40 protein-coding genes are annotated in these 41,638 nt (G+C 70.8%); 17 read left to right on the plus strand and 23 right to left on the minus strand.

Annotated features, from left to right (window positions below; all coding sequences use genetic code 11):
- Positions 1-75 precede the first annotated feature (75 nt).
- A complete protein-coding gene (locus M2302_RS29560; RefSeq protein ID WP_280841103.1) occupies positions 76-1,269 on the minus strand; it encodes a PHB depolymerase family esterase in 1,194 nt (397 codons plus the stop codon).
- Positions 1,270-1,425: 156 nt separating this feature from the next.
- Positions 1,426-1,815, minus strand: coding sequence for an SCO5389 family protein (locus M2302_RS29565; RefSeq protein WP_280841104.1), 390 nt, complete (start codon positions 1,813-1,815; stop codon positions 1,426-1,428).
- A gap of 153 nt (positions 1,816-1,968) precedes the next feature.
- On the opposite strand from M2302_RS29565, the gene M2302_RS29570 reads away from it, so the two are divergent.
- From M2302_RS29570 to M2302_RS29585, 4 genes are all read left to right on the plus strand, one after another.
- Positions 1,969-3,819 (plus strand): DUF2079 domain-containing protein, encoded by a 1,851-nt coding sequence (locus tag M2302_RS29570; RefSeq protein ID WP_280841105.1) that lies wholly within the window; start codon positions 1,969-1,971, stop codon positions 3,817-3,819.
- 28 nt (positions 3,820-3,847) lie between these two features.
- The gene (gene lipB / locus M2302_RS29575; protein ID WP_154943993.1) at positions 3,848-4,486 is read left to right on the plus strand and encodes a lipoyl(octanoyl) transferase LipB; all 639 of its coding nucleotides are present in this window, start codon (positions 3,848-3,850) and stop codon (positions 4,484-4,486) included.
- Positions 4,487-4,491: 5 nt separating this feature from the next.
- Positions 4,492-4,884, plus strand: coding sequence for a VOC family protein (locus tag M2302_RS29580; protein WP_280841106.1), 393 nt, complete (start codon positions 4,492-4,494; stop codon positions 4,882-4,884).
- 209 nt (positions 4,885-5,093) lie between these two features.
- Positions 5,094-5,675, plus strand: a complete 582-nt coding sequence (locus tag M2302_RS29585; protein ID WP_154943995.1) for a DUF664 domain-containing protein — start codon at positions 5,094-5,096, stop codon at positions 5,673-5,675.
- A gap of 43 nt (positions 5,676-5,718) precedes the next feature.
- Here the strand turns inward: M2302_RS29585 and M2302_RS29590 are convergent, their stop codons facing one another.
- Positions 5,719-6,477 carry an SRPBCC domain-containing protein gene (locus tag M2302_RS29590; protein ID WP_280841107.1) on the minus strand — a complete coding sequence of 253 codons (759 nt, stop codon included), beginning with the start codon at positions 6,475-6,477 and terminating at the stop codon, positions 5,719-5,721.
- 76 nt (positions 6,478-6,553) lie between these two features.
- A complete protein-coding gene (locus M2302_RS29595; RefSeq protein ID WP_280841108.1) occupies positions 6,554-7,159 on the minus strand; it encodes a helix-turn-helix domain-containing protein in 606 nt (201 codons plus the stop codon).
- Between the two features lie 151 nt (positions 7,160-7,310).
- On the opposite strand from M2302_RS29595, the gene M2302_RS29600 reads away from it, so the two are divergent.
- Genes M2302_RS29600 through M2302_RS29610 form a run of 3 tightly spaced genes read left to right on the plus strand, consistent with a single transcriptional unit; the run spans position 7,311 to position 9,330 of the window.
- The gene (locus tag M2302_RS29600) at positions 7,311-8,021 is read left to right on the plus strand and encodes an SRPBCC family protein (protein ID WP_280841109.1); all 711 of its coding nucleotides are present in this window, start codon (positions 7,311-7,313) and stop codon (positions 8,019-8,021) included.
- Entirely contained in the window at positions 8,018-8,692 is a 675-nt protein-coding gene (locus M2302_RS29605; RefSeq protein ID WP_280841110.1) for a DUF4166 domain-containing protein, read from the plus strand. Before M2302_RS29600 ends, M2302_RS29605 begins: the two co-directional genes overlap by 4 nt.
- Positions 8,693-8,706: 14 nt before the next feature.
- Positions 8,707-9,330: a TetR/AcrR family transcriptional regulator gene (locus tag M2302_RS29610; protein ID WP_280841111.1), complete on the plus strand. Its 624-nt coding sequence runs from the start codon at positions 8,707-8,709 to the stop codon at positions 9,328-9,330.
- Between the two features lie 48 nt (positions 9,331-9,378).
- On the opposite strand, the gene aspS is transcribed toward M2302_RS29610, so the two are convergent.
- The gene (gene aspS, locus M2302_RS29615; RefSeq protein ID WP_280841112.1) at positions 9,379-10,665 is read right to left on the minus strand and encodes an aspartate--tRNA(Asn) ligase; all 1,287 of its coding nucleotides are present in this window, start codon (positions 10,663-10,665) and stop codon (positions 9,379-9,381) included.
- Between the two features lie 409 nt (positions 10,666-11,074).
- Here aspS and lipA point away from each other — a divergent pair, with 409 nt between their 5' ends.
- Both lipA and M2302_RS29625 read left to right on the plus strand, forming a co-directional pair.
- On the plus strand, positions 11,075-12,064 hold the full coding sequence (gene lipA / locus M2302_RS29620) for a lipoyl synthase (RefSeq protein WP_088960998.1): 990 nt from the start codon (positions 11,075-11,077) through the stop codon (positions 12,062-12,064).
- A 60-nt stretch (positions 12,065-12,124) separates the two neighbouring features.
- Entirely contained in the window at positions 12,125-13,723 is a 1,599-nt protein-coding gene (locus M2302_RS29625; protein WP_280841113.1) for a hypothetical protein, read from the plus strand.
- 58 nt (positions 13,724-13,781) lie between these two features.
- Here M2302_RS29625 and M2302_RS29630 read toward each other — a convergent pair whose 3' ends face one another.
- The 3 genes from M2302_RS29630 to M2302_RS29640 form a co-directional block, all read right to left on the minus strand.
- The gene (locus M2302_RS29630) at positions 13,782-14,660 is read right to left on the minus strand and encodes a virginiamycin B lyase (protein ID WP_280841114.1); all 879 of its coding nucleotides are present in this window, start codon (positions 14,658-14,660) and stop codon (positions 13,782-13,784) included.
- Positions 14,657-15,295 (minus strand): CatB-related O-acetyltransferase, encoded by a 639-nt coding sequence (locus M2302_RS29635; RefSeq protein ID WP_280841115.1) that lies wholly within the window; start codon positions 15,293-15,295, stop codon positions 14,657-14,659. The genes M2302_RS29630 and M2302_RS29635 overlap by 4 nt, the downstream gene beginning before the upstream one ends.
- Positions 15,296-15,361: 66 nt before the next feature.
- Complete coding sequence (locus M2302_RS29640) at positions 15,362-16,285, minus strand: sigma-70 family RNA polymerase sigma factor (protein WP_280841116.1); 924 nt, start codon at positions 16,283-16,285, stop codon at positions 15,362-15,364.
- 347 nt (positions 16,286-16,632) lie between these two features.
- Between M2302_RS29640 and M2302_RS29645 the strand changes: the two genes are divergently transcribed.
- Positions 16,633-17,277 carry a TetR family transcriptional regulator gene (locus M2302_RS29645; protein WP_280841117.1) on the plus strand — a complete coding sequence of 215 codons (645 nt, stop codon included), beginning with the start codon at positions 16,633-16,635 and terminating at the stop codon, positions 17,275-17,277.
- A gap of 76 nt (positions 17,278-17,353) precedes the next feature.
- On the opposite strand, the gene M2302_RS29650 is transcribed toward M2302_RS29645, so the two are convergent.
- Complete coding sequence (locus tag M2302_RS29650) at positions 17,354-20,377, minus strand: helix-turn-helix transcriptional regulator (protein WP_280841118.1); 3,024 nt, start codon at positions 20,375-20,377, stop codon at positions 17,354-17,356.
- A gap of 5 nt (positions 20,378-20,382) precedes the next feature.
- Positions 20,383-20,553 (minus strand): hypothetical protein, encoded by a 171-nt coding sequence (locus M2302_RS29655; protein ID WP_210779766.1) that lies wholly within the window; start codon positions 20,551-20,553, stop codon positions 20,383-20,385.
- A 193-nt stretch (positions 20,554-20,746) separates the two neighbouring features.
- Between M2302_RS29655 and M2302_RS29660 the strand changes: the two genes are divergently transcribed.
- The gene (locus tag M2302_RS29660; protein ID WP_280841119.1) at positions 20,747-21,433 is read left to right on the plus strand and encodes a DUF4191 domain-containing protein; all 687 of its coding nucleotides are present in this window, start codon (positions 20,747-20,749) and stop codon (positions 21,431-21,433) included.
- Positions 21,434-21,599: 166 nt separating this feature from the next.
- Here the strand turns inward: M2302_RS29660 and M2302_RS29665 are convergent, their stop codons facing one another.
- On the minus strand, positions 21,600-21,986 hold the full coding sequence (locus M2302_RS29665) for an RDD family protein (RefSeq protein ID WP_280841134.1): 387 nt from the start codon (positions 21,984-21,986) through the stop codon (positions 21,600-21,602).
- Between the two features lie 303 nt (positions 21,987-22,289).
- On the opposite strand from M2302_RS29665, the gene glnA reads away from it, so the two are divergent.
- On the plus strand, positions 22,290-23,714 hold the full coding sequence (glnA, locus tag M2302_RS29670) for a type I glutamate--ammonia ligase (protein ID WP_210779768.1): 1,425 nt from the start codon (positions 22,290-22,292) through the stop codon (positions 23,712-23,714).
- Between the two features lie 81 nt (positions 23,715-23,795).
- Here the strand turns inward: glnA and M2302_RS29675 are convergent, their stop codons facing one another.
- The 10 genes from M2302_RS29675 to M2302_RS29720 form a co-directional block, all read right to left on the minus strand.
- Complete coding sequence (locus tag M2302_RS29675) at positions 23,796-25,001, minus strand: site-specific integrase (RefSeq protein WP_280841120.1); 1,206 nt, start codon at positions 24,999-25,001, stop codon at positions 23,796-23,798.
- Between the two features lie 3 nt (positions 25,002-25,004).
- Entirely contained in the window at positions 25,005-25,202 is a 198-nt protein-coding gene (locus M2302_RS29680; RefSeq protein ID WP_280841121.1) for a helix-turn-helix domain-containing protein, read from the minus strand.
- An 83-nt stretch (positions 25,203-25,285) separates the two neighbouring features.
- Entirely contained in the window at positions 25,286-26,752 is a 1,467-nt protein-coding gene (locus tag M2302_RS29685) for a replication initiator (RefSeq protein ID WP_280841135.1), read from the minus strand.
- Between the two features lie 98 nt (positions 26,753-26,850).
- Positions 26,851-27,894 carry a hypothetical protein gene (locus M2302_RS29690; protein ID WP_280841122.1) on the minus strand — a complete coding sequence of 348 codons (1,044 nt, stop codon included), beginning with the start codon at positions 27,892-27,894 and terminating at the stop codon, positions 26,851-26,853.
- The gene (locus M2302_RS33220) at positions 27,891-28,571 is read right to left on the minus strand and encodes a hypothetical protein (RefSeq protein ID WP_348529478.1); all 681 of its coding nucleotides are present in this window, start codon (positions 28,569-28,571) and stop codon (positions 27,891-27,893) included. Before M2302_RS33220 ends, M2302_RS29690 begins: the two co-directional genes overlap by 4 nt.
- Positions 28,568-28,984, minus strand: a complete 417-nt coding sequence (locus M2302_RS29700; RefSeq protein ID WP_280841123.1) for a hypothetical protein — start codon at positions 28,982-28,984, stop codon at positions 28,568-28,570. The genes M2302_RS33220 and M2302_RS29700 overlap by 4 nt, the downstream gene beginning before the upstream one ends.
- A 90-nt stretch (positions 28,985-29,074) precedes the next feature.
- On the minus strand, positions 29,075-29,401 hold the full coding sequence (locus tag M2302_RS29705; protein ID WP_280841124.1) for a hypothetical protein: 327 nt from the start codon (positions 29,399-29,401) through the stop codon (positions 29,075-29,077).
- Positions 29,398-30,285: an FtsK/SpoIIIE domain-containing protein gene (locus M2302_RS29710; RefSeq protein ID WP_280841125.1), complete on the minus strand. Its 888-nt coding sequence runs from the start codon at positions 30,283-30,285 to the stop codon at positions 29,398-29,400. The genes M2302_RS29705 and M2302_RS29710 overlap by 4 nt, the downstream gene beginning before the upstream one ends.
- Positions 30,252-30,698, minus strand: coding sequence for a single-stranded DNA-binding protein (locus tag M2302_RS29715; RefSeq protein WP_280841126.1), 447 nt, complete (start codon positions 30,696-30,698; stop codon positions 30,252-30,254). The genes M2302_RS29710 and M2302_RS29715 overlap by 34 nt, the downstream gene beginning before the upstream one ends.
- An 81-nt stretch (positions 30,699-30,779) precedes the next feature.
- The gene (locus tag M2302_RS29720; RefSeq protein WP_280841127.1) at positions 30,780-31,631 is read right to left on the minus strand and encodes a hypothetical protein; all 852 of its coding nucleotides are present in this window, start codon (positions 31,629-31,631) and stop codon (positions 30,780-30,782) included.
- A gap of 227 nt (positions 31,632-31,858) precedes the next feature.
- Here M2302_RS29720 and M2302_RS29725 point away from each other — a divergent pair, with 227 nt between their 5' ends.
- Positions 31,859-33,163 carry an XRE family transcriptional regulator gene (locus tag M2302_RS29725; RefSeq protein WP_280841128.1) on the plus strand — a complete coding sequence of 435 codons (1,305 nt, stop codon included), beginning with the start codon at positions 31,859-31,861 and terminating at the stop codon, positions 33,161-33,163.
- Positions 33,164-33,166: 3 nt separating this feature from the next.
- Here the strand turns inward: M2302_RS29725 and cutA are convergent, their stop codons facing one another.
- Positions 33,167-33,487 carry a divalent-cation tolerance protein CutA gene (gene cutA / locus M2302_RS33225; protein WP_348529479.1) on the minus strand — a complete coding sequence of 107 codons (321 nt, stop codon included), beginning with the start codon at positions 33,485-33,487 and terminating at the stop codon, positions 33,167-33,169.
- A 540-nt stretch (positions 33,488-34,027) separates the two neighbouring features.
- On the opposite strand from cutA, the gene M2302_RS29735 reads away from it, so the two are divergent.
- From M2302_RS29735 to M2302_RS29745, 3 genes are all read left to right on the plus strand, one after another.
- Positions 34,028-34,246, plus strand: a complete 219-nt coding sequence (locus M2302_RS29735) for a hypothetical protein (RefSeq protein ID WP_250795344.1) — start codon at positions 34,028-34,030, stop codon at positions 34,244-34,246.
- Positions 34,247-34,515: 269 nt separating this feature from the next.
- Positions 34,516-34,848 carry a hypothetical protein gene (locus M2302_RS29740; RefSeq protein ID WP_280841130.1) on the plus strand — a complete coding sequence of 111 codons (333 nt, stop codon included), beginning with the start codon at positions 34,516-34,518 and terminating at the stop codon, positions 34,846-34,848.
- A 382-nt stretch (positions 34,849-35,230) separates the two neighbouring features.
- Entirely contained in the window at positions 35,231-36,421 is a 1,191-nt protein-coding gene (locus M2302_RS29745) for a low temperature requirement protein A (protein WP_280841131.1), read from the plus strand.
- 1,149 nt (positions 36,422-37,570) lie between these two features.
- Here M2302_RS29745 and M2302_RS29750 read toward each other — a convergent pair.
- Complete coding sequence (locus M2302_RS29750) at positions 37,571-39,997, minus strand: hypothetical protein (RefSeq protein ID WP_280841132.1); 2,427 nt, start codon at positions 39,995-39,997, stop codon at positions 37,571-37,573.
- A gap of 741 nt (positions 39,998-40,738) precedes the next feature.
- Here M2302_RS29750 and M2302_RS29755 point away from each other — a divergent pair.
- A complete protein-coding gene (locus tag M2302_RS29755; protein WP_280841133.1) occupies positions 40,739-41,074 on the plus strand; it encodes a hypothetical protein in 336 nt (111 codons plus the stop codon).
- The last annotated feature ends 564 nt before the right edge of the window (positions 41,075-41,638 follow it).

The raw sequence follows: 41,638 nt of genomic DNA on the forward strand, positions 1-41,638 counted from the left end.
AATCTGTTGGAGCCCCCCCGCCCCGGGGGGGGCGCGCTAAAAAACTCCAGCCCTCCACGGGGTGGGGACGGGGGGTCAGCAGCCGATGATCCAGTAGGAGGGGGCGGTCTGCTTGAGGGTGCTGGTGTTGAAGGTGTTGTAGAGGCCCATCCGCTGGTTGCTGCCGAGGGCGTAGGCGTAGCCGCCGGACTGGTAGGCGCGGCCGGCGGTCACGTGGGCGTAGTTGCTGGCGGTGACGCAGGTGGGGGCGGTGGTCGGGGTCGGTGACGCGGTCGCGGTGGGGGTGGGGGTGACGCCGCCGCCGAGGCCGAAGAAGAGGGCGTCCCGGTAGGTCGAGCAGATGGTGTCCAGGAAGTACGAGGTCGCGGTGCCGCACTGGTCGGCGGCCGAGCCGGGGTCGACCGGCGTGCCGTGGCCCATGCCGGAGACCCGGTAGAGCCGGACGGCGTCGTTGCCGTACACCTCCAGGCTGGTGCCGCCGGTCAGCGACGCGGTGCTGCTCGGGGTCTGTGACACACCGAGCACGTTGGTCCACTGGTCGCGGGACTCGGTGGCGTTCATCGGCACCACCGTGGTGTCCGAGGTGCCGTGCCAGATGGCGACCCGGGGGCGGCGGCCGGTGTAGCCGGAGTAGGCGTTGCGGACCAGGTCGCCCCAGGCCGCCGGGCTCTTGTCCACCCCGGAGTACTGGCAGGTGTTGGTCGACGCCGGCGGCGAGCAGCGGTACGGCAGCCCGGCGATGACCGAGCCGGCGGCGAAGACGTCCGGGTAGGTGGCCAGCATGACCGAGGTCATCGCCCCGCCGGCGGACAGCCCGCTGACGAAGATCCGATTGCCGTCGAGGCCGTAGTTGGTCCTGGCGTGGTCGACCATCTGCTTGATCGACAGCGCCTCGCCCTGGCCCCGGCTGATGTCCCCCTCGACGAACCAGTTGAAGCAGCTCAGCGGCTGGTTGGCGCTGGACTGCTGGGGCACGATCAGGGCGAACTTCCACTGGTCGGCGTACTTCTGCCAGCCGGAGTTGGCGAAGTAGCCGGCGGCGTTCTGGGTGCAGCCGTGCAGCAGCACCACGGCCGGCGCGTTGGCCGGCAGCCCGTCCGGGCGGTAGGCGTACATGGCGAGGTTGCCCGGGTTCGAGCCGAAGCCGGTGACCTGGGTCAGCGTGGCGGCCTGGGCGGGCACGGCGACCGCGACCAGGGCGGCCGCGGCGACGACGGCCCCGGCCAGCGCCCCGGCGAGCCGGGCGAGGACGGATGGGGAACGGTGCACGGCGACCTCCTGTTGCGGCGTGTGAACTGGGTCACCCCCGAGTTGCCGAGACGTTACGTCCGTGTTTCAGACCAGCGACATGGTCGCCGCTCACACATTCGTCGTTGCCGATGTGGCGGTCGGGGGCCCGGCAGCCCGGACCCCCGACCCGACCCCTCAGCAGTTGCGCAGCTCCGGGCTCTGGTTACGGATCTGCGCCAGCGGCGAGACGAACTGCCGGTGGGTGTCGCCGCCGACCAGCGCCGGCGGGAAGGCCGCCACCCGGTGACAGTTCTGGAAGGCCAGCGTCACGTTGAAGTGCCGCTCCAGCCCGCCCCGGATGGCGTCGCTGGCCAGCGCGCGCAGCAACTGCCCGCGCTCGACCTCCGACGGCGGCGGCACGGCGTGCTCGGCCATCCGGCCACCGCCGGCCGCGCGCGCGGCGACGTCGGCGACCACCGACCAGGCGTACGGCAGGGACCGCCGGACACAGTCGACGAACTCCTCGTCGTCCACCCGGCCGGCCTCGGCCCGCTCCAACAGGGCGGTGGGTACGTCGAGAGACATGGTGCTCCTCCGATCTGCGCACTGACGCGCGATCTGCGCGATGGCGCGACTCCTGCAATTGGAAGTCATTTCCAACAAGGAATCAAGATTCTGCGCCCGACCGGCTTTCGTGTCTGAGCGGTGCCGCCAGATCCGGTTGGTAACGTCCGCTCCGTGCCGACCTCCCCGACCCTGGCCGCCGACCAGCCGCCCGCCGCCGCACCCGCCACCGGCCAAGGTCGCCGGGCCGATCTGAGCGTGGTGCTGGCCGCCGTGGCGCTGGCCGTCTGGGTGACCAGCGGCCTCTGGCGCGACCCGAACAGCCGGGCGATCACGGTCAACTCCAGCGACCAGGCGCTCTTCGAGTGGCTGCTCGCCTTCGGCGGGCACGCGCTGACCCACGGGGAGAACCCGTTCTTCACCCACCTGGTCAACGTCCCGGACGGGGTGAACCTCGCGGTCAACACCTCGATCACCGTCTACGCGGCGGTCTTCGCCCCGCTGACGTACCTGATCGGGCCCCCGGCGACGTTCCTGGTGATCCTCACCCTCAACCTGGTCGCCACCGCGCTGGCCTGGTACTGGCTGCTCTCCCGGCACCTGGTCCGCAGCCGGCTGGCCGCCGGCGTCGGGGCGCTGTTCATCGCCTACTCCCCCGGCATGGTCTCGCACGCCAACGCGCACCTGAACTGGACCGCCGGCTGGCTGGTGCCGCTGCTGACCTGGGGGGTGTTCGCGCTGCGCCGGCCCGGGCGCTGGCTGCGCGGCGGGATCGTGCTCGGCGTGCTGGTGGCGGTCGCCTTCTCGATCGCCGCCGAGGGGCTCTTCTTCACCGCGCTGGCGCTCGCCGTCTTCCTCGCCGTCTGGGCGCTGCACCCGGCCCGGCGGGCCGAGGCGCGCGCGGCGCTGCCCACCTTCCTGCGCGGGCTCGGCGTGACCGCGCTGGTGGCCGGGGCGCTGCTGGCGTACCCGCTCTGGCTGCACTTCGCCGGGCCGCAGCGCTTCCACGGCACCGGTTTCGACGCCGTGATCCACTCCGAGGACATCGCCGCGTTCGGGGCGTACCCGCAGCGCTCGCTGGCCGGCGCGGCGGGCCTGGGCACCAACCTGGCACCCAACCCGACCGAGGAGAACTCCTTCTTCGGACTGCCGCTGCTGCTGCTCGCTGTGGCCTGCTTCGTGGCGCTGTGGCGGCGGGCCGACCCGGGCCGCCGGGCCACGCTGGCCGCGCTGGGCGTCACCGCCGCGCTCTTCTCGGTGCTCTCCTGGGGCTCGCTGGCGAAGTGGGCCGGGCGGCGCACCGACCAGCTGCTGCCGTTCGGCCTGCTGGACGGGCTGCCGGTGGTCAACGCCGCGCTGCCGTCCCGGCTGGCGCTGGTGGTCGCGCCGGTGATCGGCCTGCTGCTGGCGTACACCGTCGACCAGCTCCGGGCCGACCCGCCCCGGCGACGGCGCGTGGCGGCGGCGTGGGCTGCCGGCTTCGCGGTCGCGCTGGTGCCGCTGCTGCCCACGCCGCTGGCGACCAGCGCCCGGCCGCCGGTGCCGGAATTCATCACGGCCGGGACCTGGCGGCAGCACGTCTCGCCCGGCGGGGTGCTCACCCCGCTGCCGCTGACCCTGGACGTGACGCCGGACGGGCAGCGCTGGCAGGCGTACGCGCTGGCGCACCGGCAGGGCGAGTTCCGCATCCCGGCCGGCTTCTTCCTCGGCCCCGGCGGCCCTGACGGCCGGGGCCGGATCGGCCCGCCGCCGCGCACCTTCGACACGCTGATGGACCAGGCCGGCCGCACCGGCCTGGTGCCGATCGTCACCGAGGGCAGCATCCAGCTCTGCCTGGCCGACCTGCGGTACTGGGGCGTCGAGGCGGTGGTGCTGCCGGACGAGGTGCACGGGGCCAAGTACGACCTCGACGAGGACGCCCTGCGCCGTACCGCGACGGCCCTGCTCGGTCCCCCGCGGCGGGTCGACGACGTCTGGCTCTGGGAGGTTCCCGCCGCCCGACGCGACGAGGCTCACCCCCGGTGAGTTCCGGGTGCGGGTCTAGGCTGGTGAGGTGACCGCGACGACTTCCGGCCTGACGGCCGTCCGCGCCGGCCTGCTCGACTACCAGGCCGCCTGGGACGAACAGCGCCGCCTCCACGAGTCGGTGGTGGCGGGTGAGCGCGGCGACACCGTGCTGCTGCTGGAGCACCCGAGCGTCTACACCGCCGGCAAGCGCACCGAGCCGTGGGACCGCCCGATGGACGGCACCCCGGTCGTCGACGTGGACCGGGGCGGCAAGATCACCTGGCACGGGCCGGGCCAGCTCGTCGGCTACCCGATCCTGCGCCTGCCGGACCCGGTGGACGTGGTCGCCTACGTACGCCGCACCGAGCAGCTGCTGATCGACGTCTGCGCCGAGTTCGGGCTGGCCGCCGGCCGGGTCGAGGGGCGCAGCGGCGTCTGGGTGCCCGAGGACGACCGGGGTCCGGCCCGCAAGGTGGCCGCCATCGGCATCCGGGTGGCCCGTGGGGTGACCCTGCACGGCTTCTCGATCAACTGCGACTGCGACCTGACGTACTTCGACCGGATCGTGCCCTGCGGCATCCGGGACGCCGGGGTCACCTCGCTCACCGCCGAGCTGGGCCGACCGGTCAGCGTCGCCGACGTCCTCCCGGTGGTCGAGCGTCGCCTGCCCACCCTGCTCGGCTGAGCCGCGTGCACGTCGATCTCGTCACCGTCGTCGTCGCCGAGTACGACCCGGCGATCGCCTTCTTCACCGAGGTGCTCGGCTTCGACCTGGTCGAGGACTTTCCCTCGCTGACCACCGACGGGCGCCCCAAGCGCTGGGTCGTCGTCCGCCCGCCCGGGGCGCAGACCGGCCTGCTGCTCGCCCGCGCCGACGGCGAGCGCCAGGAGCGCGCGGTCGGCGACCAGGTCGCCGGCCGGGTCGGCTTCTTCCTCCAGGTCGACGACTTCGACGCGGTGCACCGGCGGATGGTCGACGCGGGCGTCGAGTTCGTGCGGCCGCCGCGCACCGAGCCGTACGGGCGGGTCGCCGTCTTCCGCGACATCGCCGGCAATCGCTGGGATCTGCTCGGCCCCGCGTAGGGCCTGTGTCAAAGCCCCTGGCCGGCCTGCGGCGGGCCCAGACGACGACCGCCTGCGTTGGAGATTGGTCCGGATACAACACCGGTATCCGGACCAATCTCCGCCTTGCCGGATCGCCGCCTGGACTCCGCCTCGGCTCGACGAGGACTTTGACACAGGCCCTGGACGCGCGCCGTCCGACGGTCGCACCCCCGCTCTACGGTGGTGCGATGACGGACAACGACACCCCCTGGGAGCCACCCCTCGCGGGCACCGAGGTCGCGCACCTGGTCGGCGCGCTGGACCGCCTGCGTACCACTTTCCGCTGGAAGGCCGACGACCTCGACGCGGCCGGGCTGCGGGCCCGGGTCGGCGCCTCCGCGCTGACCCTCGGCGGCCTGCTCAAGCACCTCGCCGTCGTGGAGGACCACATGTTCACCGTCCGGCTGAGCGGCGCGCCGCTGGGACCACCGTGGGACCTTGCCGCCTGGGACAGCGAGGCCTGGCCGTTCACCTCCGCCGCCGCCGACAGCCCGGACGAGCTCTACGCGCTCTGGGACGGTGCCGTCGCCCGGTCCCGCGCGCGGCTGGCGGCGGCCCTCGCCGACGGCGGGCTCGACCAGCTCGTCCACGCCTCCGCCCCCGACGGCACCCGGGCCAGCCTGCGCCGGCTCGTCTGCGACCTGATCGAGGAGTACGGCCGGCACACCGGGCACGCCGACCTGCTCCGCGAGGCGGTGGACGGGCTGACCGGTGAGGACCCGCCGCCCGGGTGGCGCCCACGAGCGGGGCAGCCGATCCCGGGCAGCTGACGCGGACGAGGCGGCCCCGGGCCCGACCTGGGCCCGACCCCGGTCAGCCGATCGGCAGCCGGGTCAGCCAGTCCTGCCAGGCCTGTTCGGCGCGGGCCGGGGCCGGGTCGGCGGCGAAGAGGTGGTGCCCGAGCACCAGGACGTTGCCCCGGTCCGTGCCGGAGTGCAGGAACCGGTAGAGCGCGTCCGAGGTCCGTACGCCGAAGTACGTCGGCAGGCCGACGAGGTCGACCACGCCGTCGACCGGCGGCAGCCCGGGCAGCTCGAGCCGGACCGGCTCACCCCCGGTGACCGGGCCGGTGAGCCCGAACGCGCCGGCCACGGCCGCCCAGACCTCATCCGGTTCGCCCGCCCCGGGCCGGAACGCCGCGACCGGGGTGCCGGCCCGGCCGGCGAAGTGCGCCAGGTACGCCGCGAGCGTCTCCAGGTACATGTCCCAACCGGTCCGCATGGCCTCGTACTCGGTCTCCCACTTGTCCCCGAGGACGCCGCTCTGCACCAGCCGCAGCACGGTGCCGCCCTGCTCGCGGCCCTCGATCAGGTACTCGATGGCCATGAAGGTGCCGTCCGGCCCCGGGTCGCTCCGGTACGCGAACCGCTTACCGGGCTCCCAGGCCGTCACGGTCGACTCGGCGACCTCACCGGCCATGGTGAACCGGGTCCGGCCGCCCTCGCGGGGCTCGACCTCGCTGCGACCCATGAACCAGGAGTCGATGCCCGGACCGGTCGCGATCGCCGCCCACACCTGCTCCGGCGTGCCGGGCAGCGCGATGTCCTTGCCGAGTTCGAACGGGTGTCCCATGGTGGTGCCTCTCTCTGTGTGGTGCGCGGAGTGGGTCGTCGAGCGGAAATTCAGCGGGCGCGGGCCGGGGTGACCGTCAGGAGTCCTCGGCGGCGCCGGTCGAAAGGTCGACGCTGGGGTGCAGGGCGAGGACCACCCGGTGCCGCCGGCCCCCGGGGGCCTGCTCGTCGTGGTACCGGCCGACCAGGGCGGCGACGGCGGCCGCCAACTCGTCGGCGAACGCGGCCCGGTCGGTCGCCGAGGCGAACCGGACGTCGGCGTCCACGGCGAAGGTGGCGACCCGCTTCCCGGCCCGGTCCGCGCCGGTGATCAGCGCGCCGACGTCCTGGACGAGCCGGGCGGCGAGCGCCAGCAGCCACCGCGCGGAGAGCCGGTCAGGCGCCTGGGCCGGGTCCGGGCGCACCGCGGCGAGGGCGGCCGGCGAGATGACGTACGACGCCGCGGTGGCGCGCATGACCCGCTCGGTCACGTTGCCCTTGCGGCGCTCCTCGACCAGCTCGATCAGGCCGTGCTGCTCCAGCGCCCGAAGGTGGTAGTTGACCTTCTGGCGGGCCAGCCCGACCCGGGCCGCGAGCATCGTCGCCGAGGCCGGCTCGGCGAGCGCGGCGAGCAGCCGGGCGCGTACCGGGTCCAGCGACGCCTCGGCGGCGGCCGGATCCTCGATCACTGCGATGTCGAACATGCCCACAGCCTCTCACCGACAATATTTCTTGTCAAGACAATGCAAGTTGTCGGTGGTGGGACGCGCCGCCACGCTCCCCCATGCGCGGGATTGAGCGTTCGCTCAAACACCGATACCGTTCGTTGAGCGACCGCTCAAAAGGGAGGCTGACGTGCGGGGCATCTACGTGGAGACACTGATCGACGCGCCGGTGGAACGGCTCTGGCAGGCGACCCAGGACCCGGCGACGCACCGCCGCTGGGACGCGCGGTTCGGCCGGATCGACCCGGTGCCGGGCAGCACCCCCGCCCGGTTCCGGTACGCCACCACCGTGCTGCCCGGCGTGCGGATCGCCGGCCACGGCACGCACGCCGGTGAGCAGCACCGCCCGGACGGCACCCGCACGTCGGCGTTGCGCTTCGGCTCCGACGACCCGCGTTCGCTGATCGCCACCGGATCCGGGTACTGGCGCTACCTGCCCGGGCCGGACGGCGTGCGGTTCCTGACCGGCTACACGTACGACCCGCGCTGGGGACTCGCCGGACGGCTGGCCGATCTCGCCTTCCGGCCGCTGTTCGGCTGGGCGACCGCGTGGTCGTTCGACCGGCTGCGGCTCTGGCTGGAACGGGGCGTACCGCCCGAGCGCGCCCGGCGGCAGGCGTGGCGGGAGGTGGCCCTGCGGGCGCTCGCGGTGGCCTGCGTCGGCGCGCTGGCAGCCCGGCTGGGCGCGGGAGGCGCGGGCCTCGCCGGCACGGTGCTCGCCACGGCGGCGGTCGCGCTGGCGGTGCCGCCCCACCCGCACACCCCGGCCGCCCGCCGGTGCCGACGCCGGCCGGCGGACCGCCTCGCCGCCCGGCCGCCGTCGCTGCTGGAGCAGCTGTGACCTCCGTCTTCCAGCGCGCCCTGGGCGCCGACTTCGACCGGCTGCACCCCCGACTGCGGCGCCGCTTCGGCGTCGACGGCCGTACCGACCTGGGCTGTGTGGGCACCGGCGTGATGGACCGGGTCTGGCGCGGCGCCGCCTTCACCGCGCCGTTCCTGCGGCTGGGCACCCTGCGGCACGTGCTGTTCCCGGAGACCGGCACCGGCGTGCCGTTCACCATCGAGAACTACGCCTACACCGACTCGTACCGCCGCCCGACGCTGACCTTCGTGCGTACCTTCGAGGTCGCCGCGCACCGCCGCCGCCGATTCGACGCCACGATGGTGTGGAGCCCTCGGCGCGGCGTCCTGGTGGACTACCTGGGCACCCACCAGCACCTCGCGGTCGACCTGCACCTCGGCGTCGACGCCGCCGGGGCGCTGACGATCCGCAGCGGCGCCCAGCGCTTCCGCGGCGGGCTGCCCTGCCCGCCGGCGCTCAGCGGCGAGGCCCACCTGCGCGAGTGGTACGACGACCGGACCGGGCGGTTCCACATCGAGGTACGGGTCACCAACCGCCGCTTCGGGCCGCTGTTCGGGTACACGGGCAGCTTCACCGTCGACTATGTGCCGCCGGACGGGGCTCCGGTGCCCGCCGCCGTGCGGCCGCTGCGAGAGAATCCCCGGGACTGACGGAGAGGATCACCATGGCCGCCACCCGGCAGAAGCTGATCGACGGGGCGCTCGCGGCGATCCGGTCCCACGGCATCGCCGGCGCCTCGGCCCGCACGATCGCCGCGGCCGCCGGGGTCAACCAGGCCCTGGTCTTCTACCACTTCGGCACCGTCGACGCGCTGCTCGCCGAGGCGTGCCGCAGCGCGACGGCGGCCCGGGTGGCGGTCTACCGGGACCGGTTCGCCGACGTCGGATCGCTGCGCGAGCTGCTCGACCTCGGGCGCGCCCTGCACGAGCAGGAACGCTCCGCGGGCAACGTGGCCGTGCTGGCCCAGCTGCTGGCCGGGGCGCAGACCGATCCGACGCTCGCGCAGGCCACGGCCGCCGCGCTCGGGCTCTGGACGGCCGAGATCGAGACGGTGCTGCGCCGGCTGCTGCGCGACTCGCCGGTCGCCCCGGTCGCCGACCCGGCCGGGCTGGCCCGCGCCATCTCCGCCGCCTTCGTCGGGCTGGAACTCTTCGAGGGCGTCGACCCGGCCGGCGCCCACGACGCGTTCGACGCCCTGGAACGCCTCGCCGTCCTCATCGAGGTCGTCGAGGACCTCGGACCGCTGGCCCGCCGCACCCTGCGCGCCAGACTCCGCCCGCACACCTGACCCCGCCCCGCCCCGGCCCGGTACGGACCGGGCCGGGGCGGGGACCCGTCAGGGGGTGAGGCGGTGCAGGTCGCGGGGGAAGGCGGTGACCTCGCGGACGTTGGCGGCGCCGGTCAGCCGGGCGACGAAGCGTTCCAGGCCGATGGCGAAGCCGCCGTGCGGGGGCATGCCGTGCCGGAACGCGTCGACGTAGCCGGCGTACGGCTCGACCGGCTCCCCGCGCGCGGCCAGCGCCGCCAGGTAGTCCTCGTAGCGGTGCAGCCGCTGCCCGCCGGTCACCAGCTCCATCCCCCGGAAGAGCAGGTCGAAGCCGTTGGAGTACGCCGGCCGCCGCGGGTCCGGGTGGGTGTAGAAGGGCCGCTTCGCCATCGGGTACCCGGTGACGAAGAGGAAGTCCGAGCCGTGCTCGGCCCGCGCCCACTCCCCCAGCGCCCGCTCGTGGGCGGGGGCGAGGTCCGGCTCGTCGGCCGGCGCGCCGGCGATCCGCAACGCCTCGGTGAAGTGCACCGCGGGGATCTCGGCCGGTACCTCGGGCAGCCCGATGCCGAGTGTCGCCACCGCCGCGCCGGCCCGGTCCGCCACGCCGGCCAGCATCCCGGCGAGGGTGGCGCGCAGCACGGCCATCACGTCCCGGTGGTCGGCGACGAAGCCCAGCTCCACGTCGAGCGAGGTGTACTGGGCCAGGTGCCGGACGGTGTCGTGCGGCTCGGCCCGGAACACCGGGCCGACCTCGTAGACCCGCTCGAAGACGCCCACCATCAGCTGCTTGTAGAACTGCGGCGACTGCGCCAGGTACGCCGGCCGGCCGAACCAGTCCAGCGCGAAGACGTTCGCCCCGCTCTCGGTGGACGAGCCCACCACCTTCGGGGTGTGGATCTCCACGAAGTCACGGGCGTCGAGGGTGGCCCGGAACCCGGCCACCGCCGCCGCCGAGATCCGCAGCGCCGCCGAGCGGGTCGGGTGCCGCAGCGCGGTGGGCGCGTGGTCGAGCTGGGTGGGCAGGGTCGCGGTCAGCGTCGGCCGGTACAGGTCGAACGGCGGCGGCACGGCGGCCGGGCCGAGTGGTCGTACCGTCGGGTCGGTCAGCTCGACCCCGGCGGGCGCCGTCGGGTTCGCCACCACCGTGGCGGTGACCTCGACGACCGTCTCCTCGGTGAGCTTCTCCAGCGTGGCACGGACGGCCGGGTCGGTGACCACGACCTGGCTCAGGCCGGCGGCGTCCCGCACGATCAGGAAGGCCACCGACTTGAGCAGTCGGCGGCGGTGGACCCAGCCGGCGATCCGGACGGTCTCGCCCACCTGGGCGGGGAGCTGGGTGGAGAGGATGCGTTGCACGGTGGTACCTCCTCGATCGATCGCAACGCGATCCCAGGGAGGTGTGGGCGAGCGGGAACCTCGCGGTGCCACCACACCTTCGCCCCCGCGGGCGGGGGCCTCGTTCGTCGCCTTTTCACCGGGGCCGGCCGGGCGGGCTCTACTGGGCGCGAACGCCGTTCTTCCCGCAGCTCAGGAAGGTCTTCGCGCCCCGGCGCCAGACCGCCTTCCAGCATCCGGCGGCTCTCTGCACTGGCGGGTCGGGGCCCTACTCGGCTCCGTCACAGCTCTGCGGCAGACGCTAGCACCACTCCCGGGACCGGTGTGACGTGGTTTTTCGGCCCCCGGTGTCCGGTGTCACAACATCTGCGGCGTGACGCCGGTCGCCCGCGGTTCATCGACCGCCACCGCCGGGCGTAGTCTCGGTTTCGTGACGATCGAGCACTCCACGCCGACGACCGAGCAGGCCGGCCGCACCGCGACTGCCGCACCTGAGGGGCGGCGGCTGCTGCGCATCGAGGCCCGCAACGCCGAGACGCCGATCGAGCGCAAGCCGCCGTGGATCAAGGTCAAGGCCAAGATGGGCCCGGAGTACACCCAGCTGCGCGGCCTGGTCTCGCGCGAGGGGCTGCACACCGTCTGCCAGGAGGCCGGCTGCCCCAACATCTACGAGTGCTGGGAGGACCGCGAGGCCACCTTCCTCATCGGCGGTGACCAGTGCACCCGGCGCTGCGACTTCTGCCAGATCGACACGGGCAAGCCGGCCGAGTTCGACGCCGACGAGCCGCGTCGGGTCGCCGAGTCGGTCGCCGCGATGGGGCTGCGCTACGCCACCATCACCGGCGTCGCCCGCGACGACCTGCCCGACGGCGGGGCCTGGCTCTACGCCGAGACGGTCCGGCAGATCCACGCCCTGCAGTCCGGCTGCGGCGTCGAGCTGCTGATCCCCGACTTCAACGCGGTCCCCGAGCAGCTCGCCGAGGTGTTCAGCTCCCGCCCCGAGGTGCTGGCGCACAACGTCGAGACGGTGCCGCGGATCTTCAAGCGGATCCGGCCGGCGTTCCGCTACGAGCGCTCGCTGGACGTGATCCGCCAGGCCCGCGCCGACGGCCTGGTCACCAAGAGCAACCTGATCCTGGGCATGGGCGAGGAGCGGGCCGAGGTCTCCCAGGCGCTGCGCGACCTGCACGAGGCGGGCTGCGAGCTGATCACCATCACCCAGTACCTGCGCCCCTCCCCCCGGCACCACCCGGTCACCCGCTGGGTCAAGCCGGAGGAGTTCGTCGAGCTGCGCGAGGAGGCCGAGGAGATCGGCTTCGCCGGCGTGATGAGCGGGCCGCTGGTGCGCTCGTCGTACCGGGCCGGGCGGCTCTACAAGCAGGCGCTGGAGGCCCGCGAGGGCGTCACCGCCGCTGGCTGAGGCCGGCCGACGGCCGCGTCACCGGCCGCCGGCCCCGGTCCGGATGCCATGATCGCAGGCATGACCACCGGGGTACGCCAGGCGGCGCGCGACGACACCCGCCCGCGCGCGCCCCGATGGCCCGCGCCGGTGGCGCTCGCCCTGCTGGTCGGCCTGGCCGGGGTGGGGTACCGGCTCGCGTTGCTGCTCGGGGACACCCCGCGCACCAACAGCGACGAGGCGACCATGGGGCTCGCCGCGCTGCACATCGCCCGGGGCGAGGACTTCCCGGTCTTCTTCTACGGGCAGGCGTACATGGGTGCGCTGGAGGCGTACCTGGCCGCGCCGCTGGTCGCGCTGGCCGGGCCCTCCGTGCTCGCGCTGCGGCTGCCGCTGCTCGCCCTGTACGCGCTCTTCCTGCTGCTGAGCTGGCGGCTGACCCGCCGCCTCGGCGGGGACCGCTGGTTCGCGCTGCTGGTGGTCGGGCTGCTGGCGCTGGGCGCGGACCGGATCGTCAAGAACCAGCTCATCGCCGGGGGCGGCTATCCCGAGCTGAACCCGATCGGGGCGGGCCTTGCCCTGCTGACCCTCGACCTGGTCGCCGGACGGCCGGCGGGACGCCGGTGGCGCTTCGCCGGCTTCGGCTGCCTCGCCGGGCTGATCGTCTGGGTCGACCCGCTGCTGCTGCCGTACGTGCTGGCGCTCGGGGCGGTGCTCGTCACGATGACCGGACGGGACCTGCGCGGGCGCCACGGCGTCCTGCTGGCCGGGGCCGCGCTGGTGGGGGCGGCGCCACTGCTCGGGTACGGCCTGGCGCACGGCCACAACCCGCTCGCCGCGGCCGTCACGGCCGGCGGCGGGGACGCGGTGGCGAGCTGGGCGGACCGGCTGCACGGCGGGCTGGTGCTCGGGCCGGCGCTGGGCATGGGCCTCTGCTCCCCGGGGCACTGCGCGACCTGGCAGCTCTGGTGGGCGCTCGCCCTGCCGGTGCTGCTGGTGCTGGCGGGGCTGTCGGCCTGGCGGACGGTGCGCGTCGACGGCGTGCGGGCGGTGCGGGCTGACGACGGTCGGGCGGTGCGGGCCGGCGCGGCGGTCCGGCTCGCGCTGCTGGCCGGGGCGGTGGGCACGCTGGCGGCGTACACGGTGAGCAGCGCCGCCGGGCGGACCCCGGTGGAGAGTTCCCGCTACCTGTCCTGCCTGGCCATTTCGCTCCCGGCGCTGCTCTGGCCGCTGTGGACCGTGGCGCGGCGACGCGGTCGGGTCGACCTCCCGCGACTCGCGGCCGTCGGCGCGCTGGTCGCTCTGCTCGGCACCGCCACGGTCGCCACCGCGGGCGCGCTGGCCACCGTGCCCACGAACCGGGCGGAGGCGCAGCGGCACCGCGCGCTGGTGGAAGCGCTGCGCGAGCGGGGCGTCCGCCACGTGTACGGCGAGTACTGGACCTGCAACCGGCTCACCTACGCCACCGGCGAGGGGATCGTCTGCGCGGTGCTCGACGAGACGCTGCGCCCCGGCTTCGACCGGCTGCCCGCCTACCCCCGCGCGGTCCGCGAGTCACCGGCCCCGGCCTACGTCGCCCCGGTCGGCTCCCCCCTCGCCCGCGGCCTCGACCGCTCCCCACCCCCGGCACGGCAGGTGACGACGGTGGACGGCTGGCGCATCTGGCTCCCCCACCCCTGACGACCCTGATCGTGCTGGCCGTGCTGCGTCATGAACGTGACGGGCAATGATCTCCTGATCAGGCAGTGATGCGGGCGAGGGCTCCGGTCTCCAGCGCGGTCCACAGGGCACCGTCCGGGCCGAGGGTGATGCCGTGCGGCTCCGAGCCGGGCGTGGGCAGGTCGTGCACCTCGATGACGCCGTCGGTGGTGATGGAGCCGACGCGGTTGCCGCCCCATTCGGTGAACCACAGGACGCCGTCGCGGCCCGGAGTGATGGCGTGCGGCCGGCCGGCACGGTCAGGCAGCGGGAACTCCGTGATCCCGCCATCTGGAGTGATCCGCCCGATCTGCCCGGCGGCGATTTCGACGAACCAGACGGCGCCGTCGTGTCCCGTGGTGATCCCGACCGGCGCGGCGGCCTCGGTCGGCAGCGGACGAACGGTGATCGCACCGTCGGGGCCGATCCGGCCGATCGCGTTGGCCTGGTTCATGGTGAACCACATTCCGCCATCGGCTCCGGCGGTGATCGCGGACGGGAACGCGCCGGTGGCCGGCAGCGGGAACTCGGTGACCTGGCCATCGATGGTGATGCGGCCGATCCGGTCGGCTGCGGTCTCGGTGAACCACAACGCGCCGTCGGGTCCGGCGGCGATGCCGAACGGCCCGCACTGCGGTGTCGGCAGCGGGAACTCGGCGAGGGTGCCGTCGATGGTGATCCGGCCGATGCGGTGCGCCTGGTACTCGGTGAACCACAGCGCACCGTCCGGACCAGACGTGATGATCGTCGGTCCGCACGCCGGGTCGAGCTGGTGGGTCTCCGGTTCGCCGCCGGGCACCAGCCGACCGATCCGCCCACTGCCGACCAGCGTGTACCACAGCGCACCGTCCGTCCCGGTGGTGATCGCGTACGGCCCCCCGTCGGCCACCGCGTACTGCGCGATCGATACCTGGCTCATGCGACCTCCAGTCCGTGTTCGGCGGCGATGCGGGCGATGTCGGCCGGGGCGCCGGCCATGATGGTGCGCGCGTGTTCGGTGACGAGGTCGGCGGGCCAGTCCCACCAGGCGGCGCGGCGGAGCCGTTCGACGTCGGCGTCATCGAACCGCTGGCGGATCGGGCGGGCCGGGTTGCCACCGACGATGGTGTACGGCGGCACATCGGCGCTGACCACCGCACCGGTGGCGATGATGGCGCCGTCGCCGATCCGCACGCCGGGCAGCACGGTGGCCTGGTAGCCGAACCACACGTCGTTGCCGACGACGGTGTCGCCGCGGCTGGGCATGCCGGTGACGATGTCCAGCGTCCGCTCGGCCCAGTCACCGCCGAACATGGTGAACGGGAAGGTGGACACCCCCATCGTGGGGTGTTCGGCGCCGGCCATCAGGAACCGGGTGCCGGCGGCGATCGCGCAGTACTTGCCGATGATCAGCCGTTCCGGCCCGTAGCCGTAGAGCACGTTGCGGTGCTCGAACCCGGTCGCGCCGTCGGGATCGTCGTAGTACGTGTACTCACCGACGACGATTTTCGGCGAGGTGACCAAGGGTTTGAGGAACACCACGCGGTCGAAGGCGGGGAGCGGGTGGACGGTCATGGGATCAGGTGTCAAGGGATGTCCTCGGGGTGAGATGGGTGCCGTGCGTCCGGCGCGGGCGGTGCATCACGCGTGCAGGTCGGCCAGCATGCGGGCCCGGGTGGGATGGCGCAGTTTTCGCATTGCCTGGCTTTCGATCTGGCGGATGCGTTCCCGGGTCAGCCCGTGCTTCCTGCCGATCTGGTCCAGGGTCTGGGGTCGGTCGTCGTCCAGGCCGTATCGCTGGCAGATCACGGCCGCTTCCCGCTCGGACAGGGTGGCCAGCACGGCGTTCAGGTAGCGGCGCCGCCACCCGGCCGCGACCGTGGCGGCGGGGTCGGGCCCGTCGTCGGGGATGAGGTCGCGCAGCTCGGTGCCGGCGTCCGCGCCGACCGGGGTGTCCAGCGACACCGGTTCGCGGTCGTGGCGCAGCAGTAGTTCCACCCTGTCCACGGACAGGTCCAGACGCGCCGCGATCTCGCCGGGCGTGGGATCCCGGTCGAACTCCTGCGCCATCGCGCGGCGGGTGCGGTTGACCCGGTTCAGCTCCTCGACCAGGTGGACGGGAAGCCGGATGGTGCGGCCCTGGTCGGCCAGGGCACGCCCGATCGCCTGCCTGATCCACCAGGTGGCGTAGGTGGAGAACTTCAACCCACGCCGGTGGTCGAACTTCTCCACCGCGCGCATCATCCCGATATTGCCCTCCTGAATCAGGTCGAGCAGGGGCAGCCGCCCGGCCACGGCGTACCGCTTGGCGATCGAAACGACCAACCGGAGGTTGGCCTCGGCCATGTGCTGCTTGGCGCACTGTCCGTCCGCCGCGCGCCGCCGCAGTTCGGCGCGCTGGGCGGAGCCGAGCCGGTCGCCGCCGGCGTCGAGTCGCTGCTGGGCGATGGCTCCGGCTTCGACGCGTTCCCCCAGGCGAACCTCCTGCTCCGCGGTCAGCAGCGGCCTACGGCCGATCGTCTTGAGGTAGTCGGCCACCGCATCGGTGGTGGGGCCAGCGGGCACGGCGCGCGTAGTGGCAGGCAAGAAGCGGTGTCCTTCCGGATCGGCGACTGGAGTTGGTCGGGACGGTCGGTCAGCGGCGGCCGGGGATCCGGCGCGGGCGGTGCCGGGAAACCGGCAGTGCGGTGCGCTGCCGGATCGCGGCGATCCGGTGGTCGGTACGCGACTGCCGCCCCCCGGGCCCGGCGCCGCCAGGTCCGGTAGCGGTGCTGGTGCGGACGGTGCGGACGTTGTCTGGCATTGGTGGTGGTCCCTTCCGAGCTGGCCGTTCCCCTGCAGACCTAAACTTAGGTCCGACCTATAGGTATGTCAAGTAAAAGTTTTGGTCCATGCCATGTATAGTCGGCGGCATGACCACCCCGCCCACCGGCCTCCGAGCCCTCAAGAAGCAGCAGACCAGGGAAAACATCTCCAACCAGGCCACCCGACTGTTCCTCGAACGCGGCTTCGACAACGTGACGATCGCCGACGTGGCGGCCGCAGCCCAGGTCGCCAAGATGACCGTCACCAACTACTTCCCCCGCAAGGAAGACCTGGCCCTGGACATGCACGATGTCTTTGTCCAGCAGCTCGCCACGACCGTCCGCGAACGCCAACCGGGCGAGTCGGCGCTCACCGCGCTGCGCCGCGCCTACCTGACCGCGGTGGCGGCGCACGACCCGGTCATCGGGTTCTCCGGCCCCCGGTTCGCCCGCATGATCACCGACAGCCCGGCGCTGGTGGCCCGCCTTCGGGAGTTCCACGACGACCGGGAGAAGGCCCTCGCCGCCGCCCTGACCGAGGCAACCGACGCCCCGCACGACGACATCACCCCTCGCGTCGCCGCCACCCAACTGGCCGGCGTCCACCGGCTGCTGTTCGAGGAAACCATGCGCCGCACCCTTGCCGGTCACCACAACGACGACATCGCCCAGGCCATCACCCGTTACGCGCACATCGCCTTCGACGCCCTCGAACCCTCACTCGCCGGCTACGCCACCCGCTCAGCCCCGTAGCCGCTCCGTGTCACGCCGGCACGACCAGGCTGGCGGGGGGTCGGCGGCCATTCGATGTGTTGCCGCCGCGGATGGGTCAGCGTGGGGGGTCCAGGAGGTTGAGGCGGTGGGCGAGGGCGGCGGCTTCGACCCGGTTGGTGACGTCCAGCTTGGCGATGATCCGTGAGACGTGCACGCTCGCGGTCTTCGGCGAGATGAAGAGCTGCTCGGCGATCCGGCTGTTGCTGTGCCCCTCGGCGACCAGCCGCAGCACCTCCTGTTCGCGGGAGGTGAGCAGGTCCGCGCCGGGGCGGCCCCGGCTCGCCCCGCGCAAACCGACCCGGCGGGCCAGGGTGGCGGCCTGCTCGGCCAGCGGGGTCGCGCCCAACCGCTGGGCGATCCCGGCGGCCTCCGCCACCGCCTCGGCGACCTCGTCCCGCTCCCCCGCCGACGCGGCCGCCTCGGCCAGCGCCAGCAGGGCCCGCCCCAGCGGGTACGGCTGGCCGCCGACCCGCCACGCCCGCACCGCCGTACGCCAGGCGGGCAGCGCGCGACCGCCGGCCGTCAGCAGCGCGGCGACCTGGGCCGCGTGGGCCTGCTCGGCGGGCTGCCGGACGGGCAGCTCGGCGGCGAGCGCGGTGACCGCCGCGGCCAGCTCCCGGTCCTCGACCCGGGCGGCGGTACGGGCGGCGGCGCTGAGCACCGGCCACCCCTCGCGGGGCAGGTGCGGCAGGCGGTCGTCGGCCAGCGCGGCGCGGGCCGCCCGGACGGCCTCGACCTTGTCGTCGGCCGCCAGCGCCGCCTCGATCCGCAGTTCGTGCAGGGGCAGCCGGTGGTTCGGCCACAGGTACGGCCGGGCGAGGAAGCCCAACGCGCGGCCGACCAGCTCGTCGGCGGCGGGGTGGGCCCGGGCCAGCCGCAGCCCGGCGCGCAGTTGGAGCCAGTGCAGGCCGGAGACGCCGGGCGGGTCGATCCGGGCCGCGTCGGCGCAGGCCGCGTCGGCCTCGTCCCAGCGGCCCAGGGCGAGCAGCGCCTCGGCCTGGTTGGACAGCAGGTACGCCCCGGTGGAGCGGCTGATGCCGACCCGTCGCGCCTCGCTCACCCCGGCGGCGGCCGCGTCGGCGGACTCGGCGTAACGGCCCAGCTCGAAGAGCACGTCGGAGAGGTGGACCAACGCGCTGACCAGCGCCGGGGCGTTGCCGGCGGCGCGGGCCAGCGCCTCGGCCCGGCGCAGCTCGGCCAGGCCGAGGTCCGGGGCCCGGTCGGTGCGGCAGAGCATGGCGATCCGGGTGGGCAGCAGGGCGAGGTCCTCGCCGACCGCCGCGCCGACCGTGCGCGCCTCGGCGGCGACGGCCGCGGCCAGCTGCGGATCGATCTTCACCAGGTGCGCGGCGATGTCGGCGAGGAGTCGGACCCGCTCCGGTCCGTCCGGCACCCCGCCCGCCAGCCGGTACGCCTCGCGCAGCTCGGCGCTGCCGTCGCTCTTGCCGAGCAGGGCGAGCAGCCGGCCCCGCTGGTCCAGCAGCCGGGCGGCGCGCAGCGGCGCGGCGTCGGCGTCCACCTCGGCCAGCGCGGCCCGGGTGAGGGTGAGCGCGCGGCTGTAGTCGCCGGCCGTGGTGGCGGCGTCCAGGGTCTCCTCCAGCACCGCGAGGTGGTCCATCCCGAGCCGGTCGGCGGCGTCGGGCACCAGCTCCCACAGTTCCAGCACCCGTTCCAGCAGCCGGCTCTGCTCCGCGTACGCGTACCGGTCGGCGGCGGCGCAGGCCGCCGCGCGGGCGGTGACCAGGGCGCGGGGGTGGTCGTGGGCGGCGTACCAGTGGTGGGCCAGCTCGGCCGGGGCGCGGCCGGCGGCGACCAGGTGCGGCTGCGCCTCGATGGCGGCGGCGTACCGGGCGTGCAGTCGGGCGTGCTCGCCGGGCAGCAGTTCGTCGTGGACGGCCTCGCGGACCAGGGCGTGCCGGAACTCGTAGTCGCCGTCCGGGTCGGCGACGACCAGTTGGGCGGCGACGGCGGCGCGCAGCGCGTCCTCCAGCTCGGGCTCGGGCAGGCCGGCGACCTCGGCGAGGAGCTGGTGCGCGAAGCGGGTACCGCCGGCGGCGGCGATCCGCAGCACCCGCTGCGCGGCGTCGGGGAGCCGGTCGACCCGGGCCAGCAGCAGGTCGCGCAGGGTCTCCGGCAGGGTGGCGCAGCCGACCGGGTCGCCGGCCGCGGCCAGCTCCTCGATGAAGAACGGGTTGCCCTGGGTACGTTCGTGGACGTCGTCGACGGCGCGGGCGGCCGGCTCGGCGCCGAGGATGTCGGCGAGGATCGCGGCGGTGCCGTCCCGGTCGAGGCGGCCCAGCTCGATCCGCTCGACGCTGCGGGCCCGGTCCAGCTCGGCCAGGAACGGCCGCAGCGGGTGACCCCGGTGCAGCTCGTCGGTGCGGTAGGTGCAGACCAGCAGCAACCGGGCGGTGCGGGCGGCCCGGACCAGGAAGCCGATCAGGTCGCGGGTGGACCGGTCGGCCCAGTGCAGGTCCTCGATCACCAGCACCAGCGGCTGGTCGGCGGCGAGCCGGTGGAACAGCTCCCCGACCAGGTCGAACAGGTAGCCCCGGGGGGCGTCGGAGAGGGCCGGCCCGGCCGGCACGGCGACGGCGGCCGGTCCCCGGCCCAGCTCGGGCAGCAGGCGGGCGAACTCCGGCTCGTACCCGTCGAAGACGCCGGGACCGTCGCGGCGCAGCACCTCGCGCAGTGCGGCGGCGAACGGCGCGAAGGGCAGGCCGGCCTCGCCCAGCTCCAGGCACTGGCCCACCAGCAGCCGGGCGCCGGCGGCGCCGGCCAGCGCGCCGAACTCCTCCAGCAGCCGGGTCTTGCCGACGCCGGCCTCGCCGCCGACCAGGACGGTGGTGGGTTCCCCGGCCCGGGCGCGGGCCAGGGCGGTGCGCAGCGACCCGACCTCGCCCTGGCGGCCGACGAGGACGGTGCTGGCGGCGCGTACGGTCACGGCACCGAGCATGCCACGCCCGCCACCGGCACCGGCCCCACCGACCGGGCGGTCCGCGACCGCCACCCCGGTGGGGCCGGTGGTCGCCGCCACCCCGGTGGGGCCGGTGCTCGCCGCCGCAGCGGCGGTGGCCACGGTCGTCACCGGCGGGCGGCGTCGGTGCGGCCCGGGCGGCTGCGGCGGCTCAGCCAGCTACGGCCGTGCCGGCGTGGCAGGGACCGGGCGAGCCGGGCCGCCTCGGCGTCGGCCTGGAGCTCGGCGGCGTGGCTGCGGTGGATGGAGAGGAGGAAGTCTGCGTCGTTGCCGAACATGTCGGGCTCCTTCGGGGTCGTCGTTCGCTGATGTCGACTTTCCGCGCGAAGGTGCCCCTGTGGCATGGGTGCGGTGCCTGATCTTCGGGCCTGCGCCCTCCTTACCGGGGCCGGAAACGCCCGCTGAGGCGGCGTAAGGTACTCAGCCGGCCGCGGATCATTCGCGGCGGCGGGGACCACTAGACTCTGGGGCATGGCAAAGCCCCAGGAGAAGGTCTCGTTCGGCCAGCGGCTGAAGCAGATCGGGATGGTGTTCCGGTTCACCGCCAAGCAGGACAGGTGGTTCGCGCCGCTGACCGCTGCGGCGGTGCTGATCCCGCTCGCGCTCACCGTGGTCGCGGTGATCCTCTGGAGCTGGATCTGGCTGCCGGTGGGCATCCTGATCACCCTGCTCGCCGTGCTGATCGTGCTCAACCTGCGGTCGAACAAGGCGATGATGAACGCGGCCGAGGGGCAGCCCGGCGCGGCGGCGCAGATCATGGAGAGTATGCGCGGCGACTGGCGGGTCACCCCGGCGGTCAGCTCCACCACGCAGATGGACATGGTCCACCTGGTGATCGGCCGCCCCGGCGTGATCCTGCTGGCCGAGGGGAACCCGCAGCGGGTGCGCGGCCTGCTCGGCCAGGAGAAGCGCCGGCTGGCCAAGGTGATCGGCTCGGCGCCGCTCTACGACTACATGATCGGCCAGGGCGAGGGGGAGCTGCCGATCCGCAAGCTGCGGATGACCCTGATGAAGCTGCCGCGCAACCTCCAGGGCAAGGACGTCAACGCCCTGGACAAGCGCCTCAAGGCGCTCACCGCCCGCCCGCAGATGCCCAAGGGCGCGATCCCGAAGAACATGCGGCCGCCGCGCGCGTTCCGCCAGACGCGGGGCCGCTGACCCCCGACGTACGCGAAGAGCCGGGCCCCTTCGGGCCCGGCTCTTTCGTGCGCCCGGAGGCGATGATCCACTCCGTTCCGCCGATGCGACGGGATCCGGACGACCGGGACAGGCCCATGTCGGCGACCTGGAGTCGATCATGCCCCCGGAAACGGCCGGCGGCGCGTCAGCGGCGGGTGGGGCGGGGCGCGTCGGCGATCACCGAGCCGGTGAGCCGGTCGTGCAGGCCGCGCCGGTGCTCGTCCATGAGCAGCGCGGGCACCACCAGGGCGAGCAGCAGGCCCCGCAGCAGCGCCCGGAGCAGCCCGATCCGGCCGCCGTCGGCCCAGCCGACGCAGCGCACCCTGGTGATGAACATGCCGGGGGTCTGCGCGAAGAGGCCGAGGAAGAAGCCGTACTCCAGGATCAGCACCAGCGGTGGGGCCCAGCCGTCGCTGACCGGGTCGGCGAAGCCGCGGGCGACCAGCAGGCAGAGCACCCAGTCGATCACCAGGGCACCGAACCGGCGGCCGAGGCTCGGCGGGGTGAAGGACGGATCGGCGGCGGGCGGCACCGGTGCCGCGGCGTGCGGGTTGGTCACGACGGTCAAGGGTAGTCAGCGCCCTGCCGACGGCGGCCGGGGCGGGCGGCGGACGCCGGATCGGCACGTATCGCAGAATCGGGCCAACCGCATCAATTAGCCATACACCCTCCCAGCGGGTATCGTCCGAACGGTGACCCGCCGAGGGCTGAGCGGCGCCGATGACGCTCCGCGAGCGACGTAACACGGCGGAAACAGAGGAGACACGGCCGGGCAACCGCACGGCCATAGCGTCGTCAGTGCCCAGCCACCGGAGTGGACGTGCCAGGAGGACGTGTGTTTGCCAATCCCGAGGAACTCCTGCGATACCTCAAGAACGAGGACGTGAAGTTCGTCGACGTACGGTTCTGTGACCTGCCCGGCGTGATGCAGCACTTCAACCTGCCGGTCGAGTCCTTCGACGACAGCGTCTTCACCGACGGCCTCGCGTTCGACGGCTCGTCGATCCGCGGCTTCCAGGCGATCCACGAGTCGGACATGCTCCTGCTCCCGGACGTCGCGAGCGCTTTCATCGACCCGTTCCGCGCGCAGAAGACCCTCGCGCTGAACTTCTTCATCCACGACCCGTTCACCCGCGAGGCGTACTCGCGGGACCCGCGGAACGTGGCGAAGAAGGCCGAGGCGTACCTGGCGGCCAGTGGCATCGCCGACACCGCGTACTTCGGCGCCGAGGCCGAGTTCTACATCTTCGACTCGATCCGCCACGAGACCTCCGCCCACCAGTCGTTCTACTACATCGACTCGATCGAGGGCGCGTGGAACACCGGCCGTGAGGAAGACGGCGGCAACCGCGGCTACAAGACCGCCTACAAGGGCGGCTACTTCCCCGTACCCCCGGTGGACCACTACGCCGACCTGCGCGACAGCATGGTCCGCCGCCTCATCGACGCCGGCTTCACCGTCGAGCGCTCGCACCACGAGGTCGGCACCGCCGGCCAGTCGGAGATCAACTACAAGTTCTCCACCCTGCTGCACTCCGCCGACCAGCTCCAGCTCTTCAAGTACCTGATCAAGAACGAGGCCTGGGCCGCCGGCAAGACCGCCACCTTCATGCCCAAGCCGCTGTTCGGCGACAACGGCTCCGGCATGCACACCCACCAGAGCCTCTGGCTCAACGGCGAACCGCTGTTCTACGACGAGACCGGCTACGCCGGCCTGTCCGACACGGCCCGCTGGTACATCGGTGGCCTGCTGCACCACGCCCCGTCGCTGCTGGCCTTCACCAACCCGACGGTCAACTCGTACCGCCGGCTGGTTCCGGGCTTCGAGGCGCCGGTCAACCTGGTGTACTCGCAGCGCAACCGCTCCGCCTGCACCCGCATCCCGGTCACCGGCAGCAACCCCAAGGCCAAGCGCGTCGAGTTCCGGGTCCCCGACCCGTCCAGCAACCCGTACCTCGCCTTCTCGGCGATGATGATGGCCGGCCTGGACGGCATCAAGAACAAGATCGAGCCGCCGGCGCCGATCGACAAGGACCTGTACGACCTGCCGCCGGAGGAGTGGGGCGACGTCAAGCAGGTGCCGGGCTCGCTGCCGGCCGTGCTCGACGCCCTCGAGGCCGACCACGACTACCTGCTCGACGGGGGCGTCTTCACGCCGGACCTGATCTCCACCTGGGTCGGCTGGAAGCGCGCCAACGAGGTCGACCCGGTGCGCCTGCGCCCGACCCCGCACGAGTTCGCCATGTACTTCGACTGCTGAGGTCGATCAAGGCGCTGACCTGGACCAACAGGATCGCCACTGATCTTGGGTACAGGTTGGGTACAACCTCACGGACGGCGGTCATGCCCGGCTCACAGCCGGCGTGGCCGCCGTTTCGTGTTGACCGAGTGCGCCGTCGATGAGCAGCCGGGTCCGGTCGAGCACGTCCGGCCACTCGTGGACGTAGGTGTTGAGCGTGACGGTCGGCGTGCTGTGCCCCAGCGCGAGCTGGACGGTCTTCACCGATGCGCCCGCGTGGATCAGTACCGTCGCGTAGTAGTGCCGCAGTCCGTGTATCCCCCACCGCGCCGGCAGGCCGACCGCCTCCCGAGCGGTCGCCCACGTCCGGGAGAAGGTCGCCGCGTTGACCGGCTCGCCACCGACACCCCGGAACAGCAGGCGCGCGGCCCGGCGGACCGGCCGGCGGCGGTCCGTGTCGTCGTCGACCTCGACCGCGTCGCACCCGTCGGCCAGGTGCTGACGCAAGGCCACCGCCACCACCTCAGGCAGCTCGACGCTGCGGGCGCTGGTGTGCGTCTTGACCGCGCCAAGGAACGGCTGACGACCCTTGAGCACCTTGAGTTGGCGGCGGACATGCACCTCTCGCGTATCGAAGTCGATGTCGTCCACCTCCAGGCCCAGAATCTCGCCCATGCGCAGCCCGCAACCGGCCGCGAGATAAGCCGTCGCTGCCAGCCGAGCCGGTAGCAGACGCGCCAGGTCGTGCACCTGCTGCGCCGTGGGAAGGACCCGGGTACCCCGGCTGATCGGCGGAAGCCGGATGCCCTTGTCGCACGGGCTGGCCGAGATCAGCCGGTCCCGGACCGCCATAGCGAACATCGAGCTGAGGTAGGTGTAGACCACCCGCAACGTGGTCGGAGCAAGGACCGTCGACCGGTCGCGTACCCATACCTGGATGTGGCTCGGGCGGACATCCTTGATCTGCTGCCGACCCAGCCCCGGCAGCACGTGGAGCCGGACAGCATGCTCCACCCGGACGGTTGTGCTGTCGGTGTGGAGTTGGGCGTCTCGCCACAGCTCAGCGAGGGCCGCAACGGTGATGCGGCCCGCCCGGTCATCGATGTACTGGCCCCGGCTCAGGTCGGCGCGCACGTTGGCGTCGTGGCGGTCAGCATCCACCTTCCGCTCGAACAACTGCGTACGCGTCTCACCGAGGTTGTCCGTCCAGCGGACCCGCCACCGCTTACCCCGCCCGTGCCGCTTCGATGGCAGCCGGCCCCCGTCAGGTCCACGCGAGTTCAGGTACCACAGGTCATCGACGGGCATGGCCTACGCCACCTGCTCGGCGACCCAGGACCGCACATCCTGCGGGTCGTACCTCAGGTGCCGTCCGACCTTGGCCGCTGGTGGCCCGAAACGGCGGTGCCGCCACTGGTACAGGGTGCCTACCGGAACGCCGAGGAAGGCCGAGACATCCTCCACCGTCCACAGCCGGTCGACAGCGCTTGTCTGCCGCTGGGTGCTCATCGGTCCAGTGCTCCATTCCACGAGTGCGACGGCCGACGGTCGGCCGGTTTGGTGTCAAGGTGGGCTTGACGCTCGATCGCGCGTCAGGCGACGAGGGCCTGTAGGTACTCGCGGGCGGAGTCCTGGTGCTCTCGGGCCATCGCGGCAGACGCGTTGGCGAGCAGGGCGTCAGCGGTGGTGTGCCAGCCGGCGCCCACGAATTGCAGGAAGTTGACCACCAGCGTCGTCGGCTCGGTGCCGGCCGCGGCTTGCTGCGGTCCGCTGCTCTGGGTGCGGCGGAACACGATGCGTTGGTTGCGCAGCAGGGCGAAGGTGATCGAGTAGCGGCGGGACTTGGTGAGGAAGTGGCCGCCGAAGCCGAGCATGTGCGCCCAGCGGCGCAGCCGCCGCCAGTCGCGCGGCGTGCCGAGCATCCAGCACGCGTCGATCAGGCGTTCGGTGTGGCTGCCGGCCGGGTCAGCGTAGATGTCGATGCTGTCGCCGGTGAGCCGGTTGGAGGCGTGGCCGGTGACCTCGGTGGACTTGGTGGCGTACTTGGCCAGGTACGCGGCGACCTGGGCGTCGGTCACCTCGCCCCGCCCCGCAACGGTGATCACCTTGGTCAACACCTGCGTGCCCCAGGCGATGCGCCAGCCTCCCGGGCGGGCGGGGTGGTCGGCGGTGGTGAAGCCAACGGTGGCGGCGGCGTGGTCGACGGCGGCCACCAGGTCGGCCGCGTCGAGCTGCGGCGGGGCCGGCACGATGGCGTCGGGGTCGTCCGCGTCGCGGCCGTCGAGGCGGATGATGGCGTGGAAGTGCACGACGCCGCGTCGCTGCATCTCGGCGGCCTTGCCGAACGACAGCCGCACCGGGGACACCCAGCGGGTCTTACCGGTACGCGGCGAGGTCAAGGGGATGTCGGGGATGCCGCGAGCGGTGGCCAGGCGGTGCATGTAGCGGTTGATGGCGATGGTGGTGCGCCGCCACAGCTCCCCGGCCGAGAGGTTCCAGACCGTTTGCGCGTCGTGGTCGTAGCAGTCCAGGCACAACGGGGTACCCAACCGGGCGTCGGTGTCCTCGTGGCGGGCGAAGCAGACCAGCCGGACGCCGTGCGGGCAGACGGTCGACTCCCGGCGGGGGTGGCAGGGTTCGGGCCTGCAGTCGCAGGAGGCGCGGCGGGTGCAGGTGTGCCGCTTGACGTACCGGGTGTGGACCTCGCCGAAACTCGGGGCGGTGAAGGTGGGGAAGACCGCCGGGTGGTGCGCGACCTGCTCCGGTACACCCTTGCCGCCGACGAGGCCGGCGCGGACGACCTGGTAGGCGTCGCGCTGGTAGAGCTTGGAGCAGGTCGGGCAGACGGCGGCGCGGCGGTTGCCGCACGGCTTGTAGATGACGCCGTCGGGCATGTCGGCCGTCGACCGCTCCGACAGGAGGCGGCCGGTGGCGGCCTCGACGGTGGCCATGGTGCCGACCAGGCGGATCGGGCGGGTGCAACCGGCGGCCGGGCGGACGTGGCGCAGCCATTCGGTGAGGTCGGGTTGGGTGAGCCGAGCGGCGGCCTGGAGCCGGATGTCGGTGGAGGTGGCGTACCAGGGTGGGGCGGTCGGCTCGGCGCACGGGGCCGTACCCGAAGCAGAAGCTTCGGGTACGACGGTCAGCGTCGAGACGGTCAACGGGTCGCCTTCACGGGGCGTCCGTTGGCGGGCTGGACGGGTCGGTTGCTGGTGGGGCCGAGGTCCAGGACCGCGAGGGCTTGCGTGGCCTCGTCGGAAGTCACCTTGAGGCGGACGGCCAGTTGGCCCGGGGTGATCGGCGTGCCGTGCTCGGTGCGGTACTGCTTCGCGACGCGGGTCGCTCGGGCGAGCAGGTCCGGGGCCACGATCGGCAGCGGAAGGTGGGCAGCGTCAGACGCGGTGACAGGAGTGTCGGTGGTGGACGGTGCCAACGTCGGTGCCGGGGTGTTCTCGGGCTCGCTCGGTCGGGGACGGGCGGGGCGGGCAGTGGCATCGGGCCGGGGCGTCGAGGGCTCCGGGATGACGGCCGGTCGCGGTGCGGTCATCCGGTCGGCCAGTTGCGCCGGGGTCGGGATCTCGGGCCGGGCCGGCGTCGGTGCCGGTGCGGCGGGTTCGATGGCGGGAACAATGGGCAGCTCGGGCCGGCCGGGCGTCGGTGCCGGGACGGCGGGAACGGACACGGTTGGGGTCGGCGCCTCGGCGGGTGCCGAGACGGTGCCGGTTGCGGTCAGGGTTCGGCCGCTTTCCCGGCGGATCAGGGCGCGCATGTGCACGGCCAGACCGGCGACCGCCGGCGGCAGTGCGCCAACGATCGCGGCCATGGCCACGCGCCAGGTCTCATCGGTGTTGGCGTTGGTCTGGAGCAGGTGATACGCCGACTGGGCAGCGATGCCGATGCCGGCCGCACCGTAGGTGTTCTTCTTGGCGAACGCGGCGACCCGTGCGGGCACGGGAGCCATCCACAGCACCAGGGCGACGACCACGTAGCCGTCGACCGCAATGGGCATCAGCCAGGCCAGGGCGAGGCTGACCGAGGTGCCGGGGATCGTGATGCGGTCGGTGAAGCCGGCGAGTTCGGCCAGCGCGATCCAGGTGGAGGCGGACAGGCCGAACGACGCGGCCAGCACCGCCCACGAGGCGATCGACGCCAACCGGGGCTCACCGGCCGCCGGCCGGAGGCTGGTCGGATTGGTTGTCACGCCGTGGCCCTCCTGTCAGTGAGGCCGAACAGGGCCGGTTCCTCACGGGAGGCCGGCGGCGTGGGTTGGGCCGCCCTGCGGGTGGCCGTCCGGTTGGTCCGGGCGGTCTTGAGGTTGTGCAGGTCGGCGAGCTGGTCAGGCGTCAGCACGTTGAGCGCCTGCTTGTCCTCGCCACGCCGCCGGTACAGCAGCGGGCGAACCGTGGCGTTGGTCGGGCAGTCCGTCACCCCATCGGGATAGCGGAAGCCGCAGCCCGGGCACACCGAAGCGGCCGGGCTACCAGGGTGGTGATCGGCGAACACCTGCGCGAGGGTCGCCACCGTGACGCCGAGGCCGGCGCGGATGATCCGCTCGTCCAAGGCGACGCGGTCGGCGCGGTCGCCGTAGCGCATCTGCACCGCCTGCCGGGACACGCCCAGCCGGTCGGCGATCTCTCCCCACGAGTAGCGGTAGGGAGGCTGCCGCAGACCAGCGACAGCGAGCCGGGTCATGGCGTCCACCTCGGTGGACAGCACCGCGAGTGACCGCAGTGCCTCGATGTCGCCGGCCGCGACCCGACGGGCGTACGCCCGCAGGATGCGCCGCACGAACGCGTCGAACTCGGTGGTTTCCACCGACCGCTTGGCGCGCTTGGTGCGGGTGCGCGTCAAGCCGGGCTTGACGGTGTTCTTGTTCATGCCGCACCACCGTTGGTGCGGTCCCACGCGTCGGCCGCCGCGTTGAGGACGGCAATGACAGCGTCGGCGGTTTGGCCCTTGGCGTCGTTGAAGTCGTAGGCGTTGTCGAGCCCCTCGTAGTACTGGCCGTTGCCGAACCGACAAGCCAAGTACCAGTCCAGGTAGGTCAACGCAGCCTCGAAGTCGGCGAACTCCGGGGCATCGAACATCTGGGCCGGGGCGTCGACAGGTCCGCCGTAGCAGACCATGCCGACCGCACCGACCAGGCAGGCCGGAGGCGTGAACGACCCCGACGTGGCGTCGTAGTAGGCGCCCTGCGTCCAGCCGTGGCGGGACAGGTACAGGGCGGCGTCCCGCAGGGTGCGGGCCGGGGTGGTCACCTGCTCGGCGACCGTGTTTTGGGTAGCGTGCATCGCGGCAGCTCCTTCCGGGCTGTTGATGGGGCGGGTCGGCGGCGTCCGGGGTGCTTTCTCAGGGCTGATCCCGGTGCTACCGGCCCGTTCTTATGGCGTTCGGCGCTGGGGGCGGACCATCCGCCGCAGGGCCGCGTCGAACTCGGTGACGATCCGCATCAGGTGCGCCCGGGCGTTGGTGTCGCCGGCCGCGAGGTTGATGCGGGTGCGGATCTCGGCGTGCTGGCTGCCGTCGGCGGCCAGCACCCGGGTCAGGACCACCACGCCGTGACCGGGAACCCGCAGGGTCACCGGCTGTGCCCGGTGCTCGCCCAGGCCGCAGGCGTGTCCTCGGGCGCACCAGTCCGGGTGGAGGTGGTTGTCGGTGGTCGGCCAGGTTGGCGACGTGTCCGGCCGGGGTCGGATACGGATACTCATGCCGCACGCTCCTTGCGGTTGGCCCGCATGCGGGCGGCGTGGGTGGCGATGCGGGCGCAGGCCGCGTCATCGAGGTAGGCGGCTTTGATCAGTTGCGGGGTGCCGCCCTCGGCGATGAGCAGGCCGACGCCGGGGTTGGTCGGGCTGATCGTGTTGGCCGACCAGCCGCGGTCGGCCCACCCGTGCCCCAAGACGATGTCGCTGGACACGTTGGTGGTGCACCGGAAGGCGCACCGCCAGGCGAACAGGTCCCGCAGGCTGGTGGGGATGATGTCGGACGAGGGGCGTTGCGTCGCCGCAACGACGATGATGCCGACCGCCCGGCCCCGGGCCACCAGGTCCCGCAGCAGACCCGCGAAGTCCTCTCGGGTCTTCTTGTCCCCGACGGTGGCCGAGAAGTAGGCGATCTCATCGATGGCGACGAGGATCGGGCTGAACACGTCATCGCGTTGGGTCTTCCGGCGGCCGGCGATTTCCAGGTAGGCGTACCGGTTGTCCATCACGATCTGCATCCGCCGCAGCGTGGCCAGGGCATGCGTGATGTCCGGGCCGACGAACACGTCGGCGCAGCTTTTCCACTGGCCCAACTCGACCTGCTTGCCATCCAGCAGGCACAGCCGGCAGTCCAGGGACAGGGCGGCGTGAGCCACGATCAGGTTCAGCAGGGTCGACTTGCCGCCGCCCGGTTCCCCACCGATCAACAGGTTGCGGTAGATCAGCGGGACCCGCACCGGGTGGCCGAACTCGTCCACCCCGACATGCACCGGGTCGAAGATCGACACGGGCGTGTCAGCGGGCATGCCACCCGGTACGGCGGGAACGGTCAGCGTCGACATCAGCGACCCTCCGCTCAGGCCGCCGACGCCGGCGCGGCGGTCGACCACGGGTCATCCGCCGGCGTCTCCGGAGTGAACCCGTCCCCGTTGCGGGTGCGGGCCATCTTCTTCACCGTCGCCGTAGCGAACCGCAGCGACGGGCCGACCTCGTCGACGTCCAGGCCGTACGCGGAGCGCTTCTCGCCCTCCTCGTTCTCCCACCGCGACAGCCGCAGCCGCCCGGCCACCACCACGCGGGTGCCCTTCGCCAATGATTCGGCGATGTGCTCGGCCAGGTCCCGCCATGCGGTGCAGGTCAGGAACAGCGGGTCACCGTCGCGGTACTCACCCGAGGTGCGGTCGAACACCCGAGGCGTGGACGCCACGGTGAACTTCACCAGCGCCACCCCGGCCGGGGTGAACCGCAGCTCCGGGTCGGCGGTCAGGTTGCCGACCACCGTCACGGTCGTGTCGTTTGCCATTGCGATCTCCTTCGTGTTGGAGGTGAACCGCCCTGCTGGCGGTCACCGCACACACCCCGGTCAGGGCGTGTGAGTCTTGGTTCAGCGGCGCGAGTTGCGCTGCTCCGGTGCCGGCTCCGGCACGTCGAGCAGATCCAGGCCCAGCGGCGGCATGGCCGGCGATACCGGGGCCTCCTCGTCGCGCATCCACGTCACCAGGGCCGACAGCGGCGAGGGCACCAGGCCGGTCAGCGGGTCACGACGGGTGATGTCGACTCGCACCAGGGCGGCGTGCCGGGCCGACGCGCGGACCATCCGCGCCTCGCCTGCCCAGCAGGCCACCGCGAGCTTGTCCGCCTTGCCGTCCAGGTCCGTCAGGTCCAGGCCCGGCCGTAGCCACACCCACACCCGCTCCCCGGCCGGCGTCGGCCGCGCCCACAGGATCAGCGGCAACCGACCCGGGTGCAGCCGCGACGCGGACCGGATGAACTCCGCGAAGCACAACCGCAGCCGATGCCGCACCACCACGCACCACACCCACGCCGACACCCGCCGCCGGACCCGGCCGACGCCGAAGACCACACCCAGCACCAGGGCCAGGAGCACCAGCGGCACCGCCGGATGCGTCGCCCGAGACAAGTACGCCATGCCCATGAACAGGGTGAGAGCAGCGGCGATCTCGAACGCCCACCACCACAGCACTCGCAGCGCCGGCCACACCCGGACCAGGCACGCGACTACCAGGCCGCACACCGCGCCGGACAGCAACCCGACCACGATCGCGAGCACCAGCGGCAGCGTCACCGACGCGGTGGCGGCCACCACCAGGGCGACGGACGCCGCCACGACGAGGAACGCCACCCGAGCCTTCTGCGCGTACGACCGCGACACCGGCGTCTCCACCAGCGTCACCGCGCCCACCGGGCGCTCGCCAAACAACCTCGACCTAGCCATGCCCAACCTCCCCTGCCGTGTGACCCAGCGCGGCCACTCAGTACCGACTCGACCGTACTGAGTCAGTCGGTACCCGGTCAAGGCTCTGAGGCATCGCGCTGTGTTGATCCGTGGATGTAAGAGTGCGAGGCTGGGAAGCACTCTTTCGACCCTTCGACGGGGGTACCCATGATGGGTAGGCCACTGACGGGTGCGGATGGGTGACGACCGACGGGGTGGAGACTCAGATGTCGCAGAAGGTCGGGGGGGCTGCTATTCCGCGCCATGTCTTGGAGCGCGAGGATATGCGCGCAGCGCTCGCGCAGCATGACTTCGGAACAGTGTTCCTGCTGGCTCGAAAATGGGCTGGCATCAGCTATTCAAGAATCGCTGAGGCGTGCGCGATCAAGGCCGAAAGAGTCGGCGCACTTGCCCGTGGGCAGGGAAGTATCGCAACATACGAAAAGATCAGCTTAATCGCAGACGCTATGCGAATTCCGGGACATATGCTGGGCTTGGCTCCACGAGATTGGGAAGCCAATCAGACGGCGACCCCAGATGCCAGAGGTGAGACCGTGAATCGGCGAGATTTCCTGCGTGTCTCTGCCGTCGGTGCCAGCACCCTGCTCGGTGCCGTTGACATCGCCGACCTTTCCTCCGGGCGACGCCTTGGCGCGGAGCTGCCGAAGGTTCTAGCGCGACGGACTGCGCGACTCCGCCGGCTCGATGACGTCCTCGGCGGAGGCGATACGCTCCGGTTGTACCTGTCGGAGTACGAGACGACCAAGAAACTCGTCGCGGGCGGCAGCTACACGGATGTGGTCGAACAGCGACTGCAAGCAGTTCTGGCGGAGCAGGCGCAGCAAGCTGGTTGGGCGGCGTTCGACGCAGGGAAACTCGACCTGTCGAAGCAGCTGTACGGCGAAAGCCACAGGATTGCCAATCAAGCGCACGCGGCCGACCTCGCCGGAAACGCCCTAGCGTTCATGGCCTATCAGACAGTTGGCGGCGATCCCCGCGAAGCCGTGGCGATTGCGGAAGCATCGTGCGCCGCAGCCGGTACTGAAGCGCCGGCTACCGTCACCGCGCTGCTGCACGAGCGCCGGGCGTGGGCACACGCTGTCATGGGAAACGCCCGCGAGACCGATGCGGCGCTGGCAACAGCGCGCGCCGCGCTGGAGCGTCGCAACGAGAGCCAGGAACCCGATTGGTCGACCTGGGTTGACGACCAGGAGGTGACCATCATGACGGGCCGCTGTTGGGCAGAGCTTGGCCGACCACTGCGTGCCGTCCCCCTCTTGGAGGACGTACTTGAAGGCTTCGATGACGCTCACGCCCGAGACAAGGCCCTGTACTCGTGCTGGCTGGCAGACGCCTACGTCACGGCGGGGGAGCCCGAGGAGGCCGCCCGGGTCGCTGGCCGCGTGCTGGACTTATCGGAAGGCGTCGCCTCCGTGCGACCTCGCCAACGTCTGGGCCCGGTCCTGCAACGGTTGGGCGATCAGGGCGCTGTGCCGGGAGTGCGAGAAGTGTTGGAACGCGCCAGGGCTTAACCCCTAGGGCTCCACGTCTAGCAGGAGGGTCCTGCCGACCCACACGGCATACTCGTCCGAACTCATCACGACGGGTACGGCGGCGATTTCGGGGTTCTGCCACGGGTGATGGTCCAGGAGGAAGGCTCGAAGGTCCTCGAACCGCTGAGCATGGGTCTTCAGGAGAAGCTGCCACTCCTCGCCGGTGCCGAACTCGCCCTGGTGCCAGAAGGCTGAGACGACAGGCCCGACGATCTGCGCGCCGGCCGCAAGCCTCGCCTCGACGACAAGGCGTGCCAGCTCAACCGCCGCGTCACGCGTCTCCACTGCCGTGGAGACCTGCAAGACGGCCCAGGGCTGATCGTTGCTCGGGTCAGCGGCGCGAGTTCCGAGCCGGGGGCGACCCTCGTGCCAGGACACGATCCTTCGCGGGCGCCACAGATGTGTGCGGCCAAACGTCTTGTCAGGCTCCGGCATCTGGCCGCGGTTCCGGTAGGAGCTGACGGTGCCGACCTGGACGCCGAGGTACTCGGCGACATCCGACGTCGTCCACCACTCCGCGTCTGGGTCAGGGCTCGTCACATACGCCATTCTGCCTGCGCTGAACGATCAGCGCACCTATGCATCCCGTCGCCCCCTCGGGCGCTTGCCGCCAGCTTGATGCTTGGTCTCGCATGATGCTCGACGCATCGGCCTCAACGGCCAAGGCGGTACCTCTTGATCCGTAGATTTCCAAGACCGCTTCGCAGCCGTTCGGCGGCGTCCGCGTCGCCCTGGTCGTCACGCTCTCGGCAACTGAATCGGTCCGGGCTCGTCCGGCTCCGTTCGCCCCGGTGGCTCCCACCCGTGGCTCCCAGATTGTCAGCTCGGAATAGGGTCATTGCCGTGATCGACGTTGACGAGGCGATCCAGATCGCGACGGACTTCCTGGCCCGTCGCCGTTCCGAGCTTGGCGACCAGCGGGAGCTTCCGAGGGTGCAAGAGGTAACGACCGGGCGGGTGCAGACTGCAGACGGTGGGCGACTTTGCCACATCGTGAGCTTCGGGTGGCCGATCCGGATCGGCGTTGATCAGGAGACAGGTAGCGCCGACATGCTCCGGTGAGGGCCGGACTGGTCTATCCACCACTCGACGCCGCGCCTTGTGGCCCGTGGATGGCCCGCTGGCTCATGCCGGGCGAGGGCTGGTGACCTACGCATTACGTGGCCCGGCCAGCCCCCTGCCTTGCAAAGATCAAGACGGTTGTCGGCCGGCGTCGACTACTGCGGCTGACCTGCCCGGCTTGTCTGTTACGGCCGCTCGTCACCCGCGCTCGTCGGCTGGCTTGGCTGTACGGATGGCTGTACACCCACAATCACGTGACACGATCCAACATGTGGCAACCGATCTGCACCACCGCCGCCATGGTTGATTCGGCGAAGAGCGAGGCTGTCCGGCTCTACATGAGCTGGGGCCGCAATCCCTGGCCCCGCACCAACCCGGACGCGGTGCTCGGCATGTCCGCCGCATCCCCTGAGCATCTCCTTCGGTACGCCGAACGCGTCGTTCAGGAGATGTTCGATCAGTTCCCGGTCTGGGATGTCGGTCCCGGAGGGCTAGCGCAGGCCGCAGATCGTGTTGGTGCAGCGATGGCCGTCCGTCACCCTGAGCTTGATGCGGAGGCGGCTCAGGCTCTGGCTTGGATGTGGTCCTACAGCGCGCGATAGCCACCCGATCCGCGCCATAGATGCTCAGTTTGGAAGGACGAAGATCACGGCCCCGGGATGCCCGATACGTCTGCTCATGGCAGGGGAGTGGGTTACAACTCCTGCCCGCTCGTGCCCCTTCCGTGCACCGGCTACTGGCACGTGGCTGGCACACAGCCATCTGATCCGTAGCCTCGGCGACGCTGTCCAGAGGCTAAGCGCGCTTCCGGGGCGCACTCCGCCCTGGACAGGCCGGCTCTCCAGCAGACGCGGACCGCGCCGAGACGAAACGGCATGCCTGATGTGTGTTCGCAACGGGTAGCCGCACGCCAGCTACCCGCAGCCAGCGGCGTGGTCCGAATGCCGCACCTTCGGGGGGCGCGAATACGACAGGACGGACGAGATGGCCAGCAATGAGGCAGCCGACCTGGTACGGAGACCCGAGGATCCGCGAGAGGCAACGTTCCTGGAACTCTTCTTCGACCTGGCATTCGTTTTCGCACTCACCCAGCTCTCGTTCGGGCTGATCCAGAACCTCACCTGGCGCGGCGCCTTTCAGACGCTGCTGTTGCTGCTGGCAGTGTGGTGGATCTGGTCCGACACGGCGCTGTTAACCGACGTCTACAGCCCGCAGCGGTCGGTGGTCCAGGTGCTGGTCACCGTCAGCATGGTGGGCACGGTATTGGTCGCGGTCGCACTGCCCGAGGCGTTCGGCGCGCAGGGCCTGGTCTTCGCTGGCGTGTACCTCGCCATCCGGGTCGGTCGGTGCTTCCTCCTGCTGGTCGCCGCGCGGGTCCGGGAGCGGCAGCGCGACGCCCTACGGGTACTCGCCTGGGCTGGGGTGTCCGCGGTGCCGTGGATCGCCGGGGCGCTCGCGCCGGGTACCGGGCGGGAGGTGCTGTGGGCCCTGGCCGTGGTCGTGGACTACACGGGATTCGTCCTCCGCTGGCCCACGCCGGGGCTAGGCCCTACGTCCCAGCCGGAATTCTCGCTCGTGTCCGGGCATTTCGCCGAGCGTCACCGGCAGTTCTTCATCATCGCGCTCGGCGAGTTGATCCTGGTCACCGGACTGGCCTTGCGTGGCTCCGGCTTCCCGCCCGACCGGACCGCAGCCTTCCTGCTGGCAATCACCACCACCGTGCTGCTCTGGCGCATCTACATCTACCGCGCCGGGGAGGTCTTGGCCACGGCGCTCACAGCGGCGCGCAAGCCGCAACGCGCTGCCCGGGCGACGTTCGTCGCCCACCTGGTCATGGTGGCTGGCGTAGTCGCCATCGCCGTCGGCGCCGAACTCGTCATCGCCCACCCGCTCGGGCACGCCCCACCGGCCTGGATCACCGTTATCCTCGGCGGACCCGCGCTGTTCCTCGCCGGGCGGGCCGGTTTCGAGTACGCGGTGTTCAATCGAGTGTCCTGGGCCCGGTGGATCGGGCTGCTCGTGCTGGCCGCCCTGCTGCCGGCAATGCAGGATGCACCGCCGCTGCTGGTCAGCACCGCCGCCACGGTGGTCCTGGCCGGGATCGCCGTCGCCGACGCCGCCCGCTCCCGACGTAGACCATCCGAACTGCCGATGCCACCGGGCGGACCAACATGACCCACGAATACACAAAGCCGGCAGAACGGGCGAGCTGATGGCTAAAGGGCGGCGGAGCTCATGCGCGGGGAACAGGGCTTTTGGCGTGCGCGGTGGGGGTGAAGGATCTCCTCGTCGGGCAGTCGTCAGACCGTCCAGCCTTCCCGGACGGGGACAAGGTGGAGCGCCCTACCGGACGAACGACCTTGGCCCCGTCCGGGAAGGCTGGTAGCCCTTGTGGTGCCCGGCGAGGGGATCCGGAGCTGATCTCTGAGGAGGGTCGGGGTTCGGGGCGGAGCCCCGAGGTCTTCTGATCGTGTCGTCCCTCAACGTGGCCGGCCGGCCCGGCCGATGCCGGCCGAAGGTCGCCAGCAGGCCGGGGCCGGGCCGGCGCGGCCCGCTTGCGGGCCGCCTTGATCTTATAGAGCGGAATTCGGCAACGCGCGGACAGCGCGGCGTATCCTCCGTCGACTGATGTGCGACATTCGTCCGCCAACTGATCTGCGACACCTCGGCGCGCTGATCGGGGCATGAGCGCGCACCGGATCTCGCGTGTTGATTGTGCTCGCACGAGCAGCAACACCGCGATCTCGAACAGCCCCGTCACGGCTACGAGCATAGGAAATGCGATTGCGGCCGCCCAGTCTGAAATCAGGTGGCCCACCGGGCAATCCGGCGAACCTCCGTGGGTCAGGCGACGCCGAACCAGTCCGCATGCGGCGTGTAGCGGTAATCGAAGCCCATCTCGTTGAGCAGCTGGCGGAGGCGCTTCGCAAGCTTCACCGACGTTGCGCTTAGGTCCTCGCGGGCAACACGCGGTCGGTGCCGGGAAGGTCGTCCAGCACGCCGAAGAACCGGCCAACCGCCGGGGCCCTCATCCATGGGAGCGAGGATAACGCCGGTCACCAGGCCGGCAGCCCCGTAAACCTACGCCGATTGTGCATGCCGTGCTGGCCCTAGGCGGGGTAGCGAGACGCTCTGTGCTAGTTGGCGATTCCCTAGCTGTCATAGAAGGAGCCCGACGAGCCGGTGTCCGGGCAATTTATTACGCCAACCGACCCAACAAAGCACAACTATTCAGAGCGGCGAAGGTCGACGCCATCGTGACCACAATGCGGGACGTCGCCCAAGCCTTCATGGATGCCCTACCGAGACCGAGGATCTTACCAGCTAGTACCAATTGGTTCTACGCGATACGGCACGCTCGGCCTTTTCCTTGGCCAATTCCAAATCGGCTCTTAGCTGACCTGACGCCGTGGGCCAGTCAAAGGCGGTGCCGGAATCAGAAGATCCCAACTTAAGCCATTGCTGGTCAAGATACGAACGAAACTTCTCCGCGCGGTCGATCCTCTCCCGCACGGGGAAGATGTTAGTGATCAGCCGACGGAAGGCGATATCAGTTATCGGAGTATCCACGATCATTGCATCGACGTACGCGAACCGTTTCACCATTGATTTATGCATGTAACTACCAACTGTCGTAATACGGAACGGACCCTCCATATTTCGCCCCTCTGGCGCGTGAATTAGGTTCCAATCCTTAGCCCGCACCAGCTGCGATCCGGTCTGTTCCTGGGTGAAGCCGAGTTCCTGCGCGTACCGGTAAACGTTGGCAACATCGATGTAGCCGCTTCGACCCGCCGCCACCCCCGCTCTCTCAATGTGAGCCAGCACTAGGCACATCAGGAAGTGCTCCCTGCCGTCATCTGTCGAGATGTCGAATACGTTGCAAATCTTACTTGCAGATGGGTAGAAGTAGTCGTAGTCCCCAAAAACAATAGCGCGGATGAACTCGTGCGTAGGTACGGTATAGATCGAGCCCCGGCCCGCTACCTCTAGGACGCGACTAGTGGAGACATAACCACTGCCGATGAAGGTAGTAAGGAACTCAAGGGCCGTTCGTACGTTCCCTCCACTTAGGTTATCTAGGATCTCATTCAGCTCCCGATCCTCAGTGAAAGCCTTGATGAGCACGTCCAAATAGGCTTGCATGGCACTTGCATTGATTGTAAAACGAGTTGCAAAAGCGCCCGACTCCTGAGATTCAGTAAGCTGCTCGTACGCCCATTCGAGACGCTTGAGGATGACACGGTCGACCCGGGCGGGCGAGATGGTGAACACTCTCAGTTGGTAAGCCGCTAGAGATCCCTTTGTCTTGGACTCGTACAAGGTGCTCGGCCTCAGAGTGACGAAAACTGTGCCGGGCCATCCGTCGGCCAGAGATTGCGCGATGAGAAATATCTCATCCTGGAACTCTGGCGGGCGCTGATCTATATTGTCTAAAACAATTACAGGTGAGCGCCGCTTCCTGGTCTTGAGGTAGTCAAAAGATGCTTTGAGGTGCTCGTCGGTCCTTCCCGCAAGCTGCTGAAGACGCTCGATTTCGCGCATCTGAAACTGCGCTGGATCAGACTGCGCGAGCGGGCCGAAAACCCCTTTTGCAAACCGAGCAAGCTCCGTTTTGTAGACATCTCGGATGAACGCCCCTTCTTCGATGTCTATCGAATGGACCTCTCTGAGTTGGTCCACCAATCTCTCAAGAACGTACGCCTTCAGGTCGTTAGATAGAGCGGGCTCGCGGCCGAAATCGATGTAGAAGACATAGGCGTTGCCCAAAAGCTCACGTGCCTCAACCTCAATCAGGTTCCGAAGAAACATAGTCTTTCCAACGCCCACGTCTCCGACTATCACTAGCGGTCGCCGGCTAAGCGCCTCGGTCATGATTGTGGCAGTTAGCTTCTGGTTGATGCCCTTACGGGTGGTGGCTGGTTCTGATTCCACCTCGGCCGCGTCTCTCAAAGCGGCGTACCGAGAGCGGAGAATCTCTTTACTAACCGTTGCATACTGGGAGAGTGCGTCGTTTTGGGTGTAGCACTTTTCGACGAACTCCTTAGACAGCGGCCCGGATGATGAGCCAAGGTCTTGCAAAAATAGGTCACCCAGAGTCTTCAGGTCGGTTTCGAGTGAAGTTCTTGCTCTGAAGCCAGGATAGTTCGAAATCTCGTCAGAGAGCTTTCCTGGTGCCATTGCTTGGATCGACCGGCCCAAGAGCGCCCGTTGCAGGTTCTTCATCGCGACACCTTCTCGCGAGAGGTTGCCCCAGAGAACTTGGAAGTCGTCGTGCATCTCCTGCATAGAGGAGAATATGAGGGCGCGACCTTGGAGGGGCGGTACTCCATCCTGGCGGGACGCGTAGAAAGCGACTAATTGACGCCCGTTCGTCGCGACAGCGATGGGCACCCCGCGCTCCTGGCAGTACTTCAATACCTGTTTTACAGCCTTTCCTGCGTTCGCGTCCTCCAGCAGGGTCGCAATATCTATCTGCCGTCGACCCTCTAAGCCTGCCGGTATAGAGAAGTAGTAGCCTTCTTTTTTGGCCTCAACGATCATCTCTGTTGCCGGCTGACCCAACTCGTAGTCGGCATAATCGCCCGCATGGTAGGGCTCGTTTGTGATGTCGCCGTGTTTCCAGCCAAGGCATTCGATCAGGAGTCGATCGATGATCCTGATGCGCGTCGTTGCCTCGTTCAATGGGGAGTTCGTTAGCTCAGCGGCGAGTTCCTTGATCTTCTGCTTGGCGCTTGCGAACTCGTCCATGATCTCCCCAGGGCCAGTCTGGACGGCTACAGAGGGGGCAGACGGTACAGGGCAGGACGCGCTGATGGGGGGTTCTGTCGCTATGCGGTCAGAACTCGTGCAGGCGCCAGACGATCGTCTCAGTCGTCGTCTCGTTCACCCACATACGACGGTGGCCGCAGACGGGTGGGCTCGCCGAGTTGGCTGAGGTGACGGACTGGCTAGGCCAGCCACGGTTGCGTGGGTGCGGGCAAAGGCACGAGGATGGCCGGCACCGCCATCGCCGCCCGGTTGGTCGCCGTCAAGATGGCGGGCCATAGTTCCCGCCGGAAGCCCCCGGGTTGTCACGGTAAACGCATACCAGCATGACCGCCGGAAGATCAGCGGATGTTGCCGCATTCGCGTCTTCGGCCAGAGGTTCACAGTCGGTAGCCAGCGGATCGGGGACCGCGTAACCCATCAAGCGGAGTCAAGGTGCGCATCAACCGAAGTAGGACATTGCCGCCGGTTCGGCCCGGTGAGAACTTTCCATACGTCTTCAAGGCGGCCCTGCGGGCCGCACGCGGGGCCACTTTCGCCGGCCGTCCGCGCCTTGCCGCTTCGCTCCCGGCGCGGCCCGGCGGTGGCCACCGCGAGACCGGCGGACACGCCGAAGCCCCGACCATCCTCATCTACGGATGACCGGGGCTGACGCGGAATCAACGATCTCGGGCGGGGACACCCATACCCAGGGGCATCGCTTGCTACGGCTACCCTGGCGCCGTGACGGCCATGGACGTGTCTTGGGCGGTGATGATTGCGCTGGTCCTTGGCGGCAGTGGCGCTGTGATCGTGCTCGCCGGTGTTGTCTTGGTCCGCAGTCGACGCACCGAACCTGCCAGGTTGTTCGGTCGAGTGGTGCACCGTCCTCGACTCTGGGCGTCGGCTGCCGCCTGCTGTGGTGCTGCCGGACTTCTCTTCGAGGCGCGGGAGATCATGCCCCGAAGCTGGCAGGAATCGACCCATGACCTCCTTGGTGTGCTGATGCTGGCCTTCTTTGTCCTGCTCTCTGCCCACCTTGTGAGCCAGTGGAGCGCCCAGCGTCGCCAGCACCGATAGGCCACAAGCCAGGCCGTGACGCACGCTGACGGACTGCCGGCTCTTCCGCGTTGACGCCAAGCGGCACGCTTCGGGAATCTGCCTCCGGCGGGTAGGGCCTCCGGCCCTACGACCCGGAGATGGCCTCCGGCGGCCGGGGCTACTCGCCCCGGACCCTCGGCGACTCTGGGATGCCCCGGCCGCGACCGGGGACCCGTCGCACACCGGAGGCCACCAGACCGCGCCGACCTGGTCCAGGTCGTTCGTCCGGTGGGGCGCTCCACCTGGACCAGGTCGGCGCGGTCTGGCAGGGCGGAGCCTGCGCGACGGGATGCCGCACCGGCCCCCCTCGGAACCACTCGCACACACCACCACCCCATGATCGTTAGGTACACGAGGGGTACAGATGCCGCCTGGAAACACTGGACAACGATGGAAGTTGATATACGACGTACGACCTGCTCAGCGGCTTGATCGACGCCTCTCCCCCAGGTCAGCCGCCATGCGCGGTTAGTTCGCCATGTACTTCGACTGCTGAGCAGTCGACCGACACCGGCCGGGCCGGCTCCGCGTTCCGCGGAGCCG

The sequence above is a fragment of the Micromonospora sp. A200 genome (assembly GCF_029893845.1).
Lineage (GTDB): Bacteria > Actinomycetota > Actinomycetes > Mycobacteriales > Micromonosporaceae > Micromonospora > Micromonospora purpureochromogenes.

What these genes read in the sequence shown, in the direction of transcription:
- M2302_RS29745 (WP_280841131.1), top strand. Translation starts at nt 35,231, where the DNA reads ATGGCCAGCAATGAGGCAGCCGACCTGGTACGGAGACCCGAGGATCCG.
- M2302_RS29750 (WP_280841132.1), bottom strand. Translation starts at nt 39,997, where the DNA reads ATGGACGAGTTCGCAAGCGCCAAGCAGAAGATCAAGGAACTCGCCGCT.
- M2302_RS29625 (WP_280841113.1), top strand. Translation starts at nt 12,125, where the DNA reads ATGACCACCGGGGTACGCCAGGCGGCGCGCGACGACACCCGCCCGCGC.
- M2302_RS29565 (WP_280841104.1), bottom strand. Translation starts at nt 1,815, where the DNA reads ATGTCTCTCGACGTACCCACCGCCCTGTTGGAGCGGGCCGAGGCCGGC.
- M2302_RS29715 (WP_280841126.1), bottom strand. Translation starts at nt 30,698, where the DNA reads ATGGCAAACGACACGACCGTGACGGTGGTCGGCAACCTGACCGCCGAC.
- M2302_RS29590 (WP_280841107.1), bottom strand. Translation starts at nt 6,477, where the DNA reads ATGGGACACCCGTTCGAACTCGGCAAGGACATCGCGCTGCCCGGCACG.
- M2302_RS29635 (WP_280841115.1), bottom strand. Translation starts at nt 15,295, where the DNA reads ATGACCGTCCACCCGCTCCCCGCCTTCGACCGCGTGGTGTTCCTCAAA.
- M2302_RS29680 (WP_280841121.1), bottom strand. Translation starts at nt 25,202, where the DNA reads ATGAGCACCCAGCGGCAGACAAGCGCTGTCGACCGGCTGTGGACGGTG.
- M2302_RS29645 (WP_280841117.1), top strand. Translation starts at nt 16,633, where the DNA reads ATGACCACCCCGCCCACCGGCCTCCGAGCCCTCAAGAAGCAGCAGACC.
- M2302_RS29655 (WP_210779766.1), bottom strand. Translation starts at nt 20,553, where the DNA reads ATGTTCGGCAACGACGCAGACTTCCTCCTCTCCATCCACCGCAGCCAC.
- M2302_RS29705 (WP_280841124.1), bottom strand. Translation starts at nt 29,401, where the DNA reads ATGAGTATCCGTATCCGACCCCGGCCGGACACGTCGCCAACCTGGCCG.
- M2302_RS29700 (WP_280841123.1), bottom strand. Translation starts at nt 28,984, where the DNA reads ATGCACGCTACCCAAAACACGGTCGCCGAGCAGGTGACCACCCCGGCC.
- M2302_RS29630 (WP_280841114.1), bottom strand. Translation starts at nt 14,660, where the DNA reads ATGAGCCAGGTATCGATCGCGCAGTACGCGGTGGCCGACGGGGGGCCG.
- M2302_RS29675 (WP_280841120.1), bottom strand. Translation starts at nt 25,001, where the DNA reads ATGCCCGTCGATGACCTGTGGTACCTGAACTCGCGTGGACCTGACGGG.
- M2302_RS29585 (WP_154943995.1), top strand. Translation starts at nt 5,094, where the DNA reads ATGACGGACAACGACACCCCCTGGGAGCCACCCCTCGCGGGCACCGAG.
- M2302_RS29720 (WP_280841127.1), bottom strand. Translation starts at nt 31,631, where the DNA reads ATGGCTAGGTCGAGGTTGTTTGGCGAGCGCCCGGTGGGCGCGGTGACG.
- M2302_RS33220 (WP_348529478.1), bottom strand. Translation starts at nt 28,571, where the DNA reads ATGAACAAGAACACCGTCAAGCCCGGCTTGACGCGCACCCGCACCAAG.
- M2302_RS29595 (WP_280841108.1), bottom strand. Translation starts at nt 7,159, where the DNA reads ATGTTCGACATCGCAGTGATCGAGGATCCGGCCGCCGCCGAGGCGTCG.
- M2302_RS29725 (WP_280841128.1), top strand. Translation starts at nt 31,859, where the DNA reads ATGTCGCAGAAGGTCGGGGGGGCTGCTATTCCGCGCCATGTCTTGGAG.
- M2302_RS29610 (WP_280841111.1), top strand. Translation starts at nt 8,707, where the DNA reads ATGGCCGCCACCCGGCAGAAGCTGATCGACGGGGCGCTCGCGGCGATC.
- M2302_RS29660 (WP_280841119.1), top strand. Translation starts at nt 20,747, where the DNA reads ATGGCAAAGCCCCAGGAGAAGGTCTCGTTCGGCCAGCGGCTGAAGCAG.
- M2302_RS29740 (WP_280841130.1), top strand. Translation starts at nt 34,516, where the DNA reads ATGTGGCAACCGATCTGCACCACCGCCGCCATGGTTGATTCGGCGAAG.